The sequence below is a fragment of the Halobacillus sp. Cin3 genome (assembly GCF_947311855.1).
Taxonomy (GTDB): Bacteria; Bacillota; Bacilli; order Bacillales; family Halobacillaceae; genus Halobacillus; species Halobacillus kuroshimensis.
The window spans coordinates 226,662-284,030 of record NZ_CAMZMV010000002.1 but is presented as its reverse complement, the minus strand read 5'-3'; the positions used below and the strand labels follow the sequence as shown (position 1 = coordinate 284,030).

The following is a 57,369-nucleotide window of genomic DNA, read 5'->3' as shown; positions in this document are numbered from 1 at the left end:
GGGCCAAAGTCTCGCGTCCTATCTATATAGTTTGATGAACCAGGTGAAATCGATCACCGAAATGACGATTCATCAGCCGCGGATATGCGGTCGCTACTCCCTTTGGTACTTTTACTATAGCGAATAGTTGGCAGAATAGTCAACTGATAAGAAAAAAGGAAGGCGCATGCACGCGCCTTCCTTTTTTTCTACTTAATAGTTCACCGCATCGTAGGAATTGATCAATCCGTGCTCAAAGTAGGAACCTGTCCCGCTGATTGGATCGGCCGTCTGCTCAATGGCAGCTCGGATGTTGCTGTTGGAACGGCCCTGGGATGCGAGCAGTCCGGCAAGACCGGCTACGTGAGGGGCTGCCATAGATGTTCCGGACATGTAAGCATACCCTCCGTTCGGCATGGTAGACGCAATGCTGACGCCTGGCGCTGTTACATCCACCCATGTGCCGTAGTTGGAGAAGGAGGCTTTTCTATCATAGCGGTCGACCGCTCCAACGGCGATGACGTTGTCATAGGAAGCAGGTTCGAAAGTTGTGGAAACTCCGTCATTCCCTGCCGCTGCAATAACGACGGATCCTTTGTTCCAGGCGTAGTTGACCGCATTTTCCAATGTCTGTGTATCACAGTTACAGCCAAGGGAAAGGTTGATGACCTCTGCGCCTTGATCAGCTGAGTAGCGGATCGCATCTGCTATGTCGTTCAAGGAGCCGCTTCCATTTGCATCGAGGGCACGCACGGCAAGGATCTTTGTATTAGGTGCCATTCCTGCAACTCCTCTGGCATTGTTGGTTTCAGCGGCGGCGGTTCCGGCTACGTGCGTGCCGTGATCATTGAGATCCATTGGATTGTTATCGTTATCGACGAAGTCATAGCCTTTAATCGTTTTTCCATCAAGATCCGGGTGGTTGTAGTCGACACCGGAGTCGATGATGGCGATTTCCTGGCTGCTGCTTCCGCGTGTTACGTCCCATGCCCTTGGTGTTTCCGTGTTCTGTGGTCCGTATTGATAGCCGCTGTAGTACGTATCATTCGGTGTCCAGGTGGCTTGGAATAAATAGTTCGGCTCTGCATATTCCACGTTCGGATTTTTGTTTAAGGCTTCGACGACTTTTTCAACGTTTTTTACCTTCAACACTTTCTCCTCAGCTTCGACGACTTCCTGTTGTTCCTCCAGGACAACAGCGTCCATCTGGTTCATCTCTTTTTTGTTTGGAGAGAAGCCTTCTTTATATTTCACGACGACTTCACCCGGCACGTACTTTCCTTTTTCGAGATAAGTATCAATTTTGTTTGTCCGATCTGATGATGTTTTGTCGGAAAGGGAATCGGCCAGGACACCTCCAGTGGACGGCATAAGAACGAGAGCGGCGGCAAGGGACAGGGAAGCAAGCTTTTTAAACTTCAAACGATTTCCTCCTTTAAAAGATATACTCTAGTAATTCGGAGAAATTGGAAGGATTCCTGCGATATCGGGGTTGGGATAGACGTGTGAAAAAAAGACCTCTTAAGTGTGGTTTCGACATGGAAGTTGGGCAACTTTACTTTGTAACAAAAGCTTTATATTAGAAATCATAGTGTAATCAATCGCTTTTCGTAGGCCTAGGGGAGGGTTCTCTCAAGGTGAAATGATGTCTATATTCCCATTTTTAAATAAATGTGAAGGGCATCGGGTTTCAGAAAAGTGAGTGTGGGAAGTAAGGATAGAAACGACTGCCTTCGAGCAGAAGTGTGGTGATGCTGTGAAAAATCGAGAAGATTCTACAAATTGGATGGAACGTGTGGGAGGAGGAGTGAAAAAAACTGCGGAATCGCTGAAGGAACATCTTCCGGATCCGAAAAAAGTATTCCGGAAAAGTGATAACTGGAAAGAAGTGAAAGATCGTGCCGGTGATGAGCTTAGTGACCGTGCGGGAGATTTTGCAAAAGAACAGTTTCGGAATTATCTGCAGTCCCAAATCAATGAAAGAAAGCAGGAATGGCAGGAAAAGACCGAGGCGAATGCCAGGGACGTCCATACCAAAGCAGAGGAAGCTAAGGAACAAGTGCAGGAGAAGCTGCTGGACTTCAAGGAGAACCTTGCGGATGTCAAGCAGAGGGGACAGGAGATCCAGAGTGCTGTGGGTGATCGGTCCAATGGTTCGAAACGGTTGAAGGGTGTGCAGGACATCAAAGGTGTTTCGCATATTAAGAGCGCTTCTACCATGAAAGGGCCGAAAGATGTGAAGGGCCTGTCCCATATGAAAACCTATCATTCTTAAAAACTGAAAGGAGAATCCCTCATGGCGATTCAAAAATCCACCGATAGTTCAAGTCTCGCAGAAGTTGTTGACCGAATTTTAGATAAAGGTATTGTCATTGATGCGTTTGCCAGAGTTTCCGTTGTAGGAATTGAGTTGATTACAGTAGAGGCGCGCGTCGTCATTGCAAGTGTAGACACGTGGCTGAGATACGCTGAAGCCGTTGGACTGCTTCGTGATGAAGTGGAGGAGGAAGGTCTTGGCGGCCGTCTCGGTGAGAGCGGTTCGTCTCCAGAGGCGGGCTCTCAAGAGCGCGGGGAATTCAGTATATAAGCGAACGTCAAAGAAAGAGAGGGTTTTGGTTGTATGAAGGTTTTGATTGCCGTCCAGGATTTTTTTCAGCAGAATATTGCGCCCGTCCATAAAATCATTTCGGCAAGGAAAAAGGATGAGGAATGGCGTGTCATCGTTGAAGTGATCGAAGAGAAGGAATATATGAAAAAGTATGCGAGGGATCAGATGGTCGGGGTGTACGAAGTTTTTCTGGATGAGCAGCTGGACATCAGCGGATTTTCCAGAATACGTCTCCGATACCGTACGGAAATTGATGAGCAGGTCGAAACGTAAGGGGGAAATGGCGAATGACACGATTGAACAGCAGACAGCCTTCTTCCCGTACCCCGGGGGATGTGTTTGACCTCCCTCACTTCAAATCGATGATTCAGCGGACCTTAAGGTATGTGTCGGCCGGTTATCCGGTTCATTATACAGGACCGGCTGGAATCGGGAAGACCACTCTTGCGCTTCACACAGCGGAGAAGCGCGGCCGCCCTGTAACCGTTATTACCGGAAGCAGAGATCTTTCAAGAGAAGATTTGATTGGAGCTTACAGTGGGTACAGCAGGAAAAAGCTTCATGATAATTTTGTCCGAACCGTCCATAAGATTGAGGAGAATGTTTCGGAAAACTGGGTGGAGGGGCATCTTTACAAGGCTGTGAAAGAAGGGCATACACTCGTTTACGATGAATTCACCCGCTCCTCCCCTTATACGAATAATTTATTTCTTTCTATATTAGAAGAAAAAGTGATGCCTTTATATGGAGCCAAGCGGAATGAATCCCATATCCGCGTCCACCCTGAATTTCGTATGCTGCTCACAAGCAATCCGTCGGAGTACGCCGGTGTTTATGAAACACAAGATGCTCTTTTTGACAGGCTGATCACAATTCCGCTTGAACGGATGGATGTAGAGACAGAAACGGCTGTTGTCATGAAACGGACCGGAATGAAAAAAGAAGGCGCAGTAAAAATCGTCTCCCTCGTAAAACGAGTGAATGAACAGCTCGGGGGAAGCGGCAGTCCATTGAGCATCCGTACATCGATCATGATGGCGGATATCGCCTATCAGCATGCCATCCCGGTTGAAGGCAGTCATCCGGCATTCCAGCATCTTTGTCTTGATTTTATGATGTTCCCGCTTCAGCTGCAGGCCGGTGAACAGACAAAAAATGTAGAGGCACTCATTTTAAATGAGTGCCGGAATATAAAGGAGGGATCGTAATGGCAGAGGAAACAGGTGTTTACATCTTCTGCTGTATACAGGCGGAAGGAGAAAAAGATTTTGGCACGATCGAATTCGAAGGAGAAGAGCGTCGGTTATTTACGCTTCATTATAAAGATGCGGCTGTTGTCGCTGTTCATGCTCCCGTCAAGATTTACCACCCGAAAAAAGATCCATTGATGACCCATCAGGCGGTCATTACTAAAGTGATGCAGGAAGAGAGAGCGGTCGTTCCAATCAGCTTTGGAAACGTTTTTAAATCGAAAGAAGATACCGAAGTGCTGCTTGAAAATCTGTATCCACAGCTTGAAAAGCTGTTCACGGAAGTCCGGGACAAAATGGAAATCGGCTTGAAAGTCGTCGGTAAAAGGGAATGGCTGGAATCCATGGTCCATCAGAACGACAGAATGCAGAAGCAGAAGGAAACGGTGAAAGGGAAATCAGAAGCCGCCGGCTATTTCGACCGGATTCAGCTTGGGGAAATGGCCCGTGATTTCTTTACCGACATCCAGAATGATGTAGAGAAACGAATCCATGAACCTCTCGCAGAACTTGCGGAAGCCGCTAAGAAAAATGATACCTTAGGAGAAAAAATGCTGCTGAACGGCGCGTACTTAATCGATCGGGACAAAGAGGAAGTCTTTGATGCCCTTGTTAACGAGCTTTACCAGACGTGGGGCGATTATGTGGATTTCAAGTATACAGGTCCGTGGGCCCCTTATAACTTCATCCATATCCAGTTGAAAGTGGAAGCTTCATGATTCATAAACTGTTCACTTCTCCGATCACTCTGATTAAAAAAGTCGGTGAGCACGTCAAAGAAGAAGTGGATAAGGAATGGTACGATCTGGAGCACATCCAGAAAAAAATCATCCAGCTTCAGATGATGTATGAACTGGAGGAAATCTCTGAAGAAGCGTATGAGCAGCAGGAGGAAGAACTGATGCTGCGCTATGAGATGGCCAAAAAGCGGGAGATGGAACAATGGGAAGAGATGACGAAACGGTATGAATAGGGAGTTTTTATTATGGAAGAATTGTTATACCTGTATGGCGTGACGTGGAAGGAAGAAGCACAGGAGACGGATATGACTCAGTGGAGAGGCGTGGATGACTCTCACCACCTTTTCCACATTGAGCTTGGAAATCTGGCAGCTGTCGTCAGCTTCGTAGATGAATCCGAATTCGGGGAAGAAGTGCTGGAGGAAAAAACAAATGAAATGGAATGGCTCAGGAAAAAAGCTTTCCGCCATCACGAAGTCCTGCTGCAGCTGAACGACGGGATGACACTGATTCCGATGAAATTCGCAACAATTTTTAAGAAGGAAGAAAATCTTCAGCATAAAGCGGCAGTCTATGAAACGGAATGGAAGATCATTCTTCAGCAGCTGCAAGGGACGGAAGAGTGGAATGTGAAAATTTATAACCGCTCCGACCTCCTTAAGGAACATACAGCTGCCCGGCACCCGGAAGTCATGAAGCGGAAAGAGGATATTGCGCAGATGTCAAAAGGAATGCAGTACCTTCAGACGAAAAAGCTCGACAGTTTTATACAAGAAATTGTCTCGCAGGAGCAGGAGACCTATGCAGGGAATCTTCATCACCGCTTCAAAGAGTTTTGTGTCGACACAAGTAGTAAGAAAGTGTGGAACAAAAATGTAACCGGCAAAGACGAGGAAATGTGCTGGAACGGTGCCTACCTTTTGAAAAAAGAGCAGGTGGAACCTTTCCTGGAGCAGGCCACTACTGCTCAGGAAAACGGAAGGGAAGCGGGATGGATGATCGAAGTGACCGGTCCGTGGCCTCCCTATCACTTTTCAGACACGAAAACCGTCAGCGGGGTGGAGGGATGAGCCGGAGGGAACAATTCGAAAATCGTGACATTGCGTTGATTGATATTTTGGATACGGTGCTGGATAAAGGAGTCGCCATCAAGGGAGATGTCATTATTTCCATTGCGGGCATCGACCTTGTCTATCTGGATCTGAAGGTTCTGATTTCGGCCGTGGAAACCCTCGTTCAATCACAGCAGAATGAAATCAGTTCTGAGAATATGGACAAAGAAAAGGAGGAACTGGAATATGCCGTTGAACGACCTTGAACAGCAGCCATTAAAAAGTGGGCGGATCAACCTAGATCCTGATGGTGCCGAACAGGGACTGGCGCAGCTTGTCCTGACTGTTATTGAACTTCTCCGTCAGCTTGTGGAACGCCATGCCATCCGCCGGGTGGATGGTGGCACTTTAACGGATGAACAGATTGAGCAGCTCGGTGTGGCCCTGATGAACCTGGACGTGAAGATGGATGAATTGAAGGAAATCTTTGAGTTGACCGATGAGGATCTAAACATTGACTTAGGTCCGCTTGGAAACCTGTTGTGAAGGAGGAAGGCTGATGTCTATTGAACACCCGACCCAGTCCAGCAGTATCGTCGATGTCTTGGAAACCGTATTGGACAAAGGGGTTGTCATCGCGGGTGATATCCGTGTAGGGCTGGCTGATGTAGAACTGCTCACGATCAAAATCCGCTTAATTGTGGCGTCTGTTGATAAAGCGAAGGAAATCGGGATGGACTGGTGGGAAACCGATCCCTACTTAAACTCTAAAGCAGCAGAAGCGGACACCAAGGCTTTAGAGAAGGAAAACCAGCAGCTGCAAAACCGCATCGAACAGCTGGAAAACTCGATGCAGCGCATGTACAACCATCAAAAATGATGAGGAGAGATAAGCATGAGTGATCAAAAAACAACATTGACGTCAGCGGACAACAGCCAGGAAAAATCCCCGGGCAAACCAAGTGGAAAAGTGACCCGTGCCATTATCGGCGGTGTTGTCGGAGCGGTCACAGGTCTGATGCTGAATCCAGGAAAATCTGAAAAGACAGGAGATTCTTCTTTAAAGGAGAAAGCACAGAAGGCCGAAACAAAGGTGAAAGATAAAGCACATAAAGCGGAAGACAGAGTGAAGGACGTTAAGAATAAAACGAAGGATAAAGCGGAGGAATGGGTCGAAGGAATTAAAAATAGAAAGACGGCCGATGAGGAAGAACAGGAAAAACTGGATCAGACGGAAGAAACACCTGCCCTTGAAGGACCTGAACTTTCCCAGGAGCAGATCGAAAGCTCGGAGAAGGAAGCCGCTGCCTCGGAAGCTCCGCCTGAACCGGTGGATGAAGATCCCAATCAGGAAGAGGAAGTGGAAAAGCCGCCGGGAACACCAAAGAAAACATCACTGACGATTAATGACGACACGGTTCAATAAACCAGTCAGGAAGGAAGATCTTTGATGGATAATGTGCTGAGAAAATTTGTGAAAGCAGCAAATATGAAGGACTTTTCCCTGGACATTACGTTAAACGTTAACGGAGCTTTGGTGACAGGGACAACGGTTTCGGCTGAAAAATACTTTCGTTCTTTAAGTGGTACCCTTGCTGAAGGGAATGAAACGGCTCAGTCCCTCAGTGAAAAGCTTGAAAAAGCCAGCCAGATGAATTATTCGCAGGAGGAAATTCAATACATTCATCTCGAAAATGCCCAGGTCTACAATGGCGATGCCCAGGCCACCCCGGCGGAAGGATCGTTTTTCTGGCGGGGACGTCTCGACAGGATCGATGGTTTTTTCCTCGGCCGTATTGATGCAAAATAGTTAAAAAATGTAAGGTTTGTTACGACAGTTCAAAAATTTCATGAATAATCGACAACAATGCGAAAGCAGACCATGATTTCATGGTAAGATGGCTCACGCACCATTAAGTCGAACCATTAAAGGAATGATTCCATGAAAAAAGAAAGAATTGAGTCCATCTACTTTCTGCGCATCTTTGCCATGGTCATGGTCGTCCTCGTACATGTCAGCGCGGCCTATGTGAAGGTTCTTACGGAAGGTACGGGCATGTATGAGGCCTATCATTTTATCAACCGGATCATCCGGATTGAAGCCGGCATCTTCATCATGCTTACGGCGATGGTCTTTTTCTATAAGTATATTGATCAGAAAATGGATAAACAGGAACTCTTCTCTTATTTCAGGAAGAGAGCTCTATATATCGTCGTTCCCTATTTCCTGTGGGCCCTTTTCTATGAGGCTTTCTCTATTTATCTCGGAGTAGTATCGACGACGCCGGAGAACATTTTGACACGGATGTTTACAGGGGATTCCTTTTATCATCTGCACTTTATTTTCTTAATCGTTCAGTTTTATTTATTTTTCCCTGTCGTCCTTTATGCCGCGCAGAAATCTGCGTTCTTCAGAAAGTATATGTGGCTGTTCGGAATGATTCTCCAAGTCGGATATTATTTCTTCAACCGCGAATTCCAAGTCTTTTCGTTTAATTTGTTTATGACAAGCATGGGTCCGTACCTTCTTGGAGCATGGATCGGCGTTCACTATAAACAGCAGAAGACCGCGGCTTTCTCAAGGACAACTCCTGTGTGGGCTGTCGGAGGCCTGCTTGCCGGGCTGACCACTGTGTATCTGCATGGAAGCGGGTATCAGATTTTTGGTTCCCAGCTGCCGACATGGGGCTATTTGATTATTAATATGCTCTTTCTCGTTGTCGGAAGCTATGCCATGTTCCGTATTGCGGAACGATTGGTCGTCAAGTGGCCGGTGGCACTGTCCTATGTGAAGAATATTGCGATTTATTCGTTTGGCTTTTATCTTCTTCACCCATTCGTGTTGAAAATCTTTGAATTTACCATACCAATACCGGCCGGAAACATGTTCCACGCAGCTATCATTGTGCGGCTACTTGCCACCCTGCTGTCGTGTTATGTCATCATCTGGCTGTCCCACAGGTACCTTCCTTTTGCCGGTTTGTTCTTCGGTAAACTGCCGAATAAGAAACCGGGCTTTTTCGAGGGAAATCGATCGAAGGGGAACAAGTCGCAGCAGGAAACAGGAAAAGCCATTTAATAATTGTCATGAGAAGACCGCTCCAGCCGGACTGCCGGAAGGAGCGGCTTTTTCATGACTTCTATTTTCTGATAAATCTGTAAATTTTATTGAAACGATGACGAATTGTAAGATATAATAACGATAATGTGTAAGCGCATACATAAAAGGAGGGTTTTTGTGAGTGGGATTTGGCTGGCCGTTGTTGGTATGCTTGTCTTTTTTCTAGGGTATCGGTATTATTCTAAGTTTATTGCCGAAAAGATTTATAAGCTTGATCCGAATTACGTAACGCCCGCCCATCAGTTTAAGGATGGCGTCGATTTCGTACCTACGAACAAGTTCGTTCTCTGGGGGCACCACTTCACGTCGGTGGCTGGAGCAGCTCCCATTGTAGGACCTGCTATCGCGGTGTACTGGGGATGGCTTCCGGCTGTTCTCTGGGTGCTCCTTGGCACGGTGTTCGCTGCAGGGGTCCATGATTTCGGTACACTCGTTTTATCCGTGCGAAACAAAGGACAGTCGATCGGGACGCTGGCGAGCAAGTTGATCGGCCAGAAAGCAAAAGTGTTGTTTTTGTTCATTATCCTTCTGCTTGTTCTTATGGTCAATGCAGTGTTCGCCTGGGTCATTGCCAACTTGTTCATCTCGTTTCCTGCAAGTGTGTTATCTGTCTTTATTCAAATTCCACTCGCTGTCTGGATCGGTTACAGTGTCTACAAGAGACAGGGCAGTATGCTTCTGCCATCGCTTGTAGCTCTTGCTGTCATGTATCTATCTGCTGTCATTGCAAGTTATGTCCCTGCGCTGCAGATTGACCTTGTCCGCTATTTCGGGGGCGAAGGAGCAGAAGCAGCCTTTGGGTTGAGTGCGACATCCATGGCGTTTTTCGTCTGGATCCTCGTACTGATGATCTATGTGTATATTGCATCGACGCTTCCTGTGTGGAAACTGCTTCAGCCAAGGGATTATATCAACTCCCACCAGTTGATTGTCGGACTGGGACTTCTCTATCTCGGGCTGCTGTTTTCCAACCCTGAAATTACAGCACCGGTGACCAATGCGTCGGCGGATACGTCCTGGTTCCCGCTTTTGTTCATTACTATCGCCTGTGGAGCGATTTCCGGATTCCACGGTCTCGTATCTTCCGGGACTTCATCTAAACAGTTGAACAATGAAACAGAAGCGCGGTTTGTCGGCTATCTTGGATCTGTAGGAGAGGGAGCTCTCGCCTTAGTCGCGATCATCGCTGTTGTCACCTTCTTCCCAACAGCGGCGGAATTCACAGCAACCTACAGTGGTTTTGCGGCGGCCAGTAATGCCGGGCTTGGAGTCTTCATCCAGGGGGCCGGCCAGCTGGCCGCAGGACTCGGGATCCCCGCCTCTGTTGCTGCGACAATCGTGAGTGTTATTGTCGTCAGTTTCGCTGCGACAACACTGGATTCTTCCGTTCGATTGATGCGTTACATTATTGCAGAACTCGGAACTGAATATAAGATCACACCATTGACGAAAATGCATGTCGCAACAACGCTGGCGGTTGTTTCAAGCGCTGCACTGACCCTGATCCCGCAGGGGCCGAAGGGATTCGGATCCGGAGGTTATCTGCTTTGGCCGTTATTTGGAACATCCAATCAGCTCCTGGCCGGCATTAGTCTCCTGCTCGTATCGATCTGGCTGAAGCGTCAGGGGAGGAATTACCTTCCGACAATTATTCCAATGGTCTTTCTTATGTTCATGACGCTGTGGGCGATGATTTCACAGGTGCTGACAGAATGGGCGCCTTGGAATGAGAATAGTGACTGGATGCTGTTTGCTTTTGGCGCAGTCATCCTCGTTTTCACCTTCTGGATTTTGCTGACGGCCTTTTCAGCGATTACGAAGGACCATAAGGATTCCATTGAGCGAAGTGCATAAAAGCAAGAAGCCGTGCCGATGTACGGCTTCTTCCATTCAGGTAAGGAGGAAAAAGGCATGATTGATGTCATGATGATGCGGGCGGAGAAGGAAATTGGGATGGGCTGCTGTGGTGGAATCTGCTCCGATCCGGAAGGTCTGATTAACATGGAGGACGAATTTTCGCATCATGACGAAGAACGAAAAAAACTGCAGCAGCTTTATCTAAAGACACTGGAGATCGATCCTGATATCAACATTCAATTCATGGACCCTAGGAACCTGCTGGCTGCAGCCGCTTATTTCTGGCAGCAGCAGCGCCGGGGGCGTATTCCCCGCCGCCGGGCACTGACTTCCCTTCTGCTGCACAGCACGTACGGGGCAGTGTTTGTAAACGGAGAATATATAGCTTCAGCCGGACGCTATGAAGAGCGGCTGTTGGAACTGATAGAATCCTGAGGAGGGAGACCGATGGAAAAGAAGCTTTCCCTGAGACGGATTGTAGAACTGTATGATGAAGTATTAAGTCTGCCTCATAAACAGGAGGTGGCCCGGGAGTTGAGAGATGAAGAAGATCTTTTTCTTCTGCTGCTTTATTCCGATCTGCTCGGCATCCCCAACCCCGCGTTTTACTATACGCTTGAATTGTACCCACATATTGTTGAAAAATTTCATGACTGGCACTTGCGGATGGGCATGGAGAAATCCCCGCTCGACGGCATCCGCTGCTGTTAAGGAGGGGACCGATGAAGCATATCCAGCATCATTCTATTATTTTTGTGGGAGGAAAAGGAGGCGTCGGAAAATCGACCTCATCAGCGGCCCTTGCGCTCTCCTTTGCTGAGCAGGGGCATGAAACCCTGGTGGTTTCGACAGACCCTGCCCATAATCTCGGCGATGTTTTTCATACGTCTTTATCCCACACGAAAACGAAGCTCGCCAAGCATTTATACGGAATAGAAATTGACCCCGGTTATGAATCGAAGCGGTATATTGAAGGGGTGAAAGAAAACCTGGAAGGTCTTGTGAAATCCAAAATGGTCGAGGAGGTGCATCGGCAGATCGATATGGCATCTGCGTCACCGGGTGCGGATGAGGCCGCCTTGTTCGACCGCCTCGTGTCCATCATTTTGGAAGAATCCGGCCGGTTCGATAAAATCGTGTTCGACACGGCTCCGACCGGACATACGATCCGCCTGCTTACACTCCCTGAGATCATGAACGTGTGGATTGATGGCATGCTGGAGCGGCGCAGCCGGATGAACGAGACGTATACGCAGCTGCTTCATGATGGAGAGCCTGTGGATGATCCGATTTTCAACGTGCTGCAGAGGCGCCGCGAAAAATTCGCAGAGGTGAGGAAGATCATTTTAGATGAAGAGAAGACGGCTTTTGCATTTGTTCTCATTCCTGAGCGCCTCCCGATTCTTGAAACGAAGAAAGCGGTGGAGCAGCTGGGCAGACATGGACTTGATGTGCAGACCTTGATTGTAAATAAAGTTCTGCCTGACTACGCTGACGGTGCTTTTCTCGCTAAAAGGAGGAAACAGGAGCGCGTCTATCTTGAGGAGATCAAGCGGACGTTTAGAGACAAAGAGCTGGTATATGTGCCTCTTTTTGAAGAAGATGTCTCAGATATGGAAAAGCTGCGTACCTTTGCGGGCTCTTTTCAATCAGCGGCCCCCGTTTCTGATTAGAAGAGAACATTCACTAGATGAAAAAGTTCGACTCATCATACATCGAATCCGTGTAGCTGTACACGGATTTTTTTGTGCTTAATTTTCTGATTAAATAGGACTTTATAACTGAATCAGGCATGCGGACCTGTATGAACTCCGGGGACGGCCGATATATAAGGAGTCGAGCACAAATAAGTTGAAATTGCACGCTCAGGAGGGAATTTATGCTGATTATTGATGAACAAACGGTGTCCCCTATCCTAGTACAAACGGCCCTTACCCATCACTTGCCTATCTATTATAAGGACGATGAAAGAGCCCTGGATATGAAGGAACATTCTAAACTACTAACCAATTCGGAAAGCTGTCTGCAGATGCTGCAGCACCACCATCCGGAGCACATACATACGAAAGTATCCCAGATGGTCAAAAACAAAGCCCGGTTCCGGGAGATGATTGCCGATCTGGATGAAGGCTATTATTTCAAGCTTGTCACACTTGATGAATTGATGAGTTCAAACAAGGAAGATATCCCTTTCCCTGTCGTTATCAAGCCCAACAAAGGCTATTCCAGTGTCGGTGTTTATATCGTGAAGGAAAAAGAGGAGTGGGACCAGGCGGTACAAGGATTGTATTCCGACCTGCTTCTTTCCCGGTCGATGTATTCGGATGACGTACTGGACAGTGAACAGATCATTATTGAAGGATATATTGAAGGACAGGAGTATGCGCTTGACTGCTACTATGACGAATCGGGTGAGCCTGTGATTTTGAATATCCTGAAACGCCGGTTTGCTCACGATCAGGATACGTCAGACCGCATTTATTACACATCCAGCCGTATTCTTGAGGAAGTCCGTGAGCAGGCGCTTGATTACCTGCGTCTGTTAAATGACCGCCTTCAGCTCCGAAACTATCCTTTTCACATAGAAATGAGGAAAAATGAAGGCGGAATCGTTCCCATTGAGATGAATCCTCTCCGCTTTGCCGGGGCAGGTACGACAGATGTGAGTCATTACGCTTATGATATCAACTCGGCTTTAGCCTACTTCAAAGGTGTAAAGCCGGATTGGGAAACGATTGTGAAGCGGGCCGACGAGTCCTATTACGGGTTTTTCTGTGCGGAGGTTCCGGGCCATATCAGCATGAACCTCATTCAATCCATTCAGCACGATGAGCTGAAAAAAGAGTTCAGTCACATCCTGGAGTATCGGATCATCCAGTCAGCCAGTGACCGGACGTTTGCCGTCGTCTTTTTCAAAACGAATCAGCTGAATGAACTCAACCGGTTACTTACCCTTGATTTAGAGCCCTACCTAACAATGAAACCAGCAAAGGAGGCTGTCCGATGAATTGGCAGGCCTTGAACCCGAAGAAGTCGTTAAAAACCCAGTTGTTCGTTAATTTCATCATTCCAATCCTTATTCTTGGTGGACTGACCTTCGGATTTGTGAAATTCGTAACCGGTAATATGATTGATGATCATATTCTGCCGCAGTTTGAACAGGTTCTTTTGACAAATGGTCAGGAGCTTGTCCGCTCGATTGAACCGAATGCCGTCCGTGAAGCGATGGAAAACCCATCGGAGAACCATGCCAGCTTGATCAACACGCTGGACAGCTTCATTGAAGGACAGGAGCGTCTGGAATATGCCTATATTTTGACAAAGCAGGGAGAGAAGGAATACATCGTCGCCTTGAACGGTTCCGAGGATGTGATGGTGGAGTCTCCTTTTACAGATAAGCAGAGGGAGGCATTCCAGACAGGTGATACAGTTGTGACATCCATTTATGAAGATGAATGGGGCGTCCATAAGTCTGTCTTTATGCAGATAGGTGACATGGATGCGATAGTCGGTGTCGATATGAGCACCTCCTTTGTCGGAAGCCTCCAGAAGGAAATCAATATGTTCCTTGCCATCTTTTTAGCGGTCGCTGTGCTGCTTGGTGCTGTGTTTGCTTATATCTTCGGCAGCCGTCTGACGAACTCTGTCCGCTCCCTGCTGTCATCGGTGAACCGGATTAGTGATGGTGATTTGACAGAGGACATCGAAACGAAGCGGGCCGATGAAATTGGTCAGTTGTCTGTGGCGATGAATGAAATGGTGGGCAGCCTGAGAACCCTTGTTCAGAGGGTGACAACAGCGTCCAGTGAAGTGTCGGCGCAGAGTGAGGAGCTCACGCAGTCGGCAAACGAAGTGAAAGAAGGAAGTGAGCAGGTCGCTTCAACGATGCAGGAACTGTCCTCTGGTGCAGAGTCCCAGGCAGACAGCTCCAGCAGTCTTTCTGAAGGAATGGACAGCTTCGTCCGACGTCTGGATGAAGCCAACAAAGGTGGAAAAGCGGTATCTGAAACATCGAAGGAAGTGCTGTCGATGACCGAAGAAGGGCGGGGTTTGATGGAAACGTCCGTCCAGCAGATGAACACCATCAATGGCATCGTCAAAGAGTCTGTGGAGCGTGTCCACGGACTGGATAAGCAGTCCAAGGAGATTAATAAACTCGTCCAGGTCATTCAGGATATTGCCGAACAGACCAACCTGTTATCCTTGAACGCGGCTATAGAGGCGGCAAGAGCCGGGGAGCATGGCAAAGGGTTTGCCGTCGTGGCTGATGAAGTCCGCAAGCTTGCCGAGCAGGTTTCAACGTCCATCATTGATATCACATCCATTGTGGAAAGTATCCAATCGGAGTCGAACCGGGTCGCTCAATCGCTTGAATCCGGCTATCAGGAAGTGGACAAAGGAACGAAACAGATTGAGGTGACCGGGGAAACATTCCACCGGATCCATACTTCTGTCAGTGACATGTCCGGACGGATCGGGGAAATTTCCGAGCATCTTTCGGATATTGCAGAAAACAGCCAGCAGATGAACCAGTCGATTGAAGAGATTGCTTCTGTTTCCGAAGAGTCGGCGGCAGGGGTCGAGCAGGTTGCCGCTTCCTCGCAGCAGACGACGAGTTCAATGGAAGAAGTTTCCCACAGTGCCCGTCAGCTGTCCGAGCTTTCTGAGCAGTTGAATGAGGAAATCCAGCAATTTAAACTGTAAAAGGTTATTTGTGAAGGCTTGCAGGTCAACATCGATTCTTTTGACCTCGACGGTTGATGAGCTGAAAATAGGAAGATCTTCTGTTTATTAGAAGGTCTTCTTTTTTTATCCTTCACGTCCGGGTTGGGAAACAGTCCTGTCTTACAGAAGAAGGAGCCGCACGGGCTATGGGCAGCGAATCCTGCACCATCCACTTAAAGGGAGAGAAAGAATGGGACAGGTCTTTCATTAAGGAGGATACTTTTTCTGGGTAGTCACCTAAATACTCATTCCTCCCTTGGAACGGGGAGTGTTATGATGGAAGCAGTAAATATATAGAAGGTGATTGTTTTGGACGTAACCATTAAGGATGTAGCCAGAGCGGCCGGCGTAGCCCCCTCGACGGTTTCCCGTGTGATTGCAGACAATCCGCGGATCAGTCCGGCCACGAAAAGGAAAGTGAAGCAGGCGATGGAGGAGATGGGGTATCACCCGAATGTGACCGCCCGTAATTTAGCAAGCCGGACGACGAAATCTCTCGGAGTTGTTCTGCCTTTCAGTGCAGATAAAGCCCTGCAGAATCCATTTTTTCCGGAAGTACTGCGGGGCATCAGTTCCATCGCCCATGAGATGGACTATTCCCTTGTTCTCTGCACGGGGGAAACGGATGAGGAAATGCTGGAGGCCGTGAAACGGATGGTGTACAGCAGTCAGACAGACGGGATTCTTCTCCTCTACTCGCAGGTGCGTGACCCGATTCAATCCTTCCTGCTGGAGCAGAAGTTTCCTTTTGTCGTCGTCGGCCGTCCGGCAGAAAACGGAAACCACGTGACGCACGTCGATAACGATAACATTCAGGCTTCCAAGGATATTACAAAGCATCTGATCGATATCGGTCATGACCGTGTGGCGTTTATCGGCGGGTCTCCTGAGCTCGTTGTGACGCTCGACCGCCTTCAAGGGTATGAAGAGGCGTTAACAGAGGCCGGAATCTCCGTTGAAGAAAATTATAAAGTCCATACAGAGTTCTTGAAATCGGGCGGACGCTCAGCCGTTCGTGCACTCATGTCTCTCACTCATCCACCGACCGGGCTTGTTGTCGCCGATGATCTGATGACGATTGGCGTCATATCCACCTTGGAGGAAGCAGGCATTCATGTACCAGAGGATTTATCGATCGTCAGTTTCAACAATGTCTACCTCGCTCAGGTGTCCCGTCCGGCCCTGACGACTGTGGACGTACACATCCAGGCCTTAGGGACAGAGGCAGCTGCCTGCCTTATTGAAAATGTGCAGCGGCGGGAGCAGCCGCCGAAGCGTATCATCATTCCGCATAAAATTGAATATCGTTCGTCAGCGATCTCCCGTCCCGCTCCGTCTGAAGTGTAACCTTCAGGCGGTTTTTTTGTGAAGGAAGGGAAAGGTTCCATAAAACTCCCATATCCGCCTTTTTTTACAGAAAAATGCATAGATGTGGAAATTTTTTTGCATGTTTGCTCAATTTTCGGTACCCTAGTAGAGTTGACCTTTAAACAATTAGGAGAGGGATTTATATGAGTAAGACAAAAAGGAATGATCCCTGCTTTTGTGGAAGCGGGAAAAAATATAAAAAATGCTGCATGGTGAAAGACGATCAGGCTGTCGGATCCAGCAGCCTTCATGAGGAACTGCAGAGTAACTACAGCCATTTTATGGCCTATGTGAACCGTAATTATCCGAACGTTACGCCATCTGAGTCAAGAGAAACACAGGAAGAAGAAGTAGAAGCGGCGTTCCAGATGGTCCAGCGTGTCCTGATCGACAAACAGGAGGATGGCTCCACCTTATATGAAGAATTTTTTGCGAAGAAACAGGATAAAATCATCCGTCCGGCGACGATGGCGACGATGGAAGCCTGGAAATCTCCGCACGCGAGCTTATTCAAAATCAACGGTTCTGCCTCTGAATACACCGCTTCTGTAGAAGACGTGTGGAGCGGAGAGTCGTTTGAAGTGAAAAAAGACGGCATTCCTTTGAAAGAGGAGAACTACGAGCACATGCCATACTGCATCGGTGTGCTCTTGAAGTGGGGACCTGTTCACAACTTCGTACCACTGGCGATTCCGAACTACGAGTCTTCCTACGTGACGTTCCGCCAACAGCTGGAAGAGGCGTTTGAAGCGAGCGGTGCTGCGACGATTTATGACTATATGCAGGCAACGATTATAGAGCAGCTGCGCAGCTGGATGTATATGACTTCTACAGATGAAACCGAAGAAGACACAGCTGAAGAGCCGGTCGAAGCTTCTGCTGAAGGCGATGACGTGCTTGACTTGTTCGATGAAAGCTTGAAGAAGGAAGATGGATTTGAACTGTTGAAGCAGCGCTGGGAAATGTACAAGCAGGCGGAAAACCCGACATTCCGTAAGCCGGAAGTCGTAACCGCAGCCCTTGAGCATATATACCGCAGCACGTCTGCTTTCCGTTCTGAACCGGAAAAAGTAACGAAAAAAGCGGTAGCCGAAAAGTATGAAGTCAGTCCGGGCAGCATGAGCAAACGTATCACACAGCTGTCGGAATACCTTCTTCCATCATAAGTATTTCAACGTCCAGGATCTTCCTGGGCGTTTTTTTTATGATGAAAAGGCTGATGGAAAAGATGGAATAAAAAACCGGTCGCCTGCAGAAACTCTCCTTGTAGATAGTCAATGACAGGAGGGAACCATATGGACAACTATAAAGAACAGGGACCTGGTGGTGCGGACGACCATCGTTTTGCCGAAGGAGAAGGCGAAAAAACGCTGACAACGAGGCAGGGGCATCCGGTCCGGACGAACCAGAACTTAAGGACAATCGGAAACCGGGGACCGGCCACGCTGGAGAACTATGATTATATCGAAAAAATTTCCCACTTTGACCGGGAACGTGTACCTGAACGGGTGGTCCATGCCCGGGGGACAGGGGCACACGGCTACTTTGAAACCTACGGGAAAGCCGGCGATGAGCCGGTGGAGAAATATACACGGGCAAAAGTTTTTTCCGGAGCAGGCAAAAAAACGCCGGTGCTCGTCCGATTTTCGACGGTGACCCACTCGGCTGGTTCTCCGGAGACGCTGAGGGACCCGCGCGGATTTGCTGTTAAATTTTATACAGAGGATGGCAACTGGGACCTGGTCGGAAACAATTTGAAGGTATTCTTCATTCGTGACGCAATGAAATTCCCTGATTTGATCCATTCGTTCAAGCCTGATCCAGTGACCAACATCCAGGACAGCGAGCGTATTTTTGATTTTCTCAGCGAGACGCCCGAATCGATGCACATGGTCACCTTCCTGTTTTCCCCGTGGGGCATCCCGGCCAACTACCGGCAGATGCAGGGATCTGGTGTGAACACATACCGGTGGGTGAACGACGAAGGGAAAGCGGTTCTTGTGAAGTATCACTGGGAGCCTCTCAAGCAGGGAATCAAAAACCTGACCCAGGAGGAAGCAAACGAAATCCAGGCAGAAAACTTCAACCATGCGACACAGGATTTGTACGAAGCCATCGAGAGCGGCGATTATCCTGAATGGGAGCTCTGCGTCCAGATTATGGAGGATCACGAGCATCCCGAGCTTGATTTTGACCCACTTGATGATACGAAGCTGTGGCCGGAGGATCAGTTCCCGTTTTTGAAGGTCGGAAAAATGGTACTGAACAAAAATCCGGACAACTATTTCAATGAAATCGAGCAGGCGGCATTTGGTACAGGTGTGCTTGTCGACGGTCTCGATTTCTCTGATGATAAGATGCTTCAGGGACGGACATTCTCCTATTCCGATACGCAGCGCTACCGTGTCGGGGCAAACTACCAGCAGCTTCCGGCGAACGCCCCGAAAAAACATGCCGCCACCAACTATGAAGGAGGAAGCATGTCCTATTTAGTGGATCGGCCGGAAGGGTCCAACCCGCACGTGAACTATGAACCTTCCTCCTTGAATGGTCTGGAGGAATCCCCTCCGAAAAAGGCGCCTCACCAGCCTTACGTGGAAGGAAAGCTGAAGAAAGAGCCGATTGACAGGGAAAACAATTTCAAGCAGGCAGGAGAACGGTACCGGATGCTGAAGGATTGGGAGCGGGACGATTTAATCAACAACCTCGTCGTGTCTCTCAAGCCGTGCCACACCCACATCCAGAAGAAGATGGTATCCTTGCTGACCCAGTGCGATGAGGATTATGGAAGCCGAGTGGCAGAGGGACTTGGGATGAATGCAACAGCGGGACAGATGAACGAGGAATTTGCGAACGACATCACCCCCTCCAAGGGGAAACTTCCGAAGCGGGGTGGCTCTCCGATAGGCAGCGATGGGGCTGCGGATGCGGTCGACCAGGCCGAGGAAAAAGGGCACGAAGCAGATCCGTATTGAACGAAAGGCAAAAGGCGGCCTTCCATCATTGGAAGGCCGCCTTTTCTTTTTTCTCCTGTTTCCGCATAAGGTGATAAAGGGAGGCGGTGAAATGAAGAAGAAAGGTTCTGGTGGGAAATTCCTTGTCATCACAGCCCTTATCCTTCTGGCTGCTGGTTTGACGGCTGCCGGTCTGTTCATCACATCCCGTCCGGGTTATCAAGCGGAAAAGGCGGTGGAGACGTTTTACAGCTATGAACAAAAAGGGCGGTACGCCGATTCCTGGCTGCTGCTTCATTCCCGGATGAAGGATAAATTCGGAAAGGGCCATTACATACAGGACAGGGCCCACGTGTTTATGAATCATTTCGGCGTGGAAACATTCACGTTTACAACAGGAGAGGTCACTCATCTGGATACCTGGTCGATGGAAAAAGGAACGGACCCGTTCAAGAACGTGTACGTTGTATCGGTTGACCAGACGTTCAAAGGGAAATACGGTCGATTCCGCCTTCATCAGGATGTATATGTGACTGAGGAAAAAGGCGGGTGGAAGATTCTTTGGGATTACAATAAATAAAAAGGCCTCCGCCTTCATAGGGGGAGGCCATTCGATTAAGATGCTTTTGAGGAAGGGACCTGGACGACCTTGACGGCATTCTCCTGCTGTGGATCGAAGTGGAAGATGTATTCTCCGCTCGATTCCGGAGTGAACGTCAGATTTTCTCCTTCCTGCCATTCGCCGTCACGGACGAATTTATACTCAACAGTTTCTCCTGCTTTCAAAGCGACAGGGGCACTGCTCCAGACGCCTGCCTTTTCATTGTACGTCAGGGCGTGCTTATCCGTTTCCCAGTCGAGGGGAGCAGATCCGCGGAGGACCACTTTGTTGTACTTTTTCTCTTCGGAAGGCTCTTCGTATGTCAGTGTGCCTTTGACATCGTACACCTGGGCGGAATGGGCGTCTGCTTTGACGTACAAGTCATCCCGGCGGCTCAGCGTCCGGCTGTCATCAATCACGGATTGCAGCATGACTTTATTCCGCGTCTTTTGGTTGTACAGCTCTTTGATGTTCAATGTGCGGCTTTTTTCTCCTTTATTGATGACGGTAAGCACATGATCCTGAGGCATTCTCCGTTCAAATACGAGGACGTCATCATCCGAATAAATCACTTTCATATCGCCGTAGGCAAGGGCCGGTTGATCTTTTCTCGCCTGAATCAATTCTTCATAGTGGGCTTTTATGTCAAGGTTCTGTTTACTTTCATCCCACGGCATCATTTCCCGGTAGAAGCGGTCTTTCCATTCTTCCACTTTCGTATGATCACCGCTTTGGGACAAACCGACTTCATCTCCGTAATAGATGATCGGAGCCCCCGGCAGAGCGAACTGCAGGGTTGCTGCGTTTTTCATCGTGGTTTCATTTTCATCTGCTTCATAGATGAAGCGCGGCATATCATGGCTGTCCAGGAATGTGGCAGGTACGAATTCCTCATCATAGGTTTCATGGATTGTCATCAAGGAATCAGCTAAGCTGTTCATTGATTCATCGTTAATGTACGTATTGAAAATTGCGGACTGGGTTTCAAAATCAATCGCTCCATCCAGCTTCCCGGTATAGGAATCAATGGTTTCCAGGCTGTCCCATACTTCTCCAAAAATGAAGGCCTCGGAATCTATGGATTTCACCTGATGGCGGAAATCGACCCAGAAACTGTGACTCGGTCCTTTCGCATAATCGAGACGGAAGCCGTCAACACCGATGTCCTCCATCCAGAATGGAACCACTTCCTCAAGCATATAGGCCCTCGTTTCCGGATGGTCGTTGTTCAGTTCCGGAAGCTCCTGGACATCATAGAACGTTTCATATTCATCCGGCCATTTCAAAAAGGTGTACCACTCGTAATACGTACTGGCTTCTCCTTTTTCAACGGCGTCCTGGAAAAATGGATGTTGGTTGGACGTGTGGTTTGGAACAAGATCATAGACGACTTTCATATCGCGGTCATGAGCTTCATCGACAAGTTCCTTCATCAGCTGGTTGCTGCCGAAGCGGGGGTCGATGTTCATGAAATCTGTCGGATGATAGCCGTGGGAATACGGGCCTTCGTAAATCGGTGAAATCCACAGTGTATTCACACCAAGCTCATCGAGGTAATCGATTTTTTCCAACACGCCCTGAAGGTCACCGCCCATCCATCCTTTCAACTGCTCATCTGTCGGAAGGTCCGGATTGACGGAGGTGTTGTTCTCCTCACTGCCATTGCGGAAACGGTCTACGAAAATCTGATAGATCACAGATTCTTTGGCCCAGTCCGGAGATTGATAGTCTTCGACGTAATAGGCAAACTCGGTGGCTTCCTCAGGGGCCAGGACGTTGTTGTCGGCAAACTGGGAGCCCTGCGATCCAGTGTTCCAAACGTCGAGTTTGTATTTCACACGCGTTTCATTCTTTTGAGCAGGAATCGTGCCCTTTAAGGTTGAAGTTTTTAAGCCATCGGTGGATCCACTCGTCTCGACGACACGCAGAGCAGCGGTCATCCCATTCTCTGCCTCTCCGCGCTTACCGGAAGGGGAGGATCCATCCGTCGTATAATACACTGCTCCTGTATCAATGGGACCAAAGTGCTCGACCTCTACCGTTACGTCCACCTCATCTTTTTTAGTGGGGGTGTACGGCTCATGGTTGAAATCATGGGTGACAGACTGGGCTACGGGAATCGTCTTCCATTGGTCCACCGTATCGTTTTGGACGCTTGAATCCTTTGTGAGAGTGACCGTGCGGCGCTCGCTGCGGACTTCCTCATAGGCTTTCCCCGCAAGGCTGTATATATAGGAAACGTTCTGTCCGTCCTCACCGACAAGTGTAAACGTATACGTATCTTCACCCGTCTTTGTCATCGGGGCAGCCGTGTAATGAAAATGGTTCGTGCTTGAGGCAACGGTCGGTTTCACCCATTCAGGTGTATGCTCAGGAACAGTCAGTTCGAGTGTGGCGGATGCTTCATGCGTTCCCGCAGGACGGATATCCACCGTCCGCTCCTCTTCTGGGTGAAAAGCGAAAATATACGCTGCATCCTGAGGAGCGGTGACGGTCAGGTTGGAACCAGACATCCATGTTCCGTCGTAGACAAACTTGTATTCTGTTGTTTCACCGCCTTTCAGGGTCACCGGTTCACTGAGCCACACCCCTTCTTCTTCGTCATACTGCAGTGGATGACGATCAGAACTCCAATCAAGCGCCTCCGCACTGCCGCGCAGAACGACAGTGTCGTACGTTTTGGCATCGGCTTGAACTTTTTGTGCAACCGGTTGCACAAAAAGTGAAAATAAAAGGACAAGCCCAATCATCCAAATCCATGATATCTTCATTCGTTTTCATTCCTTCCTTTTTCCATTTTTTATGAAATCGCTTTCATTGTATCGGATAGACATACGCCTGTCCATAGGACTATCCTAGTGATTGTTTCAGGCGCATGGATGCAGCATATGAAAAGTCAGTCAAAGAGCAGACGGATGGAGTAAAAGATCATTTTCGTATATTCGCTGAAGGTTGTCTTTTTTTCCATTTCCGTCAAACCATCGGCGGGATTGAACGAGGAGGAGGTAAAGGCATAGCTTAACGTATAGTCTTTTCCGAAAATATCATCGAACGTCATTTTCGTCCTCCTCGAGTGGAATTCACTCGTAACGACGATGGCTGAGGAAAGGTCCTGCTCCTCCATAATGTCCTTGGCGTAAAGTGCATTGTCATATGTACTCGTGGCTTTGGTGTCTTCTAAAATATCGGCTTCGGATATGCCCAGGGAAACCGCCCGGTCCGGCGTCGTCCCATTTTCTTCGGCATTCGTTAAAATGACTGTATCTGACGCTCCCTTGGCGTACAATTCAGCTCCGCGTTCCAGTCGTTCTGCACTACCGCTTAAGACGATGATGGCATCCGCCTCCGAATCCTCCTCCACGGTATCCTCCAGGATGAGAAAATCCGTTCCCAGTTGATAGAGTGTGAAAAGGAAAGCTGTCGCAGCGATGAGAAACACCCCGAAAAAGATCAGGATGGTCCGCTTTATTTTATAAACAGCTACAGACAAAAAAGATCATCCTCTCCATTTTTTTCTATTTCTACTATATACCGCCTGAGTGATTTGTGAAACCATAAGTATTTTACTTGTATACTTTTGTCGAATTTAGTAACATATATTGTAAAAGTTTTGTTTGAATTGTTTGTTTATTTCATGTAAACTTTTTTGAAACCAATAATGTTGATTCAGAAAGGATAGAGAGATATGATACAACCTGATGATCGTATTGCAACACCTGGTCAAATTGTTACCTTTGAACGAAATGATATCACATTTAAAGGAAGAGTTATTCCAAGTCAATGCCAGCAGTCTGTCATTGTTGATTTAACCATTATGGACAATCTGAATGACATCGATTTCGAATATGACAGGACGGTTGTGGCTCATACAAACTATCGCATTATCGAAGAATAACATGAACAGGCCTTCTCCACTCCGGTGGGGGAGGTTTTTTTATTGAGAATACCAGCCCGCTCAGTAGATGAAAAAAGGTTGGGTTCAGCTGGAAACTGGTACAAAAGAATCCTTCCAGAAGATCTATGACTCTCGGAAGGCTGAAGGGCAGGGGAAAGACCTCCAGTCCCGTGTGGATAAGGATTTAGGACAGAAGGAGAGCGGATGGCAGAACGATATTCAAGGACTGATGAAAGAGTCTTTCTAACCAACTAGGAATATCTGCCGTTTCCAATTTATTCTCCTTTTCTTATAATATGGATAGAGTACCCTTCAAAAGGAAGGGGCTCTTTGTCATTTTATACAGAGAGGATGTCAGGGGTAGTGCATGTAACCAAGCTTTTACTGGACCAGACAGAACTGCCGGTGAGCGGCCGGTGCAGCGTGCGGATTGACAAAACGATTGTCGTGGAACCTTTCAGACATTTAACAGAAGATACCTTCCGCCGGATCTTGAAAGAGAAAGCGTTGATACAGCGAATCAAACTTGAAAGTGATGAAGAGGGGTTTCCACAGGAATACGAAGGTCCCTACACATCGAAACGGACCAACGGAATCTTGATTTTTACCAGGACAGCTTAAGGATACATAAAAAAACTGACCACATCAGAATATGGTCAGTTTTGCTGTGTTTATTCACTTATTTCATCCGTAGTGTTCCCGTAGGATCCGGAAGGCGCAATATCCAGAGCCTGCTGCAGTTTCTGCTTCGTGTCCTCTAAAGCCCCTTCGTCAGGGACGAAATAATACAACCCGTCTTCCAGACGCATGTCCTGTCCTTCAATCGTATAAGTCGTCGTCGAAGGATTTTCGGAAGAAAGTGTTTTTTGAATGGCGTACAGTTCGGAGATCGTCAGGTTCGTACTGACACTGTCACCGAGGATATCCGCAAATTCACCGGCTTTGAGCAGGTTGTCAGCAGAAAGGGCCTCATCAATGCCCGCCCGGATGAATTGACGCTGACGTTCGTCCCGTGGATAGGATACGGCAACATCACGCTTTCTCATCCTGACAAAAGCGAGAGCTTCCTCCCCGTTCATCGTTGTTTCACCTGCTTCAAATTCAATCTTCTTATCATAATCCAGGCTGCTTCGTTCCCAGAAGCCTTCCTTCACATCGATCGTGACGCCGCCCATCAGGTCGACAATTTCCATAAACCCTTCGAAATTGACGGATGCGAACTTATCAATCGGAATGCCGAGGTAGTCCTCAACGGTTTCAATCGTCAGCTTTTCAGCCCCGTATCCGGAAACCTCCCCGAGCGAGTAGGCTGCGTTCAGCTTGTGTGATCCTGCATATTGATCTCCGACTTTATAGGCCGGGATGTCCACCTGCGTATCCCGTGGAATACTTGTCATCGTAATGTCCTTTGTATCAGGATCAAGGGTCATCACAATCTGGGTATCCGCACGGCCGGCGCCGCCTTCTGTCGAATAATCCTCAACACCCATCAGTAAAATTGAAATCGGATCATCGCCGATGTCCACGGCTTCATCACGCAGGTCGGATTTGTCTCCTCTATCCAGATCTTCGTAAGAGGCGGTGTAGACTTTATTCACGTAATAAAAGCCACCACCGATCAGCAGCGACAGGACAAATAAAAAAACGACCCATCTTCTTATTCTTCTTTTTTTCCTGCGTCTGCGGACGCGGACGAGTTTTTTCGCCATTTGTTCCACCTCTGTTTTCTAACCTCTCAAATTCCCATTCTACCATAGATGAAAACGGGGGGGAGGTGTTCATTTTGAGGATTGGAAAATTGTTAACTGGCTGTCATACAACGTCGTTTTTTGTAGTGATTTTGTCGAAAAAGAAAACTCCCCGAAACATTTCCGGGGAGTTTTCCTATTATATTTCTTCTTTTTCTAAAATCAGATAGTTCATTTCTTTACGGCTGATTTCGTTGTAGCGTTTCGCATTCAATAGATAGAAGACGATTCCGATGATGATCCATACACCAAGAGCGATGTAGGATTCCTTCCCTAAGGCTGCCGGTGACCATGGCAGCAGAAGGAGAACGAGAAAGCCGATGGAGCTGATCATTCCGATCAGGGAAAGAAGCTTGCGTCCCGGGGAAACCGTGCTTGCTTCATTCTCCGCCTTGGAATTCTCTGACCAGCGGAAAAACTTGTACGCCGTTGCGGTACAGAAAAAGTACGCGATGGCAACGCCGGTGGATGACATATCGACGACCCATAGGAGGGCTTCTCTGCCGAACCACGGAGCGACGAGACAGATTGCCATCGTAAACAGGATGCCGACATAGGGTGTTTTATATTTCGGGTGCAGTCTGCGGAAGCTGTCCGGCAGAATGCGGGCACGTCCCATAGCAAACGTCAGGCGGCTGGCAGAAATGTAAAAACCGTTCAACCCTGTGAAGATACCCATACAGACAGCGACAGCGATGATGAAGACGCCGGCACGTCCAAGGTAGCTTTCAATCGCATCACCGGTTCCCCAGACCGACTGGGTGTCGTTGATCATCGCAAGCAGCTGCTGCCAAGGCATCGTACTTGCTGTAATCAAAATCATGGCGCTGTAAGCCAGTCCGGCAGCGAGCAGTGACCAGATGATCAGGCTGAATGCCTTTTTCGGTTCGAATTCAAATTCTTCCGCTGTCTGAGGAATGTTGTCAAACCCGACGTACGCGAACGGGGCAATGGCAAGAATCGTTAAAATGGATGCCAATGCGGTCTGATCCGGTGTAAATCCAGGGGAGATATTGGATACGCTTGGTCCATCGGTCATGATGGCACCGATTCCAAGCAGGACAATCCCCGCAATCAAGATCAGGCTGAAAACAAATTGTGTCTGCCCGGAAAAGCTGGCACCGCGGATATTCAATAGAGCAAATACGATAAGGGCAAGAGATGCAATCGCAATCTGGATGATGGATACATCATATCCAGCTACGGTATACATATTCCCTGTCTGAACAAAGTCAGGGAAGAGGAATTTTGCCAGCAGCGCGAGGGCTGAGGCATTCAATGCAACAATACAGATATAGCCGAGCGTTAAAAACCATCCCGCCATAAAAGCGAACCGCCGGCCGAATCCAATATAGGCATAAGCGAATTCACCACCCGTAACGGGGAATTTTTCAATCAAAAATCCATAGCTGACGCCGATAATCATCATAAGAGCGGCGCCGAGTAAAAGGCCGAGAACTACACCGACAGGGCCTGCCTGGCCGATCCAGTCTGTGGGGAGCACAAAAGCGCCCCAGCCAATCGCTGAACCGAAGGCAATCGCCCAGACCCAGTGGGGTTTTAACGTCTTTTCTAATTTTCTTCGTTCTCTAGTTGCCATAAACGAATGAGTCCTCCTAGTTAGATGTCAAAGATAACTTCCCTATTTTAGACAAACCGAAACGAAGGTGTAAACAAAAAACTCTCTACAAAGAAAAAGTCAGAAAAACGCAAAAAATGAAATGGGATTGTTAAAAACCAGTTATTCCACTGACATAATCTGCTGATATAGTGAGGTTTGTGACGAAACCGATCTAAATAGGTTTGAGGTCTGAAAAAATAGGCTAACGGAAATTTAGGAAATCGTTACATTGCCCCCCATATTCCTGTGATATAATTTTCTCGATTACAAACCTTAGTATGAACACAACAGATGGAAATTATCGATCCGCTTACAATGGACCGGAGAGGATATAATAAACCTGAGGAGGGTCTTTATGGAGTATAAGGCCTTGCTGTTCTGCCTGATCATTTCGGTGGCGATTACGCCGCTGGTCAAGCGGGCAGCAATAAAAATCGGTGCGACGGATCAGCCGAACCACCGGAAAGTCCACAAAAATGTGATGCCGCGTCTCGGCGGTTTAGCGATATATTTAAGCTTCGCGCTGGGAATCGTCTTCTTTTTTCCGGAAAGTGAATTAACATGGCCGGTCCTTCTCGGAGGAACGATCATTATCGTGACAGGCGTACTGGATGACTTGAAAGAACTGTCCGCAAAAATGAAGCTTGCCGGACAGCTGCTTGCCGCAGGTGTCGTCGTCCTCGGCGGTGTTCAGGTGGAGTTCATCAACCTGCCCTTCGGCGGGGAACTGGAGCTTGGATATCTTAGTATTCCGCTTACGATCGTCTGGATCATTGCCATTACAAATGCCATCAACTTGATTGACGGTTTGGACGGCCTAGCCGCAGGTGTGTCCGCCATTGCGCTGTTAACTATTTCCGGCATGGCCATTACGATGGGGAATGTATTCGTCGTCTTCGCAGGCTTGATGATGCTTGGAAGCACCCTCGGCTTCCTCGTCTACAATTTTTATCCGGCTAAAATTTTCATGGGTGATACAGGTGCCCTGTTTTTAGGTTTCATGATCAGTGTTCTTTCTTTACTCGGATTTAAAAACGTAACGTTGTTCTCACTCGTTATTCCTGTCATTATTTTAGGTGTTCCGATTTCGGACACGCTCTTTGCGATCGTCCGCCGGGTCATTCAGCGGAAACCGCTGTCGGCACCGGATAAGTCGCACCTTCATCATTGTCTGTTAAATCTCGGCTACAGTCATCCGGAATCTGTTCTGATGATTTACGCCGTCAGTGCCCTGTTCAGTCTTGCTGCCGTTATTTTCTCGCAGGCGACGATGTATGGAGCGGTCCTTGTTGTAGCCCTTCTTGCGCTGATGATTGAATTGATTGTTGAAATCACCGGATTGATTGGAAAAGATTACAAACCGATTTTGAATATGATCCGCGGCGTCCGAACCCGCAGATAAAAAAGCAGAAGGCTGGATAAACAGCCTTCTGCTTTTTTTTACATGGAATTACTGCTTTCGTCTCCGTCGGAAAAGCTGTCCACCTCATCGTCCTTAACGAGAGGGCTGGATAGGTTCAAGTGATCTTTAAGCGTTTGAGTGACGGCGGTGAGATCTTCTTCATTCACCTGATAGTACCAGCCGTTACCAGTGAATCCGCCTTCACCAGCCAGCTGCATTTTATCAAATGTAAAGCCGTCCTTCTGGAGGAAATAATCTTTGAAGGAAATCATTTCATCAAAGGTCAGGTTCGTTTTCATGTTGCTGCTCACAGATGCAAGAATATCGTCGAAGTTGTTCAACCCTTTTGTGGACATCGTCTCACTGAAAATTTCCTGGATGAGCTTCATCTGGCGCTCCCCACGGGCAAGGTCGCTGTCATACTTCCTTGTTCGTGCAAGGGCCAGGGCTTCTTCGCCGTTAATCGTCTGGTAGCCTTCCTGCAGCTCTACGGCTCCCGCCGTATCCGAGCTGTTCTGCTCTGTCATATCAAAAGGAACTTCGTAGTTGATCCCGCCGATGGCATCGACAACTTCCACAAATGAATTAAAGTTCAATCGGACATAATAATCGACAGGAACATCAAGCAGCTGCTCCACCGTCTTGACGGTAGCGTCTACACCGCCGAAGGCATGAGCGTGGGCAATTTTATCCTCATAGCCGACTTCAGGGATATAGGTGAGGGAGTCCCGGGGGATGTTCAGCATCTTAATTGATCGATCATCCTGATTGAAGGTGGCCAGAACGAGGGCGTCGGAACGGGCCGGAAGTCCTTCGTCACCTGTACGCTTCTCGCTGTCATCAATGCCGATGAATAAAACAGACGTATGATCTTTGGCAGGGTTCACTTCTTCCACGCGTTTATCCGACATGCCCCCGCGGTCCAGCTCTTTGTGGGATTCATCAGCGGTTTCTTTCACCTGATCGGTTAAGTAAACCGCATAGCCGGCCGCTGTTCCGATGCCGGCAAGCACGAGGAAAGCCGCTGTCCAGAGGAAGATGGTCAGCTTTTTCAGCTTCATTCGTCAGTAAGCTCCTTTACTCCGGTGTGACGTCAAATTCTACGTAGGAGGTTCCGCCTCTTGTGATGTCCGCCTGACCGCTCGTCAAATCGACCATCCAAGCTTCGAATTCCTCTTCCAGTCCGCTTTCTACGTATATTATTAGTTCCACATTTTCGAGGTAATTAACCGTTTCAAGTGTATATGTCGAATTCCGCACTTCATTTTCCACTTTTCCAAGCAGGGTATAGTCGATTTTCACCATGATTTCCTGCATCAACTGCCGTTGGACGACACCTGTGGTTTGGATTGCTTCAGAAGCAGTGGATCCGTAAGCACGGATGAGTCCCCCGGCCCCCAGTTTAATGCCGCCGAAGTAACGGGTAACGACGACAGCGGTGTCCTTTAAACCACGTTTTTTCAATACTTCAAGCATCGGTACACCGGCGGTTCCGCTCGGCTCTCCGTCATCATTCGCCTTTTGGATCAAATCGTGCTCGCCGATCATGTAAGCGGAGCAGTTATGGGTGGCATCGCTGTGTTTCTTTTTGATTTCCTGAATAAAGGCCTGTGCTTCTTCTTCTGTTTCACAACGCTTCACATAACCGATGAAGCGGGATTTTTGTATGGTAACTTCTTCAGAACCCTCAGGTTTTACGGTATAATATCTTTCCAGCATCGTTGAAAACCTCCTAAGCTTTTATTATATCGAGGGGGGTTGAAATGGGCAAACCATACAAATAGTAGGATTGCAGCTGAAAAGTTATACATAACCCCCATAAATGGACATGGGTCTTACGAATGATTATGTGAATATTGATGGAGGGACTTGTAATGAGCGAACAGAAAACGGGGGATATTGCCCTTGACCATATCATCGATGAAATGGTGGATACAGTCACCAACAGCAAGGATGAAATCTTCGAGATCGGTGAGGGATCCCGTCAGGAATATGAAAAGCTGTACGATGAACTGCAGGAAACGAAACGCCAGGTGATCGCTTATATTGAAGAAGGCGATCAACTCGATCAGAAAGTTCGTTTTTCGCGCAAGCGTTTGTCCGAAGTAAGCAGTCAGTTCCAGAAATATTCAGAGGAAGAAATCCGCGAAGTCTATGAGAAAACCCATGCCTTGCAGATGGAACTCTCGATGAAAAGAGAAAAAGAGAAACAGCTGCGCTGCCGCAGGGATGACCTTGAGCTCAGACTCCGTCAGCTTGAGGAAACGATTGGACGTGCGGAAGCGTTAGGCGGAAAAATTTCCGTCGTTTTGAATTACTTAACCGAAGATTTTAAGCATGTCAGCGATGCTTTGGAAACAGCGAAGGAAAAGCAGCAGTTCGGCCTGCAGATCATTGAAGCGCAGGAGGAAGAACGCCGCCGTCTTTCCAGAGAAATTCATGACGGTCCGGCGCAGATGCTGGCCAACGTGATGCTCCGCTCCGACCTTGTTGAGAGAACCTATAAGAAACGCGGCATCGAGGATGCGATGCAGGAAGTGAAAAGTGTCCGCTCGCTCGTCCGTTCTGCCCTCTATGAAGTGCGGCGGATCATTTACGATCTCCGTCCGATGGCCCTTGATGACCTTGGTTTACTTCCTACATTGAAAAAATACCTGGCGACTGTCCAGGATTACAATGATGGACTGACCATCACCTTCGCCACATTCGGTAAGGAAGACAGGCTGGAATCCAAATACGAAGTAGCTCTGTTCCGTCTTGTGCAGGAAGCCGTCCAAAATGCGGTCAAGCATGCCGAAGCACAGGAAATCAAAGTGAAAGTCGAAATCATGTCCACCAGTGCGATGATTATCGTGAAGGATGACGGAAAAGGTTTTGACACGAACGGGAAGAAGGAAAAATCGTTCGGCCTGATGGGGATGCGGGAGCGTGTAGAAATGCTCGAAGGCGAACTGAACATCGATTCCAGCATCGGTGAAGGGACGATAGTCACAATCCATCTGCCATTAAATTGATAATTTTGTGAAAAACTATGTAAATGGACTTAAATCGTTTATAATAGAAAGCAGGATTAGGGTGTCATTTACAAACAAACAAAAACAGAGATAGAGAGAGAACAAAGAATAGGTTAGGGGAACAAAAAACCATTCTATGTAAGAGAAACAGGAGGAAATGACCATGACGACCAGAATCGTACTGATTGACGACCATAAATTGTTCAGGGAGGGCGTAAAGAGAATCCTCGACTTCGAATCCAGTTTTGAAGTTGTAGCCGAAGGTGATGACGGGGATGCAGCACTGCGCATTGTCGAGGAACATCTGCCGGATGTAGTGTTAATGGACATTAACATGCCAAGCATGAACGGCGTAGAAGCGACAGCAGAAATTACGAAGCGGTATCCTGAAATGAAGGTCATCATCCTGTCCATTCACGATGACGAGAACTACGTCACCCACGCCTTGAAAACAGGGGCACAGGGGTATCTGTTGAAGGAAATGGATTCCGATGCGCTCATCGATGCCATCAAAGTCGTCGGTGCTGGAGGCTCTTATCTGCATCCGAAGGTAACACACAATCTAGTAGCGGAATACCGCCGCTTGTCTGAAAGTAAGGGAAGCAGCAGCTATCGTACGATCGAGTACCGCAAACCGCTTCATCTGCTTACCCGCCGCGAATGCGAAGTGCTGCAGCTGTTGGCGGACGGTAACAGCAACCGCGGTGTCGCAGAGGCCTTATACATCAGTGAAAAGACCGTTAAAAACCATGTCAGCAATATTTTACAGAAGATGAATGTGAATGACCGTACGCAGGCGGTTGTCACGGCCATTAAAAATGGCTGGGTGGAAGTCATTTAACGGTAGATTTGCTCCTTACTCAAGCTGTCCGGAACCTCCGGGCAGCTTTTTTCTTTGTCTGCATGACCGGACCTGGTACTTCATTAACCAGGACGGGGAGGCTCTCATTCAGCAAGGTTCGAAGGGGGACGGGGAGACTCCTGCGGGATGAGCATGCAGGGTGAGGCCCCGCAAGGCGGAGCCTGAGGAGACTCAGCGCATGTCCGCGGAAAGCGACCTGTCCCCCGCAGAACCGAACTCCGACTTCGTTGATAAAACAAGAATGGGAGTGCCTGACATCGGACAGCTGCACAGTTTGTTGGTGCAATGGCAGCAGCCTTCATGTAAAATAGGGAAGGAGAAAAAGGAAAAATATCGTACATATAAGCATAGAGGAATTTTTTTATAAGGAGCTGGGTCGGATGAAAACAGCAATCATAACGGACAGTACGGCTTACCTTCCGAAGCAAGTAAGACAAGCCCATCACATACATATGGTTCCCCTGAACGTCATTTTTGGGGAAGAATCCTATCAAGAAGAGATTGATATTAACGCCGATGATTTTTATGACATGGTCAGGGAAGGCGGGAAGCTTCCGAAAACCTCCCAGCCGTCGATCGGCATCATGACACAAAAGCTCGAGGAACTGGCGCGCAACTATGACGCCGTCATCTCCATCCACTTATCCAGCGGAATATCCGGTACCTATCAGGCGATGATGACCGCCGGGGAAATGGTGGATGACATCGACGTCCACGTGTTTGACTCGGAAATCAGCTGCCACATGCAGGGCTTTTATGCGCTTGAGGCTTCGGATATGGCTGAGCGCGGAGCAGGTCCTGACGAAATCTTGTCCCGTCTGAAGAAAATGAAGGAAACGATGCATGCCTACTTCATGGTGGATGATTTGTCCCACCTGCAGCGTGGAGGCCGTCTGAACGGAGCGCAGGCATTTGTCGGCAGTCTGCTTCAGGTGAAGCCGGTGCTGCACTTTGTGGATACGAAAATCGTTCCGTTTGAAAAAATCCGTACGCGTAAAAAAGCGCTGAAACGGATCCTTTCCCTGCTTGCAGAAAAAGTGGAGGATGGGGGAGAATACGAAGCAACTCTTATACACGCCAACCGTCCGGATGAAGCTGCGGAATTGAAGAAAGAAATTGAATCCCGGCACGCCAATGTCCGCGTGACATTAAGCTACTTTGGTCCGGTTATCGGCACCCACCTCGGTGAAGGAGCGATCGGCCTTGGCTGGTACCGTCAGTCCTAAGAATACGAGCCTGTCTGTGAGACTCAGGCAGGCTCTATTTTTCTAAGGAAGGTGACGCTGTGCTCTCGTATTTCCAACGAAAGAAACCTCAGGACTTCTCCTGGATCCCCACCAATCCCGTTCCTCATCCGTACTTCGATCTTGCCGGTAAACTCCTCCTCCAGCATGAAATCCCCTACAGTGAAAAACAGATGTTAACGTTGGTTACGAAACGAATTTTAACGAAAACAGAGAGTATAGAGCAGCACCTGTTTCAAAAACGCTGCCGCCGCTGCGGGAACACGCAGGCCCATTTATTTGCCGAACTCCCCCATACAACCTGTGGAAAGTCGTGCGTGTACTGCCGGAACTGCATTCAAATGGGACGTGTATTAGAATGTGAACCGTTATATATAGGCAGCGCGAACGTCCAGTGGCCTATCTATGAGGCTCCGTGTGTATGGGAGGGAACGCTGACTTCCGGCCAGCAGCGGGCGGCCGATGATTTAACCGCATTGGTTCAAAACGGCTCCGGGGAACACCTCATCTGGGCTGTCTGTGGAGCTGGGAAAACAGAAGTGCTATTTCCTGCGATTACTAAAGCATTGGAAACCGGCAAAAGAATCTGCCTCGCCACACCGAGAACCGACGTCGTCCGGGAGCTGCAGCCCCGGCTGCAGAAGGCTTTTCCAGCAGTCGATACAGCGGCATTGTACGGTGACAGTCCGGACAAAAACGGGCAGGCTCCATTTGTCATTGCCACCACCCACCAGCTTTTCCGATTTGCACATGCTTTTGACGTGCTCATTATCGATGAAGTCGATGCCTTTCCCTTTCACAACGATCCCACGCTGCATTTTGCAGCCAAAAGAGCGGCCAAGCGGGAGGCTGCAGTTATCTATTTAACCGCAACGCCACGAAAAGAACAAAAGCAAAGGCTCCGCCAAAAATCACTCCCCGTCACTTTCATCCCGAAACGATTCCACGGTCACCCGCTCCCTGTACCTGTGTTGAAGCTGATTCCGATGCTACACCGCTCATTGAAGCAAGGAAAGCTACCACCTCATTTATTGAAAACCATAGCAGCCCAGCAGACAACAGCGAGGCAGCTGCTGCTTTTTCTTCCTTCCATTAAAAAGGCAGAGGAAATCGCTTCTTTCTTAGAGGAAGAAGGGTATGAGGTGAAGTCGGTCCATGCCGAAGATCATCACCGGGCAGAGAAAATTCAAAGATTCCGCAATAAAGAGTACCGGATTCTTGTTACGACAACAATCCTGGAACGGGGTGTTACCTTTCCTTCCGTCGACGTTTATGTCATTGATGCCGGTCATGTCGTCTTTGATGAAGCGGCTCTCGTTCAGATTGCCGGCCGGGCTGGAAGAAGCGCTGACGATCCGGATGGAGAGGTGCGTTTGTACCACATCGGCAAAACGGATGAGATGCTGGACGCGGTGGAAGCCATCAAAAAGATGAACAAGCTGGGGCAGAAGCTTTGAACTGTTATCTCTGCTTTTCACCCATCGTACCGGAGGTGAACTGGACAAATTTCCTGCTGCCGGCAATCGAAAAGAAAATCTGCCGGACGTGTGAAGAAGAGCTGGAGAAGCTTCCTGCTGAACGTTGTCCGATGTGTTCAAGGCCTGGAGAGGGTCTCTGCGGTGACTGCGCGCGCTGGGAAGAGACGCTTCCTGGTGTGCTTGATCAAAACGATTCGGTGTTTACGTACAATGCTTTTGCCAAAGAGCTTGTCGCCAAATGGAAATACCGCGGCGATTACGTGGCTTTGGAAGCCCTTGAAACGTTCATTAAGGAAAAATGGAATGTACTGAACCTGGCTGATTATCTGACTGTCTGCGTTCCTTTGAGTTCGGAGCGGGAACGGGAGCGCGGCTTTAATCAATCCGGGAAAATCATTGAAATGGTTGGAAAAGAACCTGCTCACCTATTTAAACGCATCCACGGGGAAAAGCAGTCGAAGCGGAATAGACGGGCGAGGCTGGAAGCGGAGAACCCATTTTCTCTTGTAAAACTGGTAGACCAGCCGGTTATCATCGTTGATGACATTTATACGACGGGGAGAACGATCCGTCACATGGCCTCGCTGTTGAGAGAAAACGGCTGTCCCGCAGTGCGGTCATTTACAATTTTCCGATGAATCTGTCTATGAGACTTTTGAATCTTATTTTTCAACCGATATAATAAGAAAGAGAGTATAAGGGGGACCATCGACATGGGAGAATTAGCGAACTGTCCGCGCTGTAATTCAATATTCATTAAAGGGACGGCCGTCATTTGTCAGGCATGCGTAAAAAAAGAGGAGCAGGACTTTCAGACGGTGTATACGTTTCTAAGAAAAAAATCCAACCGGACGGCTACGGTCAATGAAATTGAAGCAAAAACCGGTGTTTCCAAGAAGCAGATCAGGGAATTCGTAAAGCAGAAAAGACTTCACCCTTCTCAGTTTCCTTCCTTGGAATACGGATGTGAGAAGTGCGCCTCCCCCATTCAGGAAGGACGCATCTGTTCTGGCTGCAGCAAAGAACTCGGAGCGGAGCTGGAGCAGGTAACACGCAATGAACAATTTGCTGGTCGGATCAAGGATAAGGAAAAGATATATCGTAAGACTTATTACTCAGTGGGAAATGATTAATTTGGATGATGGATGGAGCGATTCCTTTTTCCGATATATAGAGTATAACGAAACGGACACGTAAGTGAGGTGTATCTAATGAAAATCAATCGACCGCATCATACTCAGATGAACCCTTATCAAAAACAGTTGAATCAGCAGGCGGATGCCAAAACTCATCAGGCGAAGGATAAGCTTGAGATTTCCCCGCAGGCGAAGCAGATGCAGGAGAATGATTCGGTATCCCCGATGCGTCAGAAGCTCGTGGAACAGATCAAACATGATGTGGAAGCGGGCAATTATCAGGTGGATGCCCAGGCATCAGCGAAAAAGATGATCGATTTCTTTTCAAACAAGGAATAAAGGAGCATCACCATGACGATCGGTACCATTATAACTCTAATGAACAAATTGACTCAGCTGCATAAAAGCCTGCTGACGGTATCGCAGACAAAAACAGAGGCGTTGAAGCATAATGAAACGGACGAAATGCAGAAGCTGCTGCAGCAGGAGCGGAAGCATGTCCAGGCTGTGAAACAGGTGGAAAAGCAGCGGACGGAAGCAGCGGCTGAGTGGTTCAAGCAAAAGGGGCATACGGGGCAGGACGAGACTGTTTCAGCTATGCTCGAGCTTCTTTCAGGTGAGGAAAAGGAGGAACTGCAGCGTGCGTATGAAGCGCTCATCTTCGTTCTATCTGACTTGAAACAGCAGGAGGCATTGAATGCTGAGCTCATCCAACAGTCGATGCAGTTTATCAGCCTGTCTCTGAATACACTGGAGCCGTCCATCCAGTCGTTGAATTACGGAAATCAAAAGCAGGAAGCGCCGAAGCGCTCCCTGTTTGATTCGAAAGCTTAAATAGAGGAGCAGCACATATGACATCTACGTTTCACGGGCTTGAAGTAGCCAAACGCGGCTTGTTTACCCAGCAGGCTGCCTTATACACAACCTCTCATAATATCGCCAACGCCAACACCGAAGGATATACGAGACAGCGCGTCAATTTCGAGCAGACCGGTCCATATCCGGCCGCCTCGAGAAACCGTCCGGAAATTCCCGGTCAGATGGGAAGCGGTGTGCAGACAGCTTCCATTGAGCGCGTGCGTGTCGGTTTTCTTGATCAACAGTACCGCGGTGAAGCCAGTAAAGCGGGCTATTATGATTCACGCTCGGATGCTCTTGCGCGTCTGGAAAGCGTCATGAACGAGCCTTCCGAGGATGGTTTATCCAGCACGATGGACCGTTTCTGGGGAGCCCTTCAGGATTTGTCCGTGAACCCGGAGGATTCAGGCGCCCGTTCTGTCGTCCGGCAGCGCGGCCAGGCGGTGGCCGAAACGTTCAACTATCTTTCCAACACAATCCAAACGATGCAGAAGGATGTGAAAACGGAAGTGGGCGTCACGGAAAAGTCAATCAATTCCATCGCCAACCAGATTCATAATATCAATGAGCAGATCAGTGAAGTCGAGCCCCACGGAATGGTTCCGAATGATTTGTATGATGAGCGTGACCGCTTGATCGATCAGCTTTCCGAGCACGTCAACGTACAAGTGAGCTATGAGGAGACATCCACATCTGCCAGTCCACTGGCTATGGGGAGAGCGACGATTTCCTTAGTCAATCAGGACGGTAAAGCGATGAACCCGCCGGCCACCCTTGTAAACGGAACCGTCGGTGGCGGCGTGAATGAGCTGGATGTCACCTATGGCGCAGACAGCGCTCTCGCTACAGGAATGACAGTAGGGGAGAACACGTACACGATAGATGAATTTTCTTCCCCCGGAAAATTGAAAGGTTTAATCGAATCCGGTGGGTATGTGGAGGCCGGAGAGAAAAAGGGCAGCTACGAAGACATGCTCTCAGATTTAGACCGGATGGCCACAGGCTTTGCGGATGCATTCAATACCGTTCATCAAAGCGGCGAGTCTTTGAACAGCATTAATAACGGAACGGCTGTACCGAAGTTTTTCGATATCGATATGTCGCAGGCAAACAATGACGGCGTCGTGGAAGGCATTGCAGGGACGTTGGATTTAACGGATGAAATCAAAGCCGACGGCGACAACATCGCAGCAGCGGTGACGAACGAGTCGGGGAACGGTGAAAACGCCCGGAATCTTGCTGAAGTGAAGAACGAAAGTAACGCCCTTTTTGGTGAGGAAGCGTCCCTCTCCAACTTTTATGAATCCATGATTGGTACGATGGCCGTGGAAACACAGGAGGCGGACCGGATGTCAAAGAATGCCGGCACACTGCGAGCCTCCGTGGAGGAGCAGCGGCAGTCGGTCAGCTCTGTCTCCCTCGATGAGGAAATGGCCAATATGATCAAATATCAACACGCCTATAATGCGGCCGCCCGTAACATTACGGTCATTGATGAAATGCTTGATACCATCATCAACCGGATGGGCGTCTAAGAAGGGAGGATAACCCATGCGCGTAACTCAATCGATGTTAGCCGGCAATATGCTGCGTAATTTAAGCAGCAGCTATGAAAACATGGGCACCTATCAGGATCAGCTGGCGACCGGGAAGAAGATCACCCGTGCCTCTCAGGACCCTGTTGTTGCGATGAAGGGCATGAATTACCGCTCCCAGCTTTCCGGCGTGGAACAGTATAAGCGGAACATCAGCGAAGTGCATAATTGGATGGACAGCAGTGATTCTTCTATGAATGAAGCCACACAGGCGATGCAGCGTGTGCGAGAGCTGACGGTTCAGGCAAGTAACGGCACGTATGAAGGAGAACAGCTTGCCAACATTGCAAAAGAAATCCGCCAGTTGAAGGAGCATGTCGGAAGCATCGCCAACACGAAGGTGAACGATAAATACATCTTTAACGGGACCAATACGACAGCCGCACCGGTCAATATGGACAATGCCGCTTTTACAATCAACCAAAGCGCAAGTCCGGTCATGATCGAAGTGTCGGACGGCGTCCGGATTCAGACGAACGTGAACGCCGGTAACGTGTTCAACGAAGATTTATTCAACGACCTTGAAAGCTTCGCCAATGCTTTGGAAAGTGGGACAGACCTTGATGAATTTCTCGGTAAATTCGATGGTCATATCAACAATATCGTCAATGAGCGGGCCGATCTCGGCGCGCGGATGAACCGGGTCGAGCTGATTGAGGATCGTCTGGCGACTCAGGAGGTGTCGGCCTCCAAGCTCGTCTCCGATAATGAAGATGCCGACATTGAAAAAGTCATCATGGATTTGAAAACACAGGAAACGATCCACAGGGCTGCCCTCGGTGCTGGCTCACGCATCATCCAGCCGACGCTGATGGACTTTCTAAGGTAGGCTGCTCCCTGAAGGGACAGCCTGCTTTTTTATGAAAAGGAGAGCATCCTTATGAACATACCAAAGCTTCAGGTGCAGACGACTCAGGCACGGCTCGGTCATCAGGTGGATGGGTCACAGCAGACGATCCGTCAGCCGAAAGCGGAATGGTCCATCCAGCAGCCGGCGGCAGAAATGAATATCCGTCAGCGTCCTGGAAAACTGACAATCGACCAGACAAAGGCATGGAACAATATTGATTTGAAAAGCGTGGCGAAGCGGAGTGATGAGCTTGCCGCTGATGGACGGCAGTTGTTGCTGGAAGGCATCGCCCGAATGGCGCGTGAAGGCGATGAGCTGATGAAAATCGAAAACGGTGGGCAACCAATCCCCTCACATGGGGAGGAAAATGCCAAGCTGGACTTTACGTTTGCACCGGGAGGGCTGCCTGCGTATGATCTTGTTGACCTATCGTATGAGGCCGCTTCTGTGGAAATGGACGTAGAGCCGCAGAAGCCCGTGATCCAGGTGCAGCCGCAGAAACCACAACATACGTATCAGCCTGGGAAGGTGAGCTTTCAGTTAGAACAGCATCCGGACGTACAGATCGACTGGAAAGTGTAAAAGGAGAATGGATATGAATATCAATACAAAGCATTTCGGTGAACTTGCTGTAGAGGAAAAGGATCTTCTCACCTTCAAGCACGGACTGCCGGGATTTGAAGATGATCATACATATGTGCTGCTGCCTGTGGATGAAAATGGTGTTTATTATGCGCTGCAGTCCGTGGATGAAGCCGAGGTAGCACTCATCGTCACCAACCCGTACCTGTTTTTTGCGGATTACGAGTTCCATATTGAAGACGCGGTCGTTGAAGAGCTTGGCCTGAACGGCCCGGAAGATGTAGCCGTCTACAGCGTGTTGACGTTAAAAGAGCCTTTCAAAGCCTCTACGATCAACTTGAAAGCTCCAATTGTGGTTAACGTCCATAAAAACAAGGCCAAGCAGGTCATTCTGAAAGAAGAAAGCTACCAGAGGCGGCAGCTTCTTTTGACAGAGGAAAAAGGCGGTGAAGCTGATGCTCGTCCTTAACCGTAAGTCCGGAGAGTCGATCAAAATCGGCGATGACATCGAAATTAAAGTCGTTTCCATTGAAGGCGGACAGGTGAAGCTCGGCATCGAGGCTCCCCGTCATATCGATATCCACCGCAAGGAAGTGTATGTCAGCATTGAAGAGGAGAACAAGGAAGCCTCCTCGCTTTCAAAAAATTTACTGGATCTGCTGAAAAAATGAAAATAATCGTTAACAGTGGGAAAAGTCGTCCGATATAAGTAATGTAAAAGCATTACAAGAGTCGGCCGACTTTTTGTATGTATTCTAATGGATTTCACAAGGACGTGAAATCAACTATTTCAAGGAGGAATTTGTAACATGAGAATTAATCATAATATTGCAGCTTTGAATACTTATCGTCAATTGGGATCTGCTAACAATGCGCAGGCCAACTCTATGGAAAAACTATCTTCTGGTCTTCGTATTAACCGTGCAGGAGATGATGCTGCAGGTCTAGCAATCTCTGAAAAAATGCGTGGACAAATTCGTGGTTTAGATCAAGCGTCTCGCAACTCACAGGATGCTATCTCTTTAATCCAAACCGCTGAAGGTGCACTAAATGAAACACACGATATTTTACAGCGTATGCGTGAACTATCAGTTCAGTCTTCTAATGATACTAACAACAATAATGATCGTGACGAGATTCAAAAAGAGGTATCACAGCTTATTAGTGAAATTGATAGAATCTCTAATGATACTGAATTTAACACGAAAAAATTATTAAATGGTGGATTCGGTGGACAGGTAAATAAAGATGCTACAACTTCAACTGTTTTAGGTGTTGCTAATGTAGCCAATGCTTCCACAACTGGAGCTGTTGCAGGGAACTACACTATCACTGTTACAGCAGCTGATGGAACTGTAGGTACTGGTGCATTAACAATGACAGATGCTAGTGGTAATAAACAAACTCTTGTAGATAAAGCTGGTGAACAGTCTCTTAACTTTTCTAAATTTGGTATTAGCATTGAAACTAAAAATGCATATTCAGTAGGAGAAGGAATTGGCGTTATCAATATTACTTCAGGTTCTGCAACTGTTCAACTTGGAGCTAACCAAGGACAAGAAATGCAAATCAGTATTTCTAACATGGGTTCTGGTGCTTCTGGATTAAATATTTCTGGAGTAGATGTTTCTACAAAAGCTGGTGCACAGTCAGCTATTACAACTGTTCAAACAGCAATTGATTCAGTTTCATCAGAACGTTCTAAATTGGGGGCATTCCAAAATCGTTTAGAACATTCGATCAACAACTTGAACACATCTTCTGAAAACCTAACAGCTGCGGAATCTCGTATCCGTGACGTTGACATGGCGAAAGAAATGATGAACCAAACAAAGAACTCTATCCTTTCTCAAGCTGCACAGGCGATGCTTGCACAAGCAAACCAACAGCCGCAGGGAGTTCTTCAACTTCTACGTTAATTTTCATTCTCAAGAGACTTCAGTTTACTGGAGTCTCTTTTCTATTTCCCCTTCAACTTCCTCAAAACGCTCCGATATAAAAAGAAAACCGTATAGGAGTTGTTGAAGGTGCATCTGCCAACACGCGTCACCCCCTCACAACCCCTGCAGAGCACCTATAAGCCACATAACCCAACGACACCTGTTCAGGACGTACAGGAGAAGAGAGAAGCGTACACTTTTCCTGCTGGTGAAAAAGAAAAGCTGACGCAGTTGACGGACAGCTTGAATGATATTTTCCAATCGTTGCAAACATCCCTGCGCTTTCGGTTTCATGATAAGCTCGGGGAATATTATGTAACCGTCGTCAATAATGAGACCGACGAAGTGATCAAGGAAATTCCGCCGAAGAAGATGTTGGATCTGTATGCATCGATTGCGGAATCGATCGGCATCATTGTCGACCATAAAATATAAGAAGGTGAAATCATGAGTGATATGCGGATCGGAGGCCTGGCTTCCGGGATGGATATTGACGGTATCGTCAAGGATCTGATGAATGCGGAGAAACAGCCGTTAAACAAAATGGAGCAGGATAAGGAATGGCTCACATGGCAACGGGATTCGTACCGTGATGTGAACAAGCAGTTGAAGGAACTGGATGATATGGCCTTTAACATGAAACTGCAGTCAACGTTCAATTCCAAAACAGCGACTTCTTCGAGTTCAGCCGTTTCTGCAACGGCCAACTCTTCCGCTGGAAACGGCGATTATACGCTGAGCGTGGAACAGTTGGCGACGGCTGCCTACAACTATAGTGAAGAAAAGATTACAAAAGATGGTTCGTCATTTGATCCGAGTGCTTCGTTAAGCAGCCAGCAGAACAGTTTCAAAAATGGCCTGACGCTTGGCGAGACATTTTCGGTAACCACATATAATGAAGACGGATCAAAAAATACGAAGTCGTTCGAAGTGACCGGAGACAAGTCACTGAATGACGTTCTTTCTGAAATCAGCAAGTCTGATCTTGGTGTGCGTGCGTTTTATGATAAAAGTGCGGATAAAGTGATGCTTGAACGGACTGTGACCGGAAACTTCAATCAGGATGATAATGAATTCTTAAGTGCGGAAATTGGTTTTGATGGAAGTGCCTCGTTTCTGTCTACGACCCTTGGCATTAAGAATGGGGATAACTCCTCCGGCTCGTGGAAGCTGAATGAAAAAGGCGGACAGGATGCGAAGTTCACCTATAACAACGGGCTGGAAATTTCGTCGAAGACCAACAACTACACGTTGAATGGTGTGAACTTTACTTTTAATGAAGTGACCGACGGCAACGTCAAGGTCAATGTGACCAACAATGTGGATGATGCGTTTGATAAGATTGTCAAATTCGTCGATAAATACAATCAGATCATTGAGGACTTGAACGGGAAGGTACAGGAAAAGAAAAACCGTGACTATCCACCACTGACAGCCGAACAGAAAGAGGGTATGGAAGAGAAGGAAATCGAGCTGTGGGAAGAGCAGGCGAAGAGCGGGATGCTCCGCAATGATGCCGCTGTTTCTGGAGCGCTCAGCAAAATGCGGGAAAACTGGTACACCCCTGTTCAGACAGACGGGGCGTTTTCCATGCTGTCGCAGATCGGCATCACATCCTCTTCCAACTACCGTGACGGCGGTAAGCTCATCGTCGATGAGGACGATTTGAAGAATGCCCTTCGCAACGACCCGGAATCGGTCTATCAGCTGTTTACGGGTACAGAGGAGAACCCCGGTATTGCACGGCGTCTGGAAACGACGATCGACAGCACCGTGAAATCGATCGAGCAAAAGGCAGGAAAAGCGACGACGCTGGATAACAATTTCCTGCTCGGCCGGCAGATTGAGGATTTAGATGATGAAATGGACAGCTTCCAGGACCGCTTGAATCAAATTGAAGACCGCTACTGGAGAGAGTTTACCGCGATGGAGAAGGCCATTTCACAGATGAACTCCCAGTCAGCTTTTATTATGCAGAACTTTGGCTAAACGTTATAAAAAAAGGAGTGTTGAATAGATGTCTATTCAAGCCTATCAAAACAACTCAGTGGAAACAGCCTCTCCTGGCGAACTGACACTCATGCTCTACAACGGCTGCATCAAATTCATCAAGGCAGCGGGAAAAGCGATGGAGCAGAAAGATATAGAAAGTAAAAATACGAATATCCAAAAAGCCCAGCGTATCATCCAGGAACTGATGGTGACGATGGACCAGAATACAGACATCAGCGCACAGGTGCTTCCTCTATATGACTATATGAACCGCCGTCTGATCGAAGCGAATACGAAAAATGATCCGGCCATCCTTGATGAAGTGGAAGGGCTCGTTGTCGAGTTCCGCGATACGTGGAAGCAGGTTATCCTGCAGACGAGAAAATCCCAGTACGCTCAGGGCGGAAACGCGTAACGATGGTGTGGCAGACATTTTTAACGCTGACGAAAGAACTGGAGGAAATGGTTCACCAGCCCTCCTCTCAGACTCGCTCTCAGCGGATGGAATATATCAATGACCTGTTAGAAAAACGCCAGAAACTGTTATCCAAGCTGCCGCAGCCTTCGACGGATGAAGAAAAGGCGATCGTACAGGAAGTGAAGAAGCGGGACTTGGTGATTAATCAGAAGATGGAGTTTCTGCTAATGGATTTGAAGGATCAGATGCGGAATAATAAAAAGCAGAAATCCAGTAAACAGCGATACATCAATCCGTACCAAAGCGTATCAACCTATGACGGCATGTATCTGGATCATAAAAAATAGAAAGAGGGATTCCTCTGCCTTTTCTAACCTGTGAACAGCACACGATGCTTCGTGCTTATAATGAGCTTATCCACACCACTCAGGAGGGCCTGGACTATTTAACAGACCAGTATGCCGGGCTTCCATCGCCACAGGCCCCGGATGTTTTTCAGGATGTGCTGCTGGCTTTCCAACAGTTGAACGTCACTCATGAGAAAATGGGTGGGCTTATGAAAGGTGATTTGCTGAAGGAATTTCTACATATCGTTGAAATGCTCGAAGGCTGGTTTGACATTCCCTCTCAGGAGAAGTTCATTCATCTTTCTGAAGTAGTCCTGCCTGCCTACGCGGCATGGTCAGAAAAAATCCAGTTCGCTCTGCACCCCTACATCGTGCACTAGTAAAGAAGTATCAGGATCCTGATGCTTCTTTTGTTTTGGATATGTGGTAGATTTCATGACTAATCTCCTATATAATCCCATGGTGGAACCATACATAAAAAGGGGGAGAGGTTATATGAAGAAATGGTTAGGACTGGCAGCCACCGCTTTGGCAGCGGCAGGATTGTTTCAAGCATCAACCGTCGAGGCAGCGCAAGATCCCATCGAGGTAGAGAAAGTCGAAGCACAGAATACATATGAAGAAAAGGAACCGAACGATGGACGGGAAGATGCCACACAAGTTCCGTTGAATTCCTACATTTCCGGGGAATTTACGGACGAGGATGTGGATTACTACCGTGTAGAGGTGAATGGAGATACAACGGTTCAATTTACCTTTCATCTATTTGAGTATGTAGAGGAAAAAACAGATATGAAGTTTCAAGGCAGACTCCTGACCGAACAGGGAGAGGTTTTGCCACCTTATAGCATGAATGGAAATGAATATGGTTACATAGAGTCCCATCTTTTAGATCCGGGCGTCTACTATATGAAAGTATGGGATAAGGCGGACCTTGCGGATGGCAGCACCTACTATCTAGGTACTGGAGCAGAACTTTTAGACGCATCCGCAGAAAGAATCTGGGGAGTCGACCGCTACTGGACAGCCGCCAATATTGCAAAATATGGCGATGCTGACCGTTATCCATCTGAAAATGTTGTGCTGGCAACTGGAGAAGATTTCCCTGACGCACTGGCAGGAGCTCCATTAGCAGAGCACCTCGATGCACCGATCCTGTTGACGCGGGAGGACAAGCTTCCTGGAATCACAGAACAAGTGATGAACAGCTTTGATACCGAAAAAGTGACGATACTTGGCGGAACAGGCGCTGTTTCCGCTGATGTAGAGACGTATTTGGAAAATGATCTTGGAATGGAAGTCGACCGCATTTCCGGAAAAAACCGCTATGAAACCGCCGCAGCGATAGCGGACCGTCTTCCTGAAAGTGATCAAGCGGTCGTCGCTTACGGACGCAATTTCCCGGACGCGCTTTCTATCGCCCCGATCGCGGCTGGAAAAGGGATGCCGATTCTCTTAACCGAACAGGATGAACTTCCGGAAGCAACAGAGCAAAGTCTGAAAAACTATGGGGAAAGTATCGCGGTCGGAGGGACAGGTGTAATCAGTTCTGATGTACTCGCTGACATGCCGAAAGCAGAGCGAATCTCTGGGAAGAACCGTTACCTGACGTCTCTTGCCGTCGTGGAACACTTCAACGTTGGAGGAGTGAAAGCGAGCTTTGCGACAGGGTCCCATTTTGCTGATGCTCTTGCCGGCTCTGTGAACGATGTCGACCAGCCGCTTCTTCTGACACCGAAGGATGAGCTGAACGAAGAGATCAAAGCGTACGTAAAAGAAAAGGAGATGTTCCGTTTCAACATTTTCGGCGGTACAGCTGCTGTCGAAGACAGTGTGGAACAGGAACTGGAAGCTCTCTATGAATAAAAGTGAATGTGTATTGTGCTTTCCACACGAAAGACTTACGGTTACGTTCCGCTTATTGGTGGATGCTTGCCGGGGGCACGTCCTCAGCTAACCTGGACAGGAAGAACGCCTGCCCAAGTGGATCTTCGGCTCGTGCTTTTCCCGCAGGCGTGACCACCGAACTCTCCTCGTGACCTCACCAAGTAATCGATTGAAACAGGGGTGACCGAGACCACGCTGGGAAGTCTTCATGAGAAGGATTGGATGTTCGTCCGTGGAATAGGAAGGTTTTTTCTCCCGGAGGCATTGGAAAACACAGTTTTGTAAAAGTGAAAGCCAGCCTGAACCAGGCTGGCTTTTTTATCTTAATCTTTTTGTAAGGTTATGACGGAAACGGCGGTTCATCTATCATTCTGACAAAATCCATCCCTGTTTCATCCACGTTTTCATTGTCATGGGACAAATTCCAGCAAATACCGACATAAAAATGACACAATTTTAAGAAAGTTTATGCAGGAAAGGCCGTGGGTATGATAGAATATATATCACATAAGGATGAAAGGAGGACACTTCTAATGCTACAGTACAACATTCGTGGTGAGAACCTTGAAGTGACGGATTCTATTAAAGAATATGTGGAGAAAAAGGTGGGCAAGCTTGAACGCTACTTTGACACTCCCCCGTCCTCTGAGGTGCACGTAAATTTAAGTGTCTATAATGATGAGCAGACAATCGAGGTCACAATCCCGATGAAAAATCTACTACTCCGAGCGGAGGAGCATAATACAGATTTATACGCTGCCATCGACCTTGTGGTTGATAAATTAGAAAGACAGATCCGTAAGCATAAAACGAAGGTAAACCGCAGGTTCCGTCAGGAGGGTGCACCAAAATACGTATTTGCCGAATTAGAGCGTGAAGCCAATCAGGAGCAGATGCAGTCGGATGATGAATTCGATGTGGAAATCGTGAAAACGAAGCGCTTTGACCTGAAACCGATGGATAGTGAAGAAGCGGCCCTTCAAATGGATATGCTCGGCCACAACTTCTTCGTCTTTACAAATGCGAATACTGATGAAACAAATATCGTATACAAACGACGTGACGGCCGCTACGGTTTAATTGAAACGTAATCTATGAATGATAGGGAAAAGCATTTCTGTTTTGACAGGGATGCTTTTCTTTTTGGAAAAATTCCAGAAAAACAAAAACGGAGAACCGTTCCTTCTTAAAACCCGCATTTTCCACAGAGCAAATCTCCACTTTCGACCAGCGCTTCCTGTTGAAACCTCCATTTTACACGTGTGCATGCTTCCCCTTCCTGTAGTATAACTAAAGCAACAGGGAGGTGAGGAGATGACCTGCAGAAACTGTCATGACGTGAATCAACGCTTGAAGCAGCAGGAAGATACAATCGTCCAGCTTGTCCACATTATCGGCTCCACCAATAAGCGTGTAAAAGAACTGAACGAAAGACAGCTCCAGCTTCAGCCGCTCTTCCTAAATGAACCCGCCCCAGCCACCACTACAACGACTTAAATCCCCGGTGACTAAAGCCCCGCTCTTGAATTGTCAGGCCGCTTCTCTTAGTGTTATGATAGGAGATGGACTGAACTACACAACCGAAGATTGGAAATCAATAGAGGAGCGGTTGCAATGCTTGGAACTTTAAAGAAAATCTTTGGCGACGGCAATACTCGTCAACTGAAACGATTAGAAAAGATTGCTGATGATATTGATGCAATGGAATCAGACATCGAGAAATTGTCAGAGGAAGATTTAAAGAATAAGACAGCAGAATTCAAAGAACGCTATCAAAATGGCGAGAAATTAGATGATATGTTAGTTGAGGCCTTCGCAGTCGTGCGCGAAGCTTCGAAACGTGTGTTGAATATGCGCCCGTTCCGCGTCCAGCTCATGGGTGCGATCGCCCTTCACGAAGGAAACATTGCAGAGATGAAGACAGGGGAAGGTAAAACCCTTGCCTCTACCATGCCTGCGTACTTGAACGCCCTCACAGGTAAAGGCGTCCACATCATTACCGTGAACGACTACCTGGCGAGCCGTGACTCCACGGATATGGGTGAGCTTTATCAGTACCTGGGACTGACGGTCGGTTTGAACTCCAACGGCATGTCCAAGGATGAGAAAAGAGAAGCCTACAACGCTGACATCACGTACGGAACGAACAATGAGTTCGGCTTTGACTACCTGCGTGACAACATGGTGCTGTATAAAGAACAGATGGTCCAGCGCCCGCTGCACTATGCCATCATTGACGAAGTCGACTCGATTTTAATTGATGAGGCTCGTACACCGCTGATCATATCCGGGTCTGCTTCGAAATCCGCCGACCTTTATGTTGGTGCCAATTCGTTTGTTCGTCTGCTTGCTCGTGAAGAGGACTTTACGTACGATGAAAAAACGAAAAACGTCCAGCTTACAGAAGAAGGGATTAACAAAGCGGAGCGTTTCTTCAAGATTGAAAACCTGTTTGATCTTTCCAACGTATCGCTCATTCACCACATCAACCAGGGACTGAAGGCGCACACGTCGATGCAGCGTGATACCGATTATGTGGTGGAAGAAGGAGAAGTGGTCATCGTCGACCAGTTCACCGGCCGTTTGATGAAAGGCCGCCGCTACAGCGATGGTCTGCACCAGGCGATTGAAGCGAAGGAAGGGCTTGAGATCCAGAACGAAAGCCAGACGCTCGCTTCTATCACGTTCCAGAACCTTTTCCGGATGTACGAAAAGCTTTCCGGTATGACTGGTACTGCGAAAACCGAAGAAGAGGAATTCATGAACATCTACAACATGCGTGTTGTCGTGATTCCGACGAACCGTGATATTCAGCGTGATGATAAAGCCGACCTCGTTTACAAAACGATGGACGGGAAGTTCAAGGCGGTTGTCGAGGATATCAAAAACCGTCATGAAAACGGCCAGCCCGTACTTGTCGGTACGGTAGCAGTGGAAACGTCTGAAATTATTTCCCGCTATCTGACAAAAGCAGGCGTTCCGCATAATGTCCTGAACGCGAAAAACCACTTCCGTGAAGCGGAAATCATTGAAAACGCTGGACAGAAGGGTGCCGTAACGATTGCAACGAACATGGCCGGTCGTGGTACAGATATCAAGCTCGGCGACGGTGTGAAAGAAGCCGGAGGTCTGGCGGTTATTGGTACCGAGCGTCACGAATCACGCCGGATCGATAACCAGCTGCGTGGTCGTGCCGGACGTCAGGGGGATCCGGGTATGTCCCAGTTCTACCTGGCGACAGATGATGAACTGATGCGCCGCTTCGCCTCCGACAACATCCGTAACATGATGGACCGTCTCGGTATGGACGATTCCCAGCCGATTGAGAGTAAAATGATCTCCCGTGCGGTTGAGTCGGCGCAGAAACGTGTGGAAGGGAACAACTTCGATGCTCGTAAGACGATCCTTTCCTACGATGATGTGCTCCGTCAGCAGCGTGAAGTGATCTACAAGCAGCGTTATGAAGTGCTCACATCTGAAAATCTTCGTGAAATCATCGAAGGGATGATCGACCGTACGGTGGCTCAAACCGTTGATGTCCACACGAGTGAAGAGGAAGATGAAAACTGGGAGCTTGAGAGCGTGGTCGATTATCTTCGTGCCAACCTGCTCTTTGAAGGTGACGTCACCGTTGAAGATTTGAAAGGAAAAGATCCGGAAGAAATGAAGGAGCTTATCCTGGCTAAAGTGAAGGAACGTTATGACGAGAAGGAAGAAGAGCTGACACCGGAGCAGATGCGTGAGTTCGAAAAAGTCATCCTGCTTCGCACGGTCGACCAGAAATGGATGGACCACATCGATCAGATGGACCAGCTTCGCCAGGGTATTCATCTGCGTGCGTATGGACAAAACGATCCACTTCGGGAATATAACTTCGAAGGCTTCCGTATGTTTGAACAGATGGTGGCAAGCATCGATGAGGAAGTGGCCCGTTATGTCATGAAGGCGCAGATCCGCAGCAACCTGCAGCGCCAGGAAGTGGCGAAAGGTGCAACAGCCGTTTCCGGCGGGGAAGAAAGTAAGGAACCGAAAAAGAAAAATCCTTACGTAAGAAAAGACACCGTCGGCCGCAATGATCCTTGTCCTTGCGGAAGCGGCAAGAAGTATAAAAATTGCCATGGTAAATAACCAGTGGGACACTCTCTTTTTACAGAGAGTGTCTTCCCTTGTGTTTAGAATAATAGAGGAGTGATTCAACATGGATATGGCAGAAATCCGTCATGAATTAGATAATACAGCTGAGAAATTAGCGGACTTCAGGGGGTCTCTTTGACGTCGATCAAAGAAAAACCCGCATTGCTGAACTAGAAGAACAGATGACAGAGCCGGGCTTCTGGGATGACCAGAATACCGCGCAGAAGGTCATTGATGAAGTGAACGGCCTGAAAGGTCTTGTTCACACATTGGAAGAGCACGAGGAAACGCATGAGAACCTGGAAGTTTCCTATGAGCTTGTCAAAGAAGAAGAGGACGAAGAGCTTCTCGAGGACCTCGTGCAGGAAGTGCAGAAGCTGTCGAACGACTTGAACCAGTTTGAGCTGAACATCTTACTCAGTGAGCCGTACGACAAGAACAACGCGATTCTTGAACTCCACCCGGGTGCCGGTGGTACAGAGTCCCAGGACTGGGCGAGCATGCTGCTTCGTATGTACACACGCTGGGCAGAGAAGAAAGGTTTTTCTGTGCAGACGATGGATTACCTACCTGGAGATGAAGCGGGCGTGAAGAGTGTAACCCTGCTTATTAAAGGGCACAACGCCTACGGCTACCTGAAAGCGGAAAAAGGCGTGCACCGTCTCGTCCGTATTTCTCCGTTCGATTCTTCCGGCCGTCGTCACACGTCATTCGTATCGTGTGAAGTGATGCCTGAGTTCAACGATGAAATTGAGATTGATGTACGCACAGAAGATCTGAAAATCGATACGTACCGGGCCAGTGGTGCCGGTGGTCAGCACGTCAACACCACCGACTCCGCGGTTCGTATTACGCACACACCGACAAACACGGTTGTAACGTGTCAGTCGGAGCGTTCTCAGATTAAGAACCGTGACCAAGCGATGAAGATGTTGAAAGCGAAGCTGTATCAGCTTGAAATCGAGCGTCAGCAGCAGGAGCTTGACGACATCCGCGGCGAGCAGAAGGAAATCGGCTGGGGAAGCCAGATCCGCTCCTATGTTTTCCACCCGTACTCCATGGTCAAAGACCACCGTACGAATGAAGAAGTCGGAAACACACAGGGCGTCATGGACGGCGGCCTTGATAAATTTATCGATGCCTACCTGCGCTCGCAGATGGACGGTTAAACAAGAAGACTCTCACTCTGATGTGAGGGTCTTTTTTGTTCGGTGAACAGCTGTCCAATCCAGGCCGTTTCTGCTAGTATAAAAGGGCATACATAATTTGGAGGAGGCGTCACGACATGAAGGTGAAAAAAGCGATCATTCCCGCCGCCGGGCTTGGAACGAGGTTCCTTCCGGCTACAAAGGCGATGCCGAAGGAAATGCTTCCGATTGTTGATAAGCCGACCATACAGTACATTGTTGAAGAAGCGATCCAGTCGGGGATTGAAGATATTATCATCGTTACCGGGAAAGGGAAACGAGCGATTGAAGACCATTTTGACCATGCTTTTGAGCTGGAGGATAACCTTTATAAAAAAGGAAAGATCGATCTGCTTGAAGAAGTTCAGCAGTCCGCTGAAGTCGATATCCACTACATCCGCCAGAAAGAGCCGAAGGGCCTCGGCCATGCCGTCTGGTGTGCCCGGAAATTTATCGGCAATGAGCCCTTTGCCGTCCTCCTCGGGGATGATATCGTCCGCTCCGATGAGCCGTGTCTGAAGCAGCTGATTGATCAGTATGAAGAGACACAGTCGTCTGTGATCGGTGTGAAGCAGGTGCCGGAGGATGAGACAGACCGCTACGGCATTATCGCTCCGAAAGATCAGCAGGGACGCCGCTATGAAGTCGAACATTTTGTCGAAAAACCAGCAGTAGAGGACGCTCCGTCCAACCTGGCCATCATCGGCCGCTACGTGTTTACGCCGGAAATCATGGACCTCTTGGAAACACAGGAGACAGGAGCCGGTGGGGAAATCCAGCTGACCGATGCGATTGAACGCCTCAACCTCGATCAGCCGGTGTACGGCTATGAGTTCAAGGGGGACCGCTATGATGTCGGTGATCAGCTTGGATTTATCAAAACGACGCTTGCCATTGCTATGGAAAGAGACAACATGCGCGATGATGTGCTCAAACTGCTTGCGGAAGTTATGGAAAAGCAGGAATCAAGATAAGCCATACGAAGAGAGTCCAATACAGGGCTCTCTTCTTTTATGCTCCTGCATAGATCGTATCATCAGGTGAACACTAAAAAGGGCGTCAGGCCGCTCCTTTACCGTGTTAATACGTTATTCCGCTCTTATTTACACCCTCTGAATGGAATGGTATACTCCATACGGTTTTAGAAGTACGTATACATAGGGAGAGTTGAACATCATGATGATGGCTAAAAAATACCGCAGGGAGCCGGTGCCGCCGGCCCTTCGTCATACGATGGATTACGGTCTCGTCATTCTCGGGTCCTTTTTTGTAGCAATCGCTTTTAACTTGTTTTTACTTCCCAATAACGTTGCTTCCGGAGGCGTTGCGGGGATCAGTACGATCACCAAAGGCGTCTTCGGTTGGGAGCCGGGGGTCGTCCAGTGGGTGCTGAACATTCCCCTGTTTATTATGGGCTGGCTGATCCTTGGGAAAAATTTCGGCGTCAAATCGTTAGTGGGGACGGTCGTTCTTCCGTTTTTCGTTCTTTTAACGAGCTCTATGGATGCGGCAACCCCTGATCCGCTTCTCGGGGCTATTTTTGGAGGGATGGGTGTCGGCCTCGGTCTCGGCATCGTATTCCGTGGACGGGCGTCTACGGGGGGCATCGATCTTGCCGCCCAGGTCATCCATAAGTTCACGCATCTTCCGCTCGGCATCTGCGTGGCGATGCTGGACGGCCTGATCGTGATCACGTCCGCGTTCGTATTTTCCTTGGAGGAAGGGTTGTATGCCTTGATCGGTCTTTTCGTTACAAGCCGGACTATCGATTTTGTCCAGGTCGGCTTGAATACATCAAAAAATGTGATGATTATTACAGAAGAAGTGGACGAGGTTCGTGATGAAATCTTCCGCCAGATTGACCGCGGCGTAACCGTTTTGAGCGGTGCAGGTGGGTATACCGAACGCGAGCGGCGCGTCGTGATGTGTGTCGTTCAGCAGAATGAATTCATCAAATTGACACAAACGGTCAAGACCGTCGATCCCGGGGCATTTGTCGTCGCGATGAATGCGACGGAGGTGCTCGGAGAGGGTTTCAAAACGACCTGACTCGGTTATACTTACACTATATTTCTATAAAATACCAGGGGGGATGACATGTGAAAAAACTTTGGCTGGCTATGATGCTGGGACTTATACTTATTCTCGCTGCCTGCGGAGGCGGAGAAGAATCATCCGATGAAGATACGAACGAAGAAACGACAGAAGAACAATCCGACAGCAGCTCGGAGGATACGGTCGATGCAGCAGCGGCAGAGGAAGTTTACCAAAATAACTGTGCGACTTGCCATGGCGGGGACCTTGAAGGTGCGATGGGGCCGGCGTTAACTGAAGTCGGTGGTAAATATTCCGCAGATGAAATCGTAAATATCATTAAAAACGGGAAAGGCCAGATGCCTGCCCAGGGCGTTTCTGATGAAGACGCCCAGCTTGTTGCCGGGTGGCTGGCAGCCAAGCAATAATCCGAGGAACGCCCGGTGTATTCAGCCGGGCGTTTTGTTTTGATAAAGAAATGTAATAATTTCATAGCTAAAATGAAGGGTGTTTAATGTTATAATGATGGTGTTTGTAAAAAGATCTGGCTAATAATAATAAAGATTAAGGTGATACATGTATGATACAGATGCAAGGGGTTTATAAAACCTATCGGAACGGAGTGACCGCACTGAACGGTCTTGATGTGCAGATTGATCAAGGTGAATTCGTTTATGTTGTCGGGCCGAGCGGAGCAGGAAAGTCGACGTTTACCAAATTGATTTACCGTGAGGAAAAACCGACCAACGGAACGGTTTTCATCAACGATATCAACACGTCCACGATGAAGCAGCGCCGTATTCCGATGCTGCGCCGTCAGATTGGTGTCGTTTATCAGGACTTCCGTCTGCTTCCAACCTTGACCGTATATGAGAATGTGGCGTTTGCGCTCGAGGTCATCGAAGAAGATACGGCCAACATCCGCCGCCGTGTTATGGACGTTCTTGACCAGGTGCATTTGAAAAATAAAGCCCGTTTTCTTCCGGATGAGCTTTCAGGCGGGGAGCAGCAGCGTGTTTCCATCGCACGGGCGATGGTGAACCATCCGAAAATTCTGATCGCTGACGAGCCGACCGGTAACCTTGACCCGGATACGTCATGGGAGATCATGCACATTCTTGAGGAAATCAATACAGGCGGTACGACCGTCCTGATGGCAACGCACAGCAGAGAGATTGTCAACACGATTCGTAAGCGTGTTATTGCCATTGAAGACGGCATGATTGTCCGCGATCAGGCGCAGGGCGACTACGGCTACGAAATGTAACGAAAAGAGACTGTCTCACGAGCGGGGCAGTCTTTTGTTTTTCTATTTTGATAGACCGATAGATTTCCCACCATGAAATAGACATGCAGAAAGATTGGCGTGCATACGTTAATATCAGGCTGTATGACATTTACGTTGCAGGAGCTTTTTTGCTAGTATAGAAGCAATAAGGAAATCCAATATAGAAGGGTGAATGCGATGAATATAAAACCGCGGTACGTAGTGCTTTTTCTAGCGCTTGCGGTACTTTTAGGGGCTGCCGGCTCTTATGTTGGCCTAGAGTATTTCGGGAGCGGCTCCAAGGAACAATCGCAGTCGGAGCAGTACGCCAATACCGAAGCGGAGAACTTTGGTAGTTTATCAGAGGAACAGCAGAAAGAAGTCATAGAAAACATGGGTGGCGACGTTGACCTGAAGAAGGTCGAACAGGCGTATTCTGTCATTGAGGAGAACTACTTGGAGGATGTGGACAAGCAGACGCTCGTGGAGGGTGCCATTCAAGGCATGCTGGATACATTGGAAGATCCGTACAGCGTCTATATGGACCAGGAAACGATGGAGCAGTTCAACCAGACCATCGAATCCAGCTTCCAGGGTATCGGAGCTGAAGTGAGCATGGTGAACGATAAGGTAACCATCGTTGCTCCCATCAAGGGCTCACCGGCTGAAGAGGCCGGCTTGAAGCCGAACGATCAAATTTTAACTGTTGATGGGGAAAGTGTCGAAGGCCTGGACTTGTACGAAGCTGTCCTGAAAATCCGTGGTGAAAAAGGGACGGAAGTGACACTCCAAGTGGAACGTCCCGGCGTCAGCGAACCGCTCAACATCGACATCACCCGTGATGATATTCCGCTTGAGACCGTCTATTCTGATATGAAAAAGGTCGACGGTAAAAAAGCAGGCGTGATTGAAATTACATCCTTCTCAGAGAAGACCTCTGATGAATTCCATAATGCGCTTGAGAAACTGGAAAGTGACGGCATGGAAGGACTTGTCATTGATGTCCGCGGAAACCCGGGCGGATTGTTTACCGACGTCCAGGAAATCTTGAAGGAATTCATTCCGAAGGACAAGCCGATCGTGCAGGTGGAAGACCGCAGCGGTGAGAAAACGGAGTATTATTCAGAGATTACCGAGAAAAAAGAGTATCCCGTCACGGTCTTAATGGATGAAGGCAGTGCCTCAGCTTCTGAAATTCTGGCCGCCACGATGAATGAAGCCGGCGGTTATGATCTTGTCGGAACGAAAAGTTTCGGAAAAGGAACCGTCCAACAGGCTATCCCAATGGGTGATGGCAGCACGATCAAGCTGACGCTGTTCAAGTGGCTCACGCCTGAAGGCAACTGGATTCATGAAAAAGGGATAGAGCCGACGGTTGAAGTGAAGCAGCCGCAGTACTTCTATACCAATCCAGTTGACATTGAAGAGGCACTGGCTTATAACGACAACAATGAAAAAGTGAAAAACGTGCAGGAAATGCTGAAAGGTCTTGGACATGATCCCGGCCGTACGGATGGCTACTTCAGTAAAGAGACCGAAAAAGCTGTGAAAGCATTCCAGAAGGACGCCGACCTTGAAGCCACTGGAGAAGTGGATGAAAAAACCGGCGGGAAGCTGGAAGAA

The 57,369-nt window shown here is 48.3% G+C and carries 63 protein-coding genes (1 of these 63 cut by a window edge); 56 read left to right on the top strand and 7 right to left on the bottom strand.

What is annotated here, in order from left to right:
- Positions 1-192: 192 nt before the first annotated feature.
- On the bottom strand, positions 193-1,401 hold the full coding sequence (locus tag QMA39_RS09590) for a S8 family peptidase (RefSeq protein WP_281658546.1): 1,209 nt from the start codon (positions 1,399-1,401) through the stop codon (positions 193-195).
- 385 nt (positions 1,402-1,786) lie between these two features.
- On the opposite strand from QMA39_RS09590, the gene gvpQ reads away from it, so the two are divergent.
- The 23 genes from gvpQ (at position 1,787) to QMA39_RS09475 (ending at position 20,234) form a co-directional block, all read left to right on the top strand.
- The gene (gvpQ, locus tag QMA39_RS09585; protein ID WP_281658545.1) at positions 1,787-2,254 is read left to right on the top strand and encodes a gas vesicle protein GvpQ; all 468 of its coding nucleotides are present in this window, start codon (positions 1,787-1,789) and stop codon (positions 2,252-2,254) included.
- A gap of 21 nt (positions 2,255-2,275) precedes the next feature.
- A complete protein-coding gene (gene gvpA / locus QMA39_RS09580) occupies positions 2,276-2,566 on the top strand; it encodes a gas vesicle structural protein GvpA (protein ID WP_281658544.1) in 291 nt (96 codons plus the stop codon).
- A 33-nt stretch (positions 2,567-2,599) separates the two neighbouring features.
- Positions 2,600-2,860, top strand: a complete 261-nt coding sequence (gvpO, locus tag QMA39_RS09575; RefSeq protein WP_281658543.1) for a gas vesicle protein GvpO — start codon at positions 2,600-2,602, stop codon at positions 2,858-2,860.
- A 14-nt stretch (positions 2,861-2,874) separates the two neighbouring features.
- Positions 2,875-3,795, top strand: coding sequence for a gas vesicle protein GvpN (gene gvpN, locus QMA39_RS09570; protein ID WP_027955011.1), 921 nt, complete (start codon positions 2,875-2,877; stop codon positions 3,793-3,795).
- Positions 3,795-4,556 carry a GvpL/GvpF family gas vesicle protein gene (locus QMA39_RS09565; RefSeq protein ID WP_281658542.1) on the top strand — a complete coding sequence of 254 codons (762 nt, stop codon included), beginning with the start codon at positions 3,795-3,797 and terminating at the stop codon, positions 4,554-4,556. The genes gvpN and QMA39_RS09565 overlap by 1 nt, the downstream gene beginning before the upstream one ends.
- Positions 4,553-4,810, top strand: coding sequence for a gas vesicle protein GvpG (locus tag QMA39_RS09560; RefSeq protein ID WP_027955013.1), 258 nt, complete (start codon positions 4,553-4,555; stop codon positions 4,808-4,810). Before QMA39_RS09565 ends, QMA39_RS09560 begins: the two co-directional genes overlap by 4 nt.
- Positions 4,811-4,822: 12 nt before the next feature.
- The gene (locus QMA39_RS09555) at positions 4,823-5,647 is read left to right on the top strand and encodes a GvpL/GvpF family gas vesicle protein (protein WP_281658541.1); all 825 of its coding nucleotides are present in this window, start codon (positions 4,823-4,825) and stop codon (positions 5,645-5,647) included.
- Positions 5,644-5,895, top strand: a complete 252-nt coding sequence (locus tag QMA39_RS09550) for a gas vesicle protein (protein ID WP_027955015.1) — start codon at positions 5,644-5,646, stop codon at positions 5,893-5,895. The genes QMA39_RS09555 and QMA39_RS09550 overlap by 4 nt, the downstream gene beginning before the upstream one ends.
- Positions 5,876-6,175, top strand: a complete 300-nt coding sequence (locus tag QMA39_RS09545) for a gas vesicle protein K (RefSeq protein WP_051254661.1) — start codon at positions 5,876-5,878, stop codon at positions 6,173-6,175. Before QMA39_RS09550 ends, QMA39_RS09545 begins: the two co-directional genes overlap by 20 nt.
- 13 nt (positions 6,176-6,188) lie before the next feature.
- Positions 6,189-6,509 carry a gas vesicle protein gene (locus QMA39_RS09540; RefSeq protein ID WP_027955017.1) on the top strand — a complete coding sequence of 107 codons (321 nt, stop codon included), beginning with the start codon at positions 6,189-6,191 and terminating at the stop codon, positions 6,507-6,509.
- Positions 6,510-6,524: 15 nt separating this feature from the next.
- Entirely contained in the window at positions 6,525-7,055 is a 531-nt protein-coding gene (locus QMA39_RS09535) for a YtxH domain-containing protein (protein WP_281658540.1), read from the top strand.
- A gap of 24 nt (positions 7,056-7,079) precedes the next feature.
- Positions 7,080-7,439 carry a gas vesicle accessory protein GvpU gene (gvpU, locus tag QMA39_RS09530; RefSeq protein ID WP_027955019.1) on the top strand — a complete coding sequence of 120 codons (360 nt, stop codon included), beginning with the start codon at positions 7,080-7,082 and terminating at the stop codon, positions 7,437-7,439.
- Between the two features lie 132 nt (positions 7,440-7,571).
- Entirely contained in the window at positions 7,572-8,708 is a 1,137-nt protein-coding gene (locus QMA39_RS09525; RefSeq protein ID WP_084163090.1) for an acyltransferase, read from the top strand.
- A 159-nt stretch (positions 8,709-8,867) separates the two neighbouring features.
- On the top strand, positions 8,868-10,604 hold the full coding sequence (locus QMA39_RS09520) for a carbon starvation protein A (RefSeq protein ID WP_281658539.1): 1,737 nt from the start codon (positions 8,868-8,870) through the stop codon (positions 10,602-10,604).
- A gap of 57 nt (positions 10,605-10,661) precedes the next feature.
- Positions 10,662-11,042, top strand: a complete 381-nt coding sequence (locus QMA39_RS09515; protein WP_281658538.1) for a hypothetical protein — start codon at positions 10,662-10,664, stop codon at positions 11,040-11,042.
- 12 nt (positions 11,043-11,054) lie between these two features.
- Positions 11,055-11,318, top strand: a complete 264-nt coding sequence (locus QMA39_RS09510) for a cory-CC-star protein (RefSeq protein WP_027955022.1) — start codon at positions 11,055-11,057, stop codon at positions 11,316-11,318.
- Positions 11,319-11,329: 11 nt separating this feature from the next.
- A complete protein-coding gene (locus QMA39_RS09505; protein WP_281658537.1) occupies positions 11,330-12,280 on the top strand; it encodes an ArsA family ATPase in 951 nt (316 codons plus the stop codon).
- Positions 12,281-12,486: 206 nt separating this feature from the next.
- Positions 12,487-13,614: an ATP-grasp domain-containing protein gene (locus tag QMA39_RS09500; RefSeq protein WP_281658536.1), complete on the top strand. Its 1,128-nt coding sequence runs from the start codon at positions 12,487-12,489 to the stop codon at positions 13,612-13,614.
- Positions 13,611-15,311 (top strand): methyl-accepting chemotaxis protein, encoded by a 1,701-nt coding sequence (locus QMA39_RS09495; RefSeq protein ID WP_281658535.1) that lies wholly within the window; start codon positions 13,611-13,613, stop codon positions 15,309-15,311. The genes QMA39_RS09500 and QMA39_RS09495 overlap by 4 nt, the downstream gene beginning before the upstream one ends.
- A 330-nt stretch (positions 15,312-15,641) precedes the next feature.
- Positions 15,642-16,679, top strand: a complete 1,038-nt coding sequence (locus tag QMA39_RS09490) for a LacI family DNA-binding transcriptional regulator (protein WP_281658534.1) — start codon at positions 15,642-15,644, stop codon at positions 16,677-16,679.
- A 164-nt stretch (positions 16,680-16,843) separates the two neighbouring features.
- A complete protein-coding gene (locus QMA39_RS09485; RefSeq protein ID WP_281658533.1) occupies positions 16,844-17,866 on the top strand; it encodes an SEC-C domain-containing protein in 1,023 nt (340 codons plus the stop codon).
- Positions 17,867-17,995: 129 nt separating this feature from the next.
- Positions 17,996-19,675 carry a catalase gene (locus tag QMA39_RS09480; RefSeq protein ID WP_281658532.1) on the top strand — a complete coding sequence of 560 codons (1,680 nt, stop codon included), beginning with the start codon at positions 17,996-17,998 and terminating at the stop codon, positions 19,673-19,675.
- 91 nt (positions 19,676-19,766) lie between these two features.
- Positions 19,767-20,234 carry a hypothetical protein gene (locus QMA39_RS09475; RefSeq protein WP_281658531.1) on the top strand — a complete coding sequence of 156 codons (468 nt, stop codon included), beginning with the start codon at positions 19,767-19,769 and terminating at the stop codon, positions 20,232-20,234.
- 35 nt (positions 20,235-20,269) lie between these two features.
- On the opposite strand, the gene QMA39_RS09470 is transcribed toward QMA39_RS09475, so the two are convergent.
- Together QMA39_RS09470 and QMA39_RS09465 are read right to left on the bottom strand one after the other, a co-directional pair.
- Positions 20,270-23,026, bottom strand: coding sequence for an alpha-amylase family glycosyl hydrolase (locus QMA39_RS09470; RefSeq protein WP_281658530.1), 2,757 nt, complete (start codon positions 23,024-23,026; stop codon positions 20,270-20,272).
- A 125-nt stretch (positions 23,027-23,151) separates the two neighbouring features.
- Positions 23,152-23,745: a YdcF family protein gene (locus tag QMA39_RS09465; protein WP_281658529.1), complete on the bottom strand. Its 594-nt coding sequence runs from the start codon at positions 23,743-23,745 to the stop codon at positions 23,152-23,154.
- A gap of 195 nt (positions 23,746-23,940) precedes the next feature.
- Here QMA39_RS09465 and QMA39_RS09460 point away from each other — a divergent pair, with 195 nt between their 5' ends.
- The 3 genes from QMA39_RS09460 (at position 23,941) to QMA39_RS09450 (ending at position 24,771) form a co-directional block, all read left to right on the top strand.
- Positions 23,941-24,150 carry a YkvS family protein gene (locus tag QMA39_RS09460; protein WP_027955031.1) on the top strand — a complete coding sequence of 70 codons (210 nt, stop codon included), beginning with the start codon at positions 23,941-23,943 and terminating at the stop codon, positions 24,148-24,150.
- A gap of 67 nt (positions 24,151-24,217) precedes the next feature.
- Positions 24,218-24,397, top strand: coding sequence for a hypothetical protein (locus tag QMA39_RS09455; RefSeq protein WP_281658528.1), 180 nt, complete (start codon positions 24,218-24,220; stop codon positions 24,395-24,397).
- Positions 24,398-24,513: 116 nt separating this feature from the next.
- The gene (locus QMA39_RS09450) at positions 24,514-24,771 is read left to right on the top strand and encodes a hypothetical protein (protein WP_027955033.1); all 258 of its coding nucleotides are present in this window, start codon (positions 24,514-24,516) and stop codon (positions 24,769-24,771) included.
- Positions 24,772-24,821: 50 nt separating this feature from the next.
- Here QMA39_RS09450 and QMA39_RS09445 read toward each other — a convergent pair whose 3' ends face one another.
- Positions 24,822-25,859 carry an LCP family protein gene (locus QMA39_RS09445; protein WP_281658527.1) on the bottom strand — a complete coding sequence of 346 codons (1,038 nt, stop codon included), beginning with the start codon at positions 25,857-25,859 and terminating at the stop codon, positions 24,822-24,824.
- 178 nt (positions 25,860-26,037) lie between these two features.
- Positions 26,038-27,498 (bottom strand): APC family permease, encoded by a 1,461-nt coding sequence (locus QMA39_RS09440; protein ID WP_281658526.1) that lies wholly within the window; start codon positions 27,496-27,498, stop codon positions 26,038-26,040.
- A gap of 376 nt (positions 27,499-27,874) precedes the next feature.
- On the opposite strand from QMA39_RS09440, the gene QMA39_RS09435 reads away from it, so the two are divergent.
- The gene (locus QMA39_RS09435) at positions 27,875-28,921 is read left to right on the top strand and encodes an MraY family glycosyltransferase (protein WP_281658525.1); all 1,047 of its coding nucleotides are present in this window, start codon (positions 27,875-27,877) and stop codon (positions 28,919-28,921) included.
- 38 nt (positions 28,922-28,959) lie between these two features.
- On the opposite strand, the gene QMA39_RS09430 is transcribed toward QMA39_RS09435, so the two are convergent.
- Entirely contained in the window at positions 28,960-29,982 is a 1,023-nt protein-coding gene (locus QMA39_RS09430; protein WP_281658524.1) for an LCP family protein, read from the bottom strand.
- A gap of 16 nt (positions 29,983-29,998) precedes the next feature.
- Entirely contained in the window at positions 29,999-30,640 is a 642-nt protein-coding gene (locus QMA39_RS09425) for a YigZ family protein (protein ID WP_281658523.1), read from the bottom strand.
- Between the two features lie 155 nt (positions 30,641-30,795).
- Between QMA39_RS09425 and QMA39_RS09420 the strand changes: the two genes are divergently transcribed.
- The 29 genes from QMA39_RS09420 to QMA39_RS09280 all read left to right on the top strand — a co-directional run.
- A complete protein-coding gene (locus QMA39_RS09420; RefSeq protein WP_027955039.1) occupies positions 30,796-31,935 on the top strand; it encodes a sensor histidine kinase in 1,140 nt (379 codons plus the stop codon).
- Between the two features lie 163 nt (positions 31,936-32,098).
- On the top strand, positions 32,099-32,776 hold the full coding sequence (locus QMA39_RS09415; protein ID WP_027955040.1) for a response regulator transcription factor: 678 nt from the start codon (positions 32,099-32,101) through the stop codon (positions 32,774-32,776).
- A gap of 401 nt (positions 32,777-33,177) precedes the next feature.
- Complete coding sequence (locus QMA39_RS09410; RefSeq protein WP_281658522.1) at positions 33,178-34,023, top strand: DegV family protein; 846 nt, start codon at positions 33,178-33,180, stop codon at positions 34,021-34,023.
- Positions 34,024-34,082: 59 nt separating this feature from the next.
- On the top strand, positions 34,083-35,498 hold the full coding sequence (locus tag QMA39_RS09405; RefSeq protein ID WP_281658521.1) for a DEAD/DEAH box helicase: 1,416 nt from the start codon (positions 34,083-34,085) through the stop codon (positions 35,496-35,498).
- Entirely contained in the window at positions 35,495-36,157 is a 663-nt protein-coding gene (locus tag QMA39_RS09400) for a phosphoribosyltransferase family protein (protein ID WP_281658520.1), read from the top strand. The genes QMA39_RS09405 and QMA39_RS09400 overlap by 4 nt, the downstream gene beginning before the upstream one ends.
- Before the next feature lie 75 nt (positions 36,158-36,232).
- On the top strand, positions 36,233-36,652 hold the full coding sequence (locus tag QMA39_RS09395; protein WP_281658519.1) for a TIGR03826 family flagellar region protein: 420 nt from the start codon (positions 36,233-36,235) through the stop codon (positions 36,650-36,652).
- Positions 36,653-36,730: 78 nt separating this feature from the next.
- On the top strand, positions 36,731-36,994 hold the full coding sequence (gene flgM / locus QMA39_RS09390) for a flagellar biosynthesis anti-sigma factor FlgM (protein ID WP_027955046.1): 264 nt from the start codon (positions 36,731-36,733) through the stop codon (positions 36,992-36,994).
- A 12-nt stretch (positions 36,995-37,006) separates the two neighbouring features.
- A complete protein-coding gene (locus QMA39_RS09385; RefSeq protein WP_281658518.1) occupies positions 37,007-37,489 on the top strand; it encodes a flagellar protein FlgN in 483 nt (160 codons plus the stop codon).
- Positions 37,490-37,506: 17 nt separating this feature from the next.
- A complete protein-coding gene (gene flgK / locus QMA39_RS09380) occupies positions 37,507-39,048 on the top strand; it encodes a flagellar hook-associated protein FlgK (protein WP_281658517.1) in 1,542 nt (513 codons plus the stop codon).
- 16 nt (positions 39,049-39,064) lie between these two features.
- Positions 39,065-39,937: a flagellar hook-associated protein FlgL gene (flgL, locus tag QMA39_RS09375; RefSeq protein WP_027955049.1), complete on the top strand. Its 873-nt coding sequence runs from the start codon at positions 39,065-39,067 to the stop codon at positions 39,935-39,937.
- 51 nt (positions 39,938-39,988) lie between these two features.
- Complete coding sequence (locus QMA39_RS09370) at positions 39,989-40,540, top strand: DUF6470 family protein (protein ID WP_281658516.1); 552 nt, start codon at positions 39,989-39,991, stop codon at positions 40,538-40,540.
- 13 nt (positions 40,541-40,553) lie between these two features.
- On the top strand, positions 40,554-41,009 hold the full coding sequence (fliW, locus tag QMA39_RS09365; RefSeq protein ID WP_281658515.1) for a flagellar assembly protein FliW: 456 nt from the start codon (positions 40,554-40,556) through the stop codon (positions 41,007-41,009).
- Positions 40,996-41,211 carry a carbon storage regulator CsrA gene (csrA, locus tag QMA39_RS09360; RefSeq protein WP_206933663.1) on the top strand — a complete coding sequence of 72 codons (216 nt, stop codon included), beginning with the start codon at positions 40,996-40,998 and terminating at the stop codon, positions 41,209-41,211. The genes fliW and csrA overlap by 14 nt, the downstream gene beginning before the upstream one ends.
- Before the next feature lie 138 nt (positions 41,212-41,349).
- Complete coding sequence (locus QMA39_RS09355) at positions 41,350-42,459, top strand: flagellin (RefSeq protein ID WP_281658514.1); 1,110 nt, start codon at positions 41,350-41,352, stop codon at positions 42,457-42,459.
- A gap of 108 nt (positions 42,460-42,567) precedes the next feature.
- Positions 42,568-42,915 carry a flagellar protein FlaG gene (gene flaG, locus QMA39_RS09350; RefSeq protein ID WP_281658513.1) on the top strand — a complete coding sequence of 116 codons (348 nt, stop codon included), beginning with the start codon at positions 42,568-42,570 and terminating at the stop codon, positions 42,913-42,915.
- 12 nt (positions 42,916-42,927) lie between these two features.
- Complete coding sequence (locus QMA39_RS09345) at positions 42,928-44,469, top strand: flagellar hook-associated protein 2 (protein WP_281658512.1); 1,542 nt, start codon at positions 42,928-42,930, stop codon at positions 44,467-44,469.
- A 28-nt stretch (positions 44,470-44,497) separates the two neighbouring features.
- The gene (fliS, locus tag QMA39_RS09340; protein ID WP_206933447.1) at positions 44,498-44,887 is read left to right on the top strand and encodes a flagellar export chaperone FliS; all 390 of its coding nucleotides are present in this window, start codon (positions 44,498-44,500) and stop codon (positions 44,885-44,887) included.
- 2 nt (positions 44,888-44,889) lie between these two features.
- Positions 44,890-45,237 (top strand): flagellar protein FliT, encoded by a 348-nt coding sequence (locus QMA39_RS09335; protein WP_281658511.1) that lies wholly within the window; start codon positions 44,890-44,892, stop codon positions 45,235-45,237.
- Between the two features lie 44 nt (positions 45,238-45,281).
- Positions 45,282-45,617 (top strand): hypothetical protein, encoded by a 336-nt coding sequence (locus QMA39_RS09330; RefSeq protein WP_281658510.1) that lies wholly within the window; start codon positions 45,282-45,284, stop codon positions 45,615-45,617.
- Positions 45,618-45,732: 115 nt separating this feature from the next.
- Positions 45,733-47,103 carry a cell wall-binding repeat-containing protein gene (locus tag QMA39_RS09325; protein ID WP_281658509.1) on the top strand — a complete coding sequence of 457 codons (1,371 nt, stop codon included), beginning with the start codon at positions 45,733-45,735 and terminating at the stop codon, positions 47,101-47,103.
- Between the two features lie 554 nt (positions 47,104-47,657).
- Complete coding sequence (gene raiA / locus QMA39_RS09320; protein WP_027955061.1) at positions 47,658-48,215, top strand: ribosome-associated translation inhibitor RaiA; 558 nt, start codon at positions 47,658-47,660, stop codon at positions 48,213-48,215.
- 223 nt (positions 48,216-48,438) lie between these two features.
- Positions 48,439-48,621, top strand: coding sequence for a hypothetical protein (locus QMA39_RS09315; protein WP_281658508.1), 183 nt, complete (start codon positions 48,439-48,441; stop codon positions 48,619-48,621).
- 117 nt (positions 48,622-48,738) lie between these two features.
- On the top strand, positions 48,739-51,252 hold the full coding sequence (secA, locus tag QMA39_RS09310; RefSeq protein WP_281658507.1) for a preprotein translocase subunit SecA: 2,514 nt from the start codon (positions 48,739-48,741) through the stop codon (positions 51,250-51,252).
- 70 nt (positions 51,253-51,322) lie between these two features.
- Positions 51,323-52,427, top strand: a protein-coding gene (gene prfB, locus QMA39_RS09305) for a peptide chain release factor 2 (RefSeq protein WP_156896476.1) whose coding sequence is annotated in 2 segments (ribosomal slippage) — positions 51,323-51,394 and positions 51,396-52,427 — 1,104 coding nt in all. Because the reading frame shifts where the segments join, the coding sequence is not laid out codon by codon here.
- A 116-nt stretch (positions 52,428-52,543) separates the two neighbouring features.
- A complete protein-coding gene (galU, locus tag QMA39_RS09300) occupies positions 52,544-53,419 on the top strand; it encodes a UTP--glucose-1-phosphate uridylyltransferase GalU (protein WP_281658506.1) in 876 nt (291 codons plus the stop codon).
- A gap of 208 nt (positions 53,420-53,627) precedes the next feature.
- A complete protein-coding gene (locus QMA39_RS09295; protein WP_206933665.1) occupies positions 53,628-54,494 on the top strand; it encodes a YitT family protein in 867 nt (288 codons plus the stop codon).
- A gap of 50 nt (positions 54,495-54,544) precedes the next feature.
- Entirely contained in the window at positions 54,545-54,907 is a 363-nt protein-coding gene (cccB, locus tag QMA39_RS09290; RefSeq protein WP_027955068.1) for a cytochrome c551, read from the top strand.
- Positions 54,908-55,059: 152 nt separating this feature from the next.
- Positions 55,060-55,746, top strand: a complete 687-nt coding sequence (gene ftsE, locus QMA39_RS09285; RefSeq protein ID WP_027955069.1) for a cell division ATP-binding protein FtsE — start codon at positions 55,060-55,062, stop codon at positions 55,744-55,746.
- Between the two features lie 198 nt (positions 55,747-55,944).
- On the top strand, positions 55,945-57,369 hold the 5' portion of the coding sequence (locus QMA39_RS09280) for a S41 family peptidase (RefSeq protein WP_281658505.1). Its footprint extends 75 nt past the window's final position; the window shows 1,425 of its 1,500 coding nt (coding positions 1-1,425); its start codon is at positions 55,945-55,947; its stop codon lies beyond the right edge, outside the window.

Coding starts and splice junctions, on each gene's coding strand:
- gvpA (WP_281658544.1), top strand. CDS start 2,276: ATGGCGATTCAAAAATCCACCGATAGTTCAAGTCTCGCAGAAGTTGTT.
- gvpO (WP_281658543.1), top strand. CDS start 2,600: ATGAAGGTTTTGATTGCCGTCCAGGATTTTTTTCAGCAGAATATTGCG.
- gvpN (WP_027955011.1), top strand. CDS start 2,875: ATGACACGATTGAACAGCAGACAGCCTTCTTCCCGTACCCCGGGGGAT.
- QMA39_RS09565 (WP_281658542.1), top strand. CDS start 3,795: ATGGCAGAGGAAACAGGTGTTTACATCTTCTGCTGTATACAGGCGGAA.
- QMA39_RS09560 (WP_027955013.1), top strand. CDS start 4,553: ATGATTCATAAACTGTTCACTTCTCCGATCACTCTGATTAAAAAAGTC.
- QMA39_RS09555 (WP_281658541.1), top strand. CDS start 4,823: ATGGAAGAATTGTTATACCTGTATGGCGTGACGTGGAAGGAAGAAGCA.
- QMA39_RS09550 (WP_027955015.1), top strand. CDS start 5,644: ATGAGCCGGAGGGAACAATTCGAAAATCGTGACATTGCGTTGATTGAT.
- QMA39_RS09545 (WP_051254661.1), top strand. CDS start 5,876: ATGCCGTTGAACGACCTTGAACAGCAGCCATTAAAAAGTGGGCGGATC.
- QMA39_RS09540 (WP_027955017.1), top strand. CDS start 6,189: ATGTCTATTGAACACCCGACCCAGTCCAGCAGTATCGTCGATGTCTTG.
- QMA39_RS09535 (WP_281658540.1), top strand. CDS start 6,525: ATGAGTGATCAAAAAACAACATTGACGTCAGCGGACAACAGCCAGGAA.
- gvpU (WP_027955019.1), top strand. CDS start 7,080: ATGGATAATGTGCTGAGAAAATTTGTGAAAGCAGCAAATATGAAGGAC.
- QMA39_RS09525 (WP_084163090.1), top strand. CDS start 7,572: ATGAAAAAAGAAAGAATTGAGTCCATCTACTTTCTGCGCATCTTTGCC.
- QMA39_RS09515 (WP_281658538.1), top strand. CDS start 10,662: ATGATTGATGTCATGATGATGCGGGCGGAGAAGGAAATTGGGATGGGC.
- QMA39_RS09510 (WP_027955022.1), top strand. CDS start 11,055: ATGGAAAAGAAGCTTTCCCTGAGACGGATTGTAGAACTGTATGATGAA.
- QMA39_RS09505 (WP_281658537.1), top strand. CDS start 11,330: ATGAAGCATATCCAGCATCATTCTATTATTTTTGTGGGAGGAAAAGGA.
- QMA39_RS09500 (WP_281658536.1), top strand. CDS start 12,487: ATGCTGATTATTGATGAACAAACGGTGTCCCCTATCCTAGTACAAACG.
- QMA39_RS09495 (WP_281658535.1), top strand. CDS start 13,611: ATGAATTGGCAGGCCTTGAACCCGAAGAAGTCGTTAAAAACCCAGTTG.
- QMA39_RS09485 (WP_281658533.1), top strand. CDS start 16,844: ATGAGTAAGACAAAAAGGAATGATCCCTGCTTTTGTGGAAGCGGGAAA.
- QMA39_RS09480 (WP_281658532.1), top strand. CDS start 17,996: ATGGACAACTATAAAGAACAGGGACCTGGTGGTGCGGACGACCATCGT.
- QMA39_RS09475 (WP_281658531.1), top strand. CDS start 19,767: ATGAAGAAGAAAGGTTCTGGTGGGAAATTCCTTGTCATCACAGCCCTT.
- QMA39_RS09470 (WP_281658530.1), bottom strand. CDS start 23,026: ATGAAGATATCATGGATTTGGATGATTGGGCTTGTCCTTTTATTTTCA.
- QMA39_RS09460 (WP_027955031.1), top strand. CDS start 23,941: ATGATACAACCTGATGATCGTATTGCAACACCTGGTCAAATTGTTACC.
- QMA39_RS09455 (WP_281658528.1), top strand. CDS start 24,218: ATGAAAAAAGGTTGGGTTCAGCTGGAAACTGGTACAAAAGAATCCTTC.
- QMA39_RS09445 (WP_281658527.1), bottom strand. CDS start 25,859: ATGGCGAAAAAACTCGTCCGCGTCCGCAGACGCAGGAAAAAAAGAAGA.
- QMA39_RS09440 (WP_281658526.1), bottom strand. CDS start 27,498: ATGGCAACTAGAGAACGAAGAAAATTAGAAAAGACGTTAAAACCCCAC.
- QMA39_RS09435 (WP_281658525.1), top strand. CDS start 27,875: ATGGAGTATAAGGCCTTGCTGTTCTGCCTGATCATTTCGGTGGCGATT.
- QMA39_RS09430 (WP_281658524.1), bottom strand. CDS start 29,982: ATGAAGCTGAAAAAGCTGACCATCTTCCTCTGGACAGCGGCTTTCCTC.
- QMA39_RS09425 (WP_281658523.1), bottom strand. CDS start 30,640: ATGCTGGAAAGATATTATACCGTAAAACCTGAGGGTTCTGAAGAAGTT.
- QMA39_RS09420 (WP_027955039.1), top strand. CDS start 30,796: ATGAGCGAACAGAAAACGGGGGATATTGCCCTTGACCATATCATCGAT.
- QMA39_RS09415 (WP_027955040.1), top strand. CDS start 32,099: ATGACGACCAGAATCGTACTGATTGACGACCATAAATTGTTCAGGGAG.
- QMA39_RS09410 (WP_281658522.1), top strand. CDS start 33,178: ATGAAAACAGCAATCATAACGGACAGTACGGCTTACCTTCCGAAGCAA.
- QMA39_RS09395 (WP_281658519.1), top strand. CDS start 36,233: ATGGGAGAATTAGCGAACTGTCCGCGCTGTAATTCAATATTCATTAAA.
- flgM (WP_027955046.1), top strand. CDS start 36,731: ATGAAAATCAATCGACCGCATCATACTCAGATGAACCCTTATCAAAAA.
- QMA39_RS09385 (WP_281658518.1), top strand. CDS start 37,007: ATGACGATCGGTACCATTATAACTCTAATGAACAAATTGACTCAGCTG.
- flgK (WP_281658517.1), top strand. CDS start 37,507: ATGACATCTACGTTTCACGGGCTTGAAGTAGCCAAACGCGGCTTGTTT.
- flgL (WP_027955049.1), top strand. CDS start 39,065: ATGCGCGTAACTCAATCGATGTTAGCCGGCAATATGCTGCGTAATTTA.
- QMA39_RS09370 (WP_281658516.1), top strand. CDS start 39,989: ATGAACATACCAAAGCTTCAGGTGCAGACGACTCAGGCACGGCTCGGT.
- fliW (WP_281658515.1), top strand. CDS start 40,554: ATGAATATCAATACAAAGCATTTCGGTGAACTTGCTGTAGAGGAAAAG.
- csrA (WP_206933663.1), top strand. CDS start 40,996: ATGCTCGTCCTTAACCGTAAGTCCGGAGAGTCGATCAAAATCGGCGAT.
- QMA39_RS09355 (WP_281658514.1), top strand. CDS start 41,350: ATGAGAATTAATCATAATATTGCAGCTTTGAATACTTATCGTCAATTG.
- QMA39_RS09345 (WP_281658512.1), top strand. CDS start 42,928: ATGAGTGATATGCGGATCGGAGGCCTGGCTTCCGGGATGGATATTGAC.
- fliS (WP_206933447.1), top strand. CDS start 44,498: ATGTCTATTCAAGCCTATCAAAACAACTCAGTGGAAACAGCCTCTCCT.
- QMA39_RS09335 (WP_281658511.1), top strand. CDS start 44,890: ATGGTGTGGCAGACATTTTTAACGCTGACGAAAGAACTGGAGGAAATG.
- QMA39_RS09330 (WP_281658510.1), top strand. CDS start 45,282: ATGCTTCGTGCTTATAATGAGCTTATCCACACCACTCAGGAGGGCCTG.
- QMA39_RS09325 (WP_281658509.1), top strand. CDS start 45,733: ATGAAGAAATGGTTAGGACTGGCAGCCACCGCTTTGGCAGCGGCAGGA.
- raiA (WP_027955061.1), top strand. CDS start 47,658: ATGCTACAGTACAACATTCGTGGTGAGAACCTTGAAGTGACGGATTCT.
- QMA39_RS09315 (WP_281658508.1), top strand. CDS start 48,439: ATGACCTGCAGAAACTGTCATGACGTGAATCAACGCTTGAAGCAGCAG.
- secA (WP_281658507.1), top strand. CDS start 48,739: ATGCTTGGAACTTTAAAGAAAATCTTTGGCGACGGCAATACTCGTCAA.
- galU (WP_281658506.1), top strand. CDS start 52,544: ATGAAGGTGAAAAAAGCGATCATTCCCGCCGCCGGGCTTGGAACGAGG.
- QMA39_RS09295 (WP_206933665.1), top strand. CDS start 53,628: ATGGCTAAAAAATACCGCAGGGAGCCGGTGCCGCCGGCCCTTCGTCAT.
- ftsE (WP_027955069.1), top strand. CDS start 55,060: ATGATACAGATGCAAGGGGTTTATAAAACCTATCGGAACGGAGTGACC.